Origin of the sequence: Accumulibacter sp. (assembly GCF_029255145.1) — a bacterium.
GTDB lineage: Bacteria > Pseudomonadota > Gammaproteobacteria > Burkholderiales > Rhodocyclaceae > Accumulibacter.
Window position 1 is genome coordinate 1 of record NZ_JAPUVQ010000055.1, and the last position, 54,135, is coordinate 54,135.

General features: G+C 62.6%; 52 protein-coding genes and 1 pseudogene. 16 read left to right on the top strand and 37 right to left on the bottom strand.

The features are described 5' to 3' along the window. Nucleotides 1-94: 94 nt before the first annotated feature. Entirely contained in the window at nt 95-511 is a 417-nt protein-coding gene (locus Q1L50_RS05890) for a hypothetical protein (RefSeq protein WP_300336689.1), read from the bottom strand. A 100-nt stretch (nt 512-611) separates the two neighbouring features. Here Q1L50_RS05890 and Q1L50_RS05895 point away from each other — a divergent pair, with 100 nt between their 5' ends. Then, nucleotides 612-1,235, top strand: a complete 624-nt coding sequence (locus Q1L50_RS05895; protein WP_300336690.1) for a thermonuclease family protein — start codon at nt 612-614, stop codon at nt 1,233-1,235. 38 nt (nt 1,236-1,273) lie between these two features. On the opposite strand, the gene Q1L50_RS05900 is transcribed toward Q1L50_RS05895, so the two are convergent. The 3 genes from Q1L50_RS05900 to Q1L50_RS05910 all read right to left on the bottom strand — a co-directional run bounded on the left by Q1L50_RS05900 (nt 1,274) and on the right by Q1L50_RS05910 (nt 2,837). Further along, the gene (locus Q1L50_RS05900) at nt 1,274-2,005 is read right to left on the bottom strand and encodes an abortive infection system antitoxin AbiGi family protein (protein ID WP_300336692.1); all 732 of its coding nucleotides are present in this window, start codon (nt 2,003-2,005) and stop codon (nt 1,274-1,276) included. A gap of 116 nt (nt 2,006-2,121) precedes the next feature. Further along, the gene (locus Q1L50_RS05905) at nt 2,122-2,607 is read right to left on the bottom strand and encodes a restriction endonuclease (protein ID WP_300336694.1); all 486 of its coding nucleotides are present in this window, start codon (nt 2,605-2,607) and stop codon (nt 2,122-2,124) included. Next, complete coding sequence (locus tag Q1L50_RS05910) at nt 2,604-2,837, bottom strand: helix-turn-helix transcriptional regulator (RefSeq protein ID WP_300336696.1); 234 nt, start codon at nt 2,835-2,837, stop codon at nt 2,604-2,606. Before Q1L50_RS05910 ends, Q1L50_RS05905 begins: the two co-directional genes overlap by 4 nt. A gap of 65 nt (nt 2,838-2,902) precedes the next feature. Here Q1L50_RS05910 and Q1L50_RS05915 point away from each other — a divergent pair, with 65 nt between their 5' ends. Further along, on the top strand, nt 2,903-3,886 hold the full coding sequence (locus Q1L50_RS05915; protein ID WP_300336698.1) for a site-specific DNA-methyltransferase: 984 nt from the start codon (nt 2,903-2,905) through the stop codon (nt 3,884-3,886). 25 nt (nt 3,887-3,911) lie between these two features. On the opposite strand, the gene Q1L50_RS05920 is transcribed toward Q1L50_RS05915, so the two are convergent. Further along, nucleotides 3,912-4,418 carry a hypothetical protein gene (locus tag Q1L50_RS05920; RefSeq protein ID WP_300336700.1) on the bottom strand — a complete coding sequence of 169 codons (507 nt, stop codon included), beginning with the start codon at nt 4,416-4,418 and terminating at the stop codon, nt 3,912-3,914. 197 nt (nt 4,419-4,615) lie between these two features. Between Q1L50_RS05920 and Q1L50_RS05925 the strand changes: the two are divergent. After that, a pseudogene (locus Q1L50_RS05925) lies at nt 4,616-5,479 on the top strand (YifB family Mg chelatase-like AAA ATPase); the annotation flags it as partial. 60 nt (nt 5,480-5,539) lie between these two features. Here Q1L50_RS05925 and Q1L50_RS05930 read toward each other — a convergent pair. From Q1L50_RS05930 to Q1L50_RS05970, 9 genes are all read right to left on the bottom strand, one after another. Continuing rightward, complete coding sequence (locus Q1L50_RS05930; RefSeq protein ID WP_300336702.1) at nt 5,540-8,890, bottom strand: CHAT domain-containing protein; 3,351 nt, start codon at nt 8,888-8,890, stop codon at nt 5,540-5,542. A gap of 11 nt (nt 8,891-8,901) precedes the next feature. Continuing rightward, nucleotides 8,902-10,071, bottom strand: coding sequence for a VWA domain-containing protein (locus Q1L50_RS05935; protein WP_300336704.1), 1,170 nt, complete (start codon nt 10,069-10,071; stop codon nt 8,902-8,904). Continuing rightward, on the bottom strand, nt 10,068-11,009 hold the full coding sequence (locus Q1L50_RS05940; RefSeq protein WP_300336706.1) for a MoxR family ATPase: 942 nt from the start codon (nt 11,007-11,009) through the stop codon (nt 10,068-10,070). Before Q1L50_RS05940 ends, Q1L50_RS05935 begins: the two co-directional genes overlap by 4 nt. Before the next feature lie 10 nt (nt 11,010-11,019). Beyond that, nucleotides 11,020-12,399, bottom strand: coding sequence for a DUF4062 domain-containing protein (locus tag Q1L50_RS05945; RefSeq protein WP_300336708.1), 1,380 nt, complete (start codon nt 12,397-12,399; stop codon nt 11,020-11,022). Between the two features lie 644 nt (nt 12,400-13,043). Further along, entirely contained in the window at nt 13,044-14,372 is a 1,329-nt protein-coding gene (locus tag Q1L50_RS05950; RefSeq protein ID WP_300336710.1) for an HD domain-containing phosphohydrolase, read from the bottom strand. 610 nt (nt 14,373-14,982) lie between these two features. Further along, entirely contained in the window at nt 14,983-15,402 is a 420-nt protein-coding gene (locus Q1L50_RS05955; RefSeq protein WP_300336712.1) for a DUF1330 domain-containing protein, read from the bottom strand. 97 nt (nt 15,403-15,499) lie between these two features. Further along, a complete protein-coding gene (locus Q1L50_RS05960; protein WP_300336714.1) occupies nt 15,500-15,760 on the bottom strand; it encodes a hypothetical protein in 261 nt (86 codons plus the stop codon). 210 nt (nt 15,761-15,970) lie between these two features. Next, nucleotides 15,971-16,486 carry a GIY-YIG nuclease family protein gene (locus tag Q1L50_RS05965; RefSeq protein ID WP_300336716.1) on the bottom strand — a complete coding sequence of 172 codons (516 nt, stop codon included), beginning with the start codon at nt 16,484-16,486 and terminating at the stop codon, nt 15,971-15,973. A 66-nt stretch (nt 16,487-16,552) separates the two neighbouring features. Continuing rightward, nucleotides 16,553-16,903 (bottom strand): hypothetical protein, encoded by a 351-nt coding sequence (locus Q1L50_RS05970; RefSeq protein ID WP_300336718.1) that lies wholly within the window; start codon nt 16,901-16,903, stop codon nt 16,553-16,555. 118 nt (nt 16,904-17,021) lie between these two features. On the opposite strand from Q1L50_RS05970, the gene Q1L50_RS05975 reads away from it, so the two are divergent. After that, nucleotides 17,022-17,294 carry a phage integrase N-terminal SAM-like domain-containing protein gene (locus Q1L50_RS05975; RefSeq protein WP_366145218.1) on the top strand — a complete coding sequence of 91 codons (273 nt, stop codon included), beginning with the start codon at nt 17,022-17,024 and terminating at the stop codon, nt 17,292-17,294. Nucleotides 17,295-17,682: 388 nt separating this feature from the next. Then, nucleotides 17,683-18,150 carry a hypothetical protein gene (locus tag Q1L50_RS05980; protein ID WP_300336719.1) on the top strand — a complete coding sequence of 156 codons (468 nt, stop codon included), beginning with the start codon at nt 17,683-17,685 and terminating at the stop codon, nt 18,148-18,150. Nucleotides 18,151-18,385: 235 nt separating this feature from the next. On the opposite strand, the gene Q1L50_RS05985 is transcribed toward Q1L50_RS05980, so the two are convergent. Further along, nucleotides 18,386-18,532: a hypothetical protein gene (locus Q1L50_RS05985; protein WP_300336720.1), complete on the bottom strand. Its 147-nt coding sequence runs from the start codon at nt 18,530-18,532 to the stop codon at nt 18,386-18,388. Between the two features lie 86 nt (nt 18,533-18,618). Beyond that, complete coding sequence (locus tag Q1L50_RS05990; protein WP_300336721.1) at nt 18,619-18,900, bottom strand: hypothetical protein; 282 nt, start codon at nt 18,898-18,900, stop codon at nt 18,619-18,621. Nucleotides 18,901-19,175: 275 nt separating this feature from the next. Here Q1L50_RS05990 and Q1L50_RS05995 point away from each other — a divergent pair, with 275 nt between their 5' ends. Beyond that, nucleotides 19,176-19,637, top strand: a complete 462-nt coding sequence (locus Q1L50_RS05995; RefSeq protein ID WP_300336722.1) for a CBS domain-containing protein — start codon at nt 19,176-19,178, stop codon at nt 19,635-19,637. Nucleotides 19,638-19,804: 167 nt separating this feature from the next. Here Q1L50_RS05995 and Q1L50_RS06000 read toward each other — a convergent pair whose 3' ends face one another. The 8 genes from Q1L50_RS06000 to Q1L50_RS06035 all read right to left on the bottom strand — a co-directional run bounded on the left by Q1L50_RS06000 (nt 19,805) and on the right by Q1L50_RS06035 (nt 27,521). Beyond that, the gene (locus Q1L50_RS06000; protein ID WP_300336723.1) at nt 19,805-20,935 is read right to left on the bottom strand and encodes a deoxyguanosinetriphosphate triphosphohydrolase; all 1,131 of its coding nucleotides are present in this window, start codon (nt 20,933-20,935) and stop codon (nt 19,805-19,807) included. Beyond that, nucleotides 20,928-22,016, bottom strand: a complete 1,089-nt coding sequence (gene aroB / locus Q1L50_RS06005; protein ID WP_300336724.1) for a 3-dehydroquinate synthase — start codon at nt 22,014-22,016, stop codon at nt 20,928-20,930. The genes Q1L50_RS06000 and aroB overlap by 8 nt, the downstream gene beginning before the upstream one ends. After that, nucleotides 22,013-22,495: a shikimate kinase gene (locus Q1L50_RS06010; RefSeq protein WP_300336766.1), complete on the bottom strand. Its 483-nt coding sequence runs from the start codon at nt 22,493-22,495 to the stop codon at nt 22,013-22,015. Before Q1L50_RS06010 ends, aroB begins: the two co-directional genes overlap by 4 nt. 130 nt (nt 22,496-22,625) lie before the next feature. Beyond that, complete coding sequence (pilQ, locus tag Q1L50_RS06015) at nt 22,626-24,692, bottom strand: type IV pilus secretin PilQ (RefSeq protein WP_300336725.1); 2,067 nt, start codon at nt 24,690-24,692, stop codon at nt 22,626-22,628. Beyond that, nucleotides 24,693-25,208, bottom strand: a complete 516-nt coding sequence (locus tag Q1L50_RS06020; RefSeq protein ID WP_300336726.1) for a pilus assembly protein PilP — start codon at nt 25,206-25,208, stop codon at nt 24,693-24,695. It abuts the gene before it with no gap. Next, a complete protein-coding gene (gene pilO, locus Q1L50_RS06025) occupies nt 25,205-25,882 on the bottom strand; it encodes a type 4a pilus biogenesis protein PilO (RefSeq protein WP_300336727.1) in 678 nt (225 codons plus the stop codon). Before pilO ends, Q1L50_RS06020 begins: the two co-directional genes overlap by 4 nt. Beyond that, nucleotides 25,879-26,445, bottom strand: a complete 567-nt coding sequence (locus tag Q1L50_RS06030; RefSeq protein ID WP_300336728.1) for a PilN domain-containing protein — start codon at nt 26,443-26,445, stop codon at nt 25,879-25,881. Before Q1L50_RS06030 ends, pilO begins: the two co-directional genes overlap by 4 nt. Further along, the gene (locus Q1L50_RS06035) at nt 26,442-27,521 is read right to left on the bottom strand and encodes a pilus assembly protein PilM (RefSeq protein ID WP_300336729.1); all 1,080 of its coding nucleotides are present in this window, start codon (nt 27,519-27,521) and stop codon (nt 26,442-26,444) included. Before Q1L50_RS06035 ends, Q1L50_RS06030 begins: the two co-directional genes overlap by 4 nt. A 382-nt stretch (nt 27,522-27,903) precedes the next feature. Here Q1L50_RS06035 and Q1L50_RS06040 point away from each other — a divergent pair, with 382 nt between their 5' ends. Both Q1L50_RS06040 and msbA read left to right on the top strand, forming a co-directional pair. Beyond that, nucleotides 27,904-30,198, top strand: a complete 2,295-nt coding sequence (locus Q1L50_RS06040; RefSeq protein WP_300336730.1) for a penicillin-binding protein 1A — start codon at nt 27,904-27,906, stop codon at nt 30,196-30,198. 105 nt (nt 30,199-30,303) lie between these two features. After that, complete coding sequence (msbA, locus tag Q1L50_RS06045; protein ID WP_300336732.1) at nt 30,304-32,148, top strand: lipid A export permease/ATP-binding protein MsbA; 1,845 nt, start codon at nt 30,304-30,306, stop codon at nt 32,146-32,148. A gap of 54 nt (nt 32,149-32,202) precedes the next feature. Here the strand turns inward: msbA and Q1L50_RS06050 are convergent, their stop codons facing one another. Genes Q1L50_RS06050 through Q1L50_RS06070 form a run of 5 tightly spaced genes read right to left on the bottom strand, consistent with a single transcriptional unit; the run spans nt 32,203 to nt 37,281 of the window. Next, nucleotides 32,203-33,639 carry a lipopolysaccharide kinase InaA family protein gene (locus Q1L50_RS06050; RefSeq protein ID WP_300336734.1) on the bottom strand — a complete coding sequence of 479 codons (1,437 nt, stop codon included), beginning with the start codon at nt 33,637-33,639 and terminating at the stop codon, nt 32,203-32,205. A gap of 7 nt (nt 33,640-33,646) precedes the next feature. Continuing rightward, a complete protein-coding gene (locus tag Q1L50_RS06055) occupies nt 33,647-34,414 on the bottom strand; it encodes a lipopolysaccharide kinase InaA family protein (RefSeq protein ID WP_300336736.1) in 768 nt (255 codons plus the stop codon). Then, a complete protein-coding gene (gene rfaP / locus Q1L50_RS06060) occupies nt 34,411-35,235 on the bottom strand; it encodes a lipopolysaccharide core heptose(I) kinase RfaP (RefSeq protein ID WP_300336737.1) in 825 nt (274 codons plus the stop codon). Before rfaP ends, Q1L50_RS06055 begins: the two co-directional genes overlap by 4 nt. Continuing rightward, nucleotides 35,232-36,353: a glycosyltransferase family 4 protein gene (locus tag Q1L50_RS06065; protein ID WP_300336739.1), complete on the bottom strand. Its 1,122-nt coding sequence runs from the start codon at nt 36,351-36,353 to the stop codon at nt 35,232-35,234. The genes rfaP and Q1L50_RS06065 overlap by 4 nt, the downstream gene beginning before the upstream one ends. Nucleotides 36,354-36,411: 58 nt before the next feature. After that, on the bottom strand, nt 36,412-37,281 hold the full coding sequence (locus tag Q1L50_RS06070; RefSeq protein ID WP_300336740.1) for a lysophospholipid acyltransferase family protein: 870 nt from the start codon (nt 37,279-37,281) through the stop codon (nt 36,412-36,414). Nucleotides 37,282-37,483: 202 nt separating this feature from the next. Between Q1L50_RS06070 and metK the strand changes: the two genes are divergently transcribed. Both metK and Q1L50_RS06080 read left to right on the top strand, forming a co-directional pair. After that, nucleotides 37,484-38,650 (top strand): methionine adenosyltransferase, encoded by a 1,167-nt coding sequence (metK, locus tag Q1L50_RS06075; protein WP_300336742.1) that lies wholly within the window; start codon nt 37,484-37,486, stop codon nt 38,648-38,650. A gap of 117 nt (nt 38,651-38,767) precedes the next feature. After that, on the top strand, nt 38,768-40,006 hold the full coding sequence (locus Q1L50_RS06080) for an HD-GYP domain-containing protein (RefSeq protein WP_300336743.1): 1,239 nt from the start codon (nt 38,768-38,770) through the stop codon (nt 40,004-40,006). A 204-nt stretch (nt 40,007-40,210) separates the two neighbouring features. Here the strand turns inward: Q1L50_RS06080 and Q1L50_RS06085 are convergent, their stop codons facing one another. The 8 genes from Q1L50_RS06085 to glnA all read right to left on the bottom strand — a co-directional run bounded on the left by Q1L50_RS06085 (nt 40,211) and on the right by glnA (nt 48,063). After that, nucleotides 40,211-41,260: an SPFH domain-containing protein gene (locus Q1L50_RS06085; protein WP_300336745.1), complete on the bottom strand. Its 1,050-nt coding sequence runs from the start codon at nt 41,258-41,260 to the stop codon at nt 40,211-40,213. 72 nt (nt 41,261-41,332) lie between these two features. Then, entirely contained in the window at nt 41,333-41,737 is a 405-nt protein-coding gene (locus Q1L50_RS06090) for a DUF350 domain-containing protein (protein WP_300336746.1), read from the bottom strand. A gap of 38 nt (nt 41,738-41,775) precedes the next feature. Beyond that, nucleotides 41,776-42,501 carry a type III pantothenate kinase gene (locus Q1L50_RS06095; RefSeq protein ID WP_300336748.1) on the bottom strand — a complete coding sequence of 242 codons (726 nt, stop codon included), beginning with the start codon at nt 42,499-42,501 and terminating at the stop codon, nt 41,776-41,778. After that, nucleotides 42,498-43,307 (bottom strand): biotin--[acetyl-CoA-carboxylase] ligase, encoded by an 810-nt coding sequence (locus tag Q1L50_RS06100; protein WP_300336750.1) that lies wholly within the window; start codon nt 43,305-43,307, stop codon nt 42,498-42,500. The genes Q1L50_RS06095 and Q1L50_RS06100 overlap by 4 nt, the downstream gene beginning before the upstream one ends. Nucleotides 43,308-43,366: 59 nt before the next feature. After that, on the bottom strand, nt 43,367-44,803 hold the full coding sequence (gene ntrC / locus Q1L50_RS06105; protein ID WP_300336768.1) for a nitrogen regulation protein NR(I): 1,437 nt from the start codon (nt 44,801-44,803) through the stop codon (nt 43,367-43,369). 61 nt (nt 44,804-44,864) lie between these two features. Then, nucleotides 44,865-45,938, bottom strand: a complete 1,074-nt coding sequence (gene glnL / locus Q1L50_RS06110) for a nitrogen regulation protein NR(II) (protein WP_300336752.1) — start codon at nt 45,936-45,938, stop codon at nt 44,865-44,867. A gap of 41 nt (nt 45,939-45,979) precedes the next feature. Beyond that, on the bottom strand, nt 45,980-46,462 hold the full coding sequence (locus Q1L50_RS06115; protein WP_300336754.1) for a DUF4124 domain-containing protein: 483 nt from the start codon (nt 46,460-46,462) through the stop codon (nt 45,980-45,982). Nucleotides 46,463-46,647: 185 nt separating this feature from the next. Further along, nucleotides 46,648-48,063 (bottom strand): type I glutamate--ammonia ligase, encoded by a 1,416-nt coding sequence (gene glnA / locus Q1L50_RS06120; RefSeq protein WP_300336756.1) that lies wholly within the window; start codon nt 48,061-48,063, stop codon nt 46,648-46,650. Between the two features lie 289 nt (nt 48,064-48,352). On the opposite strand from glnA, the gene Q1L50_RS06125 reads away from it, so the two are divergent. The 6 genes from Q1L50_RS06125 to Q1L50_RS06150 all read left to right on the top strand — a co-directional run bounded on the left by Q1L50_RS06125 (nt 48,353) and on the right by Q1L50_RS06150 (nt 53,552). After that, on the top strand, nt 48,353-48,802 hold the full coding sequence (locus Q1L50_RS06125) for a rhodanese-like domain-containing protein (protein WP_300336758.1): 450 nt from the start codon (nt 48,353-48,355) through the stop codon (nt 48,800-48,802). Between the two features lie 55 nt (nt 48,803-48,857). Beyond that, the gene (gene nadA, locus Q1L50_RS06130) at nt 48,858-49,955 is read left to right on the top strand and encodes a quinolinate synthase NadA (protein ID WP_300336759.1); all 1,098 of its coding nucleotides are present in this window, start codon (nt 48,858-48,860) and stop codon (nt 49,953-49,955) included. A 28-nt stretch (nt 49,956-49,983) separates the two neighbouring features. After that, the gene (locus Q1L50_RS06135) at nt 49,984-50,364 is read left to right on the top strand and encodes an arsenate reductase (RefSeq protein WP_300336761.1); all 381 of its coding nucleotides are present in this window, start codon (nt 49,984-49,986) and stop codon (nt 50,362-50,364) included. Next, nucleotides 50,361-51,230, top strand: coding sequence for an Hsp33 family molecular chaperone HslO (locus Q1L50_RS06140; RefSeq protein WP_300336762.1), 870 nt, complete (start codon nt 50,361-50,363; stop codon nt 51,228-51,230). The genes Q1L50_RS06135 and Q1L50_RS06140 overlap by 4 nt, the downstream gene beginning before the upstream one ends. A 373-nt stretch (nt 51,231-51,603) precedes the next feature. Next, nucleotides 51,604-52,695, top strand: a complete 1,092-nt coding sequence (locus Q1L50_RS06145) for an NF038122 family metalloprotease (RefSeq protein WP_300336763.1) — start codon at nt 51,604-51,606, stop codon at nt 52,693-52,695. A gap of 239 nt (nt 52,696-52,934) precedes the next feature. After that, nucleotides 52,935-53,552 carry a hypothetical protein gene (locus Q1L50_RS06150; protein ID WP_300336765.1) on the top strand — a complete coding sequence of 206 codons (618 nt, stop codon included), beginning with the start codon at nt 52,935-52,937 and terminating at the stop codon, nt 53,550-53,552. Nucleotides 53,553-54,135: the final 583 nt, after the last annotated feature.

A 54,135-nucleotide genomic window follows, 5' to 3' on the forward strand; every position in this document is an offset into this window, starting at 1 on the left:
CGCCGATCGGCGCCGTGACACTCAACCCGGAGCGTGACGAAGTCGTCTCTGCGGCCACCGCTCGCGCAAAAAGTATGCGTTTGGCAACATGAACTCAGGCGACAACTACCTTGACATTCACCGGATCGAGAGCGTCAGACTGTGTGATTAGCGGAAGGTCATCAAGTGTGTTCTTAATTACATCGAACTGCGCATTGAAGTTCGTAACAATTAATTTATTGTTGTGTTTTATTAACTTTAAAATCTCGCGTTTCATCTGTCCCGTTACCCAAAGCTGGTCAATCGCGTGCCAGATACCTAGAATAAACAAAACAGTTGCCAAATGCTCAAGTATGACATACACAACGGGATATGTAGCCCCCGTCTTGTTCTCGTGGACGAATATGGCGATTAGGAGGCTTAAAATAATTGATACAGCAGCGATCCAAGCCAGCCTCCACGTTCCACCAAAGCCTGTCTCCATTTCTTGCTCGACAGCGCCTCCCTGACTGTCGTTCCGTTGATCATTCACTCGAAAAGCCCTCGCGGTTGTTTAAAAGAAAAGTGGGGGCTCCGATGTGAAAACTGATCACAGCAAGAGCGAACCCTAACTATGCGGCTGAAAAACCCCGATGGCCTTTCTGCTCGGGGTACGAACTCGAAAACGCTTGTTTGTGAAGTACGATCCGTGCGGTATTGTGACGCCTTTCGTTACTGTGCATCGCATCCCTGTAGCGCTTCTCTGTGAGACTACTATGTTACGAAAATATTTTACCCTGGTGCTTGCTGTCGGCCTATCACTATCAACCCACGCGGAGCAGCTTTCGGGCTACGTCGTGGGCATCACTGACGGTGACACCCTCACGCTCTTGGTCGATCAGCAACTACACAAGATACGCGTGGCAGGCATTGATGCACCCGAACGACACCAGCCGTTCGGTGAGAGGTCGAAGCAAAGCTTGGCCAAGCTCGCCTTCAACAAGAACGCCATCGTCGACTGTGCGAAGAAGGACCGCTACAAGCGTGACCTGTGCAAGGTGATGGTTGATGGCCAGGACGTAGGGTTGAAGCAGATCGCTGACGGGATGGCTTGGTGGTACAGGAAGTACGCACACGAACAATCACGAACCGACAGCGTTGCCTATGAGCAAGCGGAGGGGATGGCGAGACGACTCCAGGTAGGGCTGTGGGTTGATGCGAAGCCGGCTCCGCCCTGGGATTGGCGGAGAACTGTGCGGTCGCGATTAGATTTCTAAACTTGTACTTGGAGCCCATTTTACAAAGTACGTTTAAATCATATCTCTTTGACTTTTCTTGAGTATTCAGGGAAAGCCTCGCTCATTGGCAACTTAAACCCATCGGCAACAATGATAGCCACCACATCATCAGGAGTAAAGACCATCTTTCCGTACTTCCGCCATTCCCGCTCCATATAGAAGTTGTCGGGGTCATCAACATCAAGTTGAGAATTGTAGGGCTTAATAAACGACAGGAAGTCTTTTGCAAACATATCTTCCATAAGTTGGATTGCTTCATCCTTCGTTTTTGGAGCCTCTCCTAGAAACCGAGAGTGCGACTCGTCGGAATCTGGTAGGGTTGAAGATACGAGATTATAATATCCCTTAAACACGGCCTCTACATCTTTTAACAGCGTCTTGCCACTAATTCCAGCCCAATCATTTGGTCCAGTTGGAATGTATGTGACAGGACGCGCGCCATACTGAATGAGTCGGGATTTGCGGAAAGACAACCCGAGCTTCCCGTATTTGCGTATATGAGGTCCCAATGAATCCCAAGGGATATCTGCGTAACAGGTTACAGTAGGGCAAATAAGATTTTCGCTTAGTAAAGATTCCTCCCAATTGATAGTGTAACTAACAGCACCCCAATCTCTATCGAATGGGGGATATGAAACGCAAGCGTCAGATAGTATTCTCTTAAGAATGCGGAAATTGGAATCATCATCAAGTGGGTGGTTGTGCCCCACGAAGTGAAATAACTCTTTCGATGTGTAAGGAATATGCATAAGCAGAACCTATTGCAAAGTGTTTGTGTTAAACGCCGCCAGTTTATGGATCAACTCGAACAGCTATGAGGCGCAAGAGAGCATTCAAGTCTGGGTTATTAAACCCTAAAACCTACTTACGGTGCCTGATAGACAAGCTTTCCTGTCGCAACAACATAGGTCAAAGGTATTTTGGGATTGTTAATATCTTTTCCACCATCAGCGTGCCATTTCGTTCCCCATCGGTCATAGAAAACCTTCATCTGTGGCGGAGTAAGCAAATAGATAGCTTTAAGCTCAATAGATTCGTAGATGGCGAATATCCAATCGACCTTGCTATACTTCGCGATAATAGTTGGGTTCATATGGTGATGTGTTGAAAACGATTGTGTGAGAAGGGTATTTACGGACTTCAGTTCGTACTCGTTCCCATCGTCATCCTTCGCATCATTGCCCTCACGTGATTTCAAGAGCTTCAATCCAGTAACCAAAGCAATTTGTAACAACTTCCCTCCATTATCCTGGAAGATGTCGCCAATTCCGTGTTTCAGCGCCAAAGACTGATACTCCCGAATATATGGAAACAATCGATCTAGCTCAGCTTTATCTTGGTGCGGCGTCATTTTCTCTCTCTGAGTAGTTCAGAGGGATCGATACCCAATGCGTTTGCTAGCCTCTCCAACGTGTCCAAGCTTGCGTTCCGCTCGCAACGCTCAACGGATGACACATAAGTACGATGCAGGTTCGCAAGATCGGCGAGAGCCTCTTGCGACAAGCCCTTGTCTCGCCGTAGTTGTCGCAAATTGGCCGCAAGGATTCCACGAAGTCCATCAGTTTTCTTAGTTCTGGGCATTGTGCTATGATGCCGACTTGAAGACTGTGAATCTACAGCCCATAAGTCTACATTCGAGGCACGATATGCGCACCGCGTACACTACAAACTACGGGCAGGCCCTAATTGGGGAGTCTTTGGACTTACTTAAATCGCTCGATGATGGGAGTGTCAATTTAGTCATCACTTCCCCACCGTTCGCACTTCAACGCAAGAAAGAATACGGTAACGCCGAACAGCACGAATACATAGAATGGCTATCCGAGTTTGCGTCAATAGTTCGAGAAAAACTTAGGGATGATGGCTCATTCGTGCTGGATATCGGAGGAGCGTATCAAAAAGGTGTTCCAGCTCGAAGCTTATATAACTTTCGCGTTCCAATTCACTTTTGTGACGACTTAGGGTTTTTCCTTGCGCAAGACTTCTACTGGTTCAACCCATCAAAGCTGCCTAGCCCAATCGAGTGGGTGAATAAGCGAAAGCTCAGAGTCAAAGATTCTGTTAATAACGTCTGGTGGTTTTCAAAGACAGAATGGCCAAAAGCTGACTCAACAAAAGTTTTGGTTGAATATTCTGAGAGGATGAAGAAGCTACTGCTTGACCCAGAGGCGTTTTATAACCCAGCGAAGCGCCCAAGCGGTCACGATATCAGCAAAGGTTTTGGGAAGGATAACGGAGGCGCCATCCCATCCAACTTGCTGCAATTCTCGAACTCTGAGAGTAATGGCCAATATCTGAGAGGATGTAAAGCCGTTGGTGTTAAGGGACACCCTGCGCGCTTTCCTGCAAAGCTACCCGAATTCTTTATTAGATATTTGACTAATCCAGGAGACCTGATCGTTGATATTTTTGGTGGCTCAAACACTACTGGTCAGGTAGCCGAAGCCGAGGGCCGAAATTGGATCACCTGTGACCTCGTTGAAGAATATGTCGCGGCAGGTGCTCTGAGATTTATGTCAGAGTTTTCTGAAGATGAAGCGAAGCGGATATACCAAGAGGTTCTAGATGGGAAGGCGATAAGCTTTAGAACATCAGACGAGATGCCCAAACAGACAGAGCTATTTGCCTAATTAGGCACTTGATGGAGTCCCCAAGCTAGGTTGTGAAAAAGCTGCCCGCCGGCAGTTCGTTGCAAGTAGAATCGTCAGCGTAGATAAGCGGGTTCTGCGCCTGAACTAGCTTGAATGCCTGAATGGTTTCAAGGCACATCAGCCCAAGGTCTTTCCACTCAACGACCCCGATCATTCGCAGGAAGTACCGATAGCCGTCATCGTCAAGGTTCTGCTTGAACGACGTGAAGAGGAAGCACGGTGACTGAAAGCGAGAGTGTTGCTCTGTATGATAGGTCCGCGACTGGAACACCGTGTCCCAGCAGATGCCCGAGATGATACCGCCCATCACGCCTTTCTGCTCGTCGGTTGCGGTTGTCATCCAATCGGCGTCGAGCATCAAGCCGACAATGCTGACTGGATCACTCTCTCGCTTGAGGTTCTGAGCGATGTATGATGCACCGTGCTCTGCCAGCTCCTTCGCTTCCTTGAACGTGTGCTGATAGGCAACGTAGTCCGTTTCGCCGAGAATGAGAACGCCAATGTCCTTCACCTTTCGCTCCGATTTTCCGAACGGCATATGCCGTAACGGTATTAGATACCACTAGGCGACCAGTGTACATAGGGTTGAGGCAAGGGGCTACTGTCGGCCTGTCAGCCTGTAAAATGACCTTTCAGGCTGTGACACAGCAGGTCCCGAACAGTGACCAGCCGTAGAAGGCATATTTTGGCAATTAAGGTCTTGCTTAATATACAATACTGTTTGCCGGTCCGCCGGGGACCGGCAAGTCGATGCTGGCCAGCCGCCTGCCCGGCCTGCTGCCGCCGATGACGCTCGCCGCAGCCCTCGAATCTGCCGCGGTTCTTTCCCTGGCCGGGCAGTTTCTCCCCGAGATCTTTCGTCGCCATCCGTACCGCGCGCCGCACCACACCGCTTCCTCGGCGGCGCTGGTCGGTGGCGGCAGCGTCCCGCATCCCGGCGAGATCTCGCTGGCGCACCAGGGCGTACTGTTCCTCGACGAGATTGCGGAATTCGATCGGCGGGTGCTCGAAGCGCTGCGCGAGCCGCTGGACAGCGGCCGCATCCATATCTCGCGCGCCGCCCGGCAGGCCGAGTTCCCCGCCCAGTTCCAGCTGGTCGCGGCGATGAATCCCTGCCCCTGTGGCTATCACGGCGATTCACGCGGCCGCTGCCGGTGCACGCCGGACCAGGTGCTGCGCTATCGCCGCAAGCTCTCCGGCCCGCTGCTCGATCGTATCGACTTGCAGGTCGAGGTTCCCGCATTGCCCGCCGAAGTGCTCCAGCAGGCGCCGGATGGCGAAGCGTCGGCGGTCGTGCGCGTGCGCGTCGCGCAGGCCCGGGAGCGACAGATGACACGACAGGGAAAAGCCAATGCGCGCCTGACGACCAGCGAGATCGACCGGTTTTGCCAGCCGGCAGCGCCGGCGATGGTGCTGCTGAAGCACGCGATCAGCCGCTTCGAGCTTTCGGCGCGGGCCTTCCACCGCCTGCTGAAGGTCGCGCGGACGGTTGCCGATCTGACCGGCAGCGACGCCATCGAGGCGCAGCACGTGGCGGAGGCGGTCCAGTACCGCCGCTTCGCGAAGGATTGACCGGCCTGATCCGATCGCTGCGCGACGCGGGGACAAGGGAGGGGCGGATGGCAGCGGGGGTCAGGCCGGCGGCGGCTGCGGCGGCAGGGTGAAATCGGCGTCGCCCCAGGCCTGATAGGCTGCCCAGGTGCTGAGTTCCGGTGCTGCTTCGAAGGCCGTCCGGCGGGCATTGGCGCAGGCATCCTCGAAGCGCTCGCCGTCGGTGAGGGCGATGAACAAGCGCTGCAAGAAAGCCGCCGATACGCGTTCATCGACCGTCCAGGCCGGCGCCAGCACGCAGCGAACGCCGGCTTTGAGCAACTGCGGCACCATCTCCCCGGTCAGGCCCGGATGTCCGGCCTGGTGGCCGTTGAGGACGATCACCTCGGGGATGATCCGCATCGCCTCGATTTCCCTTGCCGTCAGAAACACGCCGTCGCTCAGCACGAATCCGGTCACCATCTGCTTGTTCGGCAAGCGATGCTCGCGGACCGCTCGGCCGCTGATCAACAGGATCCGGTAGGCGCGCGAGAAAAGCCTGTCGATCACCAGCTTGGCGTCCTCGCCGTAGCTGATCACTGAGTCGAGGCGTGCCGATTTCAGGGTGCGCGCCAGGCGGGCAAGTTCTTCTCTCGCCCCGGGCGGCGGCGCGGACTCAGTGCCGCCCTCATCGGACAAGGTGGCACCGGTTCGCGGGTTGCCGATGAGCAGTGCATCGCGGCTGGCGTTGGCCGGGCCGGGTGGGCGGTGCATGCCGTCGAGCTGGCGCAGGACCGGTACTGGCGCGCGTAGCCCGTCTTGCTGGTAAGCGAGGATCAACTCCCAGGGGAGCGCCGCCGCTTCCCCGGCGACGACCAGATGGTAGCTGTGCGCCGACGGCAGGGCGACGAGTTCCGGGGGCAGCAGCATGCTGGCGAGGGTTGCCACCAGGGGCGTGTTGGCTGCCGTGCTGTCAAGGAGTTCTCGCAGCAGGCGGTCGATCATTTCACGCCGGAAGCTCACGCGGCGGTCGTGGCGCGTCTCCTCGGCCCAGATGTACTGCAGCTCGCTCCGACCATGCTCGCGGATGGTGATGACGCGCAATTGCGGTCCTTCGGCTGGCCGGGCATCCAGCGCCTGCCGGATGTTCGTTGCCGTGCGGGCGATCGCCGCGTCCAGGTCGGCGTCGTGGAGGTTCGCCAGGTAGAGGACGCGTCCCTGTTCGTCCCGGTTGGCGCAGGCGAGCGCCGCCAGTTTCCGCGGCTCGTCGAAGGGATCGACGACGACCGGGATCAGGAGCTTGCCGAGGCTGTTGGCGTGCTCGATCTCGGTCATGGCCCAGGAGCTGTCCCGACTGCGGCTGCCGACCACGGCAATCACCGCGTTGGCGCTTCCCATGGTCGCTGCCGCGAGTTGCCCCCACTGCTGGTCGGCCGTCGGGTCCCCGACCTTCAAGTCCATATCCCGATTCACCTCCACCCCCGCGCGGGCGAGAGCTTCCGCGAGTGGGCGGAGGTAGCGCTGGTAGTCGCCTGCGCAGGATATGAACACCTTTGCGACCGGCGGCTGGGCTGGCGTCGCCGCGGCTCCGGCTTCGGTTGCCGGATCTTCGCGGTCCGGATCCATCATCCGGGCTGCCGGCAGCAGGGTGGGCAAGGCCAGGTAGACCGGGCTGTCGATTTCGCTGCTCGCCAGTGCTCCCTTGATTCGTCCGACAAGTTCCGAGCGGAAAGCGGACGCTTCGCGTTCTCCGAGTTCGTCTCCCGTCTGCCTGTAGCGCAGGACCCGCAGCAGATCGAGGTGATGGGGAGCACGCCACTGCTCTTCGGCGACCAGGAGCGTCCGGCCCGGGCGCAGACCGAAGCGGATTCCGAGTTCCAGCAGTACCTCGCGGACATCTGTCGACAGGTCGGCGATGACCAGTCCTGCTTCGTGCAGGTTGCTGTAGAGCGCGGTCGTGGCATTGCTGCCCGAGCCGGGAAAGTCATCAACGCGAACGCACTTCAGCCCCGCCGCTTCGACCGCCTGGAGGATGATCGCGTAGGCAGCGTCGAGATCGATCGTCCGTCCGCTGCGATCGGGCCTTCGACCAAAGCCCTGGACGACCAGGCACAGGTCATTGCCAGTTTCGGGGGTTCCGGTGTCGATCACCGTCGATTCGGCCGCGGGGGTGTCCGGGCCTTTTCGCCTTGGCGGGAGCAGATCGGCATGCCGATAGACGGGGCTGCCGAGCATGCGCTCGCCGGCGTCGTCCGCGGTGACGCGCATCTGCTCGATGAAGCGCTGCCGCTCGTCGGCATCGATGTGACCGTTCCGTTGCTGGTATCGGAGTAGCGGCGGGAGATCGAGGGCCGCCGAGAAGCGGCAGTCTTGGTCGGCGACGACCAGCGTACCCGATGGCCGGAGCGCCCAGCAGACGCCCAGCAGGTAGCTGACGCCTGCGTCGTCGGCGGACAGCTCGCAGACCACCAGATCCGCGTCGAGCAGTTGCGCGTAGGTCGCGGCGGGCGAGCCAGCGGTGCTGGTCAGCTCCGCGGCGCGCAGGCAGTCCATGTCGAGTCCGGCGACGGCCTCGCGGATCATCTCGTAAGAGCGGTCCAGATCGAGCACCCGCCCGGCCGTGAAATCGGTCTTGTTTCCGATACCGATGATGACGACGCAGGTCCTGCGTCGGGGCGCTTGCTGCTCGGCGTCTGCGGGCTCTGCGCCGGCAGGCGCCTGCCGGCGCTGCGCGAGCAGGGCCGTCGGGGCCTTGAGCACGACGCCGCCGACGCGGATTTCGCCGTCGCCGAGCGCTTCCAGGATGCTTGTCGCGCGCTCGTCGTCGCCGCTGCTCAGCGCCTCCATCCCCCGCGCATAGGCCAGCAGCTGCTGCTCGTTGGCCAGCGGCATTTCGATCGCCGAGGTCAGGCCACCGAGGCGCAGCAAGGCGGCGGCGGGCGCATCGCCGGCCTGGCGCAGGGCGTCGGCGAAGGCGTGCGCGGCGCTCGCCGGTTCGAGGAAGGCGAGGGCGACCCAGCGCTGGATGTCGAGGAATTCGGTGAGCTGCGGGTCGGCCGCGCGGCTCGCGCGTTGTTCCATCGATGCCACGTAGTGCCACAGCAACTCGGCGACGCGCCGTGCGCGCGGCCGAAGGTCGTCGCGGTAGAGCGAGCGCAGCAGCGCCAGGCAGTGCCAGCGCACCTGCGCGTCGATCCGGTAATAGCCACCGCCGATGGCGGTGGTCAGCGGCGAGAACAGGACGTCGGCTTCGAGGCTCAGGTCGGCGCCGCGGCCGGGCACGAAGTTCGCCCGGATCAGGTTGAGCAGGTCCGGCCGCAGCGTTTCCGGGAGCGCGGCGTGCATCATCAGCAGCAGCGGTTCCCGGCCGTAGTCGGCGGCGTATTGCGCCAGTGCCTGGTAGGCTTCGCGGACTTCCAGCGGGCGCTGGCCGAGGGCGGCGGGGTAGGGCATGGTCGCGAGGCCTACTTGTTGCCGCGCAGGATGTCGATCGCGCGCAGCAGGTTCGCGGCGTCGAGCGGCAGCATCGGCACCGCCGATGCGGCGGCGACCAGCGCCGCGGTGGTGCCCGGCCAACGGCTGCGGGGCATCGGGTTGAGCCAGACCGCGCCCGGAAACAGCGGGGCCGCCTCGGCCAGGAAGGTGGCGGTCTGTACCGCCCGCCGCCGGTTGAGATAGCCGCGCGCGCAGCCCGCGTCGCTGACCACCAGCAGGCCGGCACCGGCGTGGCGGCGCAGGATTTCGGCTCGCGATTCCGGGTTCTCCAGCTCGGCGGTGGCGAAAAGCTGTTTACGGGGAAGATTGCTGAAATAGCGCAGCTCGGCGCTGGCGAGACGCGCGAACGGCAGCGACTCGGCCAGCGTGGTCAGGAAGGGCCGCCAGGGGTCCATGCTGGCGCTGGCGTCGGCGAGCACCAGCAGGCGCGCGCTGTTGCGGCGGCGGGGGCGGCAGACGGGCTGCTGGAGCAGGCCGCGCTGGCAGCGTTCGCGAATCGTCGCCGCCAGGTCCAGCTCGCTGCGCGGCCCGCGGCGGCTGCTGCGCCGGAAGCGCCGCCAGAGCACGGCCAGCTCCCGAGGGCTGAACAGGGTGTGTGGGTGGAGGACGTAGTCTTCGCCGATCTGCGGTTCGGCCGGCAGGCGAGGGACCGGCAGGCCGCTGCCTTCGCGGGTGCTGGCGAAGGACAGGCGGGCGAGCGCCCGGCTATCGGCATCGGCATTCGGATCCCCTCCCGCGTTGGCGACCCCCGCCGCGCTGGAGCCGGCCGGTGACCGCGGCACGGCAGACTCGCCACCTTCCCCGGCCGCCAGCGCGCGCCGCTGCTGCGGGCCGCTGGCCGAGTCGTCGGCATCCGCCGGAAGGGCTTCGGCCAGCGCGGCGTCGATCTGGTCGAGCAGCGCCTGCTCGGCAACGGGCAGGATCGCGAACCAGCGCGCGACCAGCCGGCGCTCCTCGTCGGAACGGACCCACAGCGCTTGCGCGAGGTCGCGCAGCGCGTGCCGGTCGCCGTGCCCGAAGCCCAGGCGCAGGGCGCGAATCCCGTCGAGATAGTCGCGCACGCCGAGCGGCACGCCATTGGCCACCAGTTCCCGAAACAGACCCAGGAGCAGCGGCGGCAGGCGGACGTCGTCGCTCACTGGCCGGCTTCTTCGCCGGTACGGGCGCGATAGCGTTCGATGTCCTGGCGGACCTTGAACAGCACCGCCTGGTCGGCGGCCGTCAGTTGCTCGGGCGAGACGTTTTCGGGCTTGCGCTTCTGCCAGTGGAGGACGCGTATCCAGTCGACCAGTTCGCTGGTCGCCGGCAGCTTCTGCATGCTGAGTTCTCGGCCACGCTCGCGGATCCGGCAGAAACGGCTCACCGCCGCAGCGATCAAGGCGTCGCTGACCTGGTCGAGACGCGCGTCCAGGTTCTTGCTGACGATTTCCGCGAGGATCGCCTCGTCCGTCGGGAAATCGAGCTGGGCATACAGGCAGCGGCGCAGGAAGGGTTCGGGCAGTTGCTTCTCGCGGTTGCTGGTGATGATCACGATCGGCTTCACGCCATCCCGCGGCGCCTGCACGTGCCGCCCGAAGCCACGCTTTTCCTTGCACATCCGGCTTTCGGTGCGCGGCAAGTCCTCGATGTCGAACTCGAAGCGGTCGAGTACGTCGAGCAGGTCGTTGGGGAAGTCGATGTCGGCCTTGTCCACCTCGTCGATCAGCACCACGCTCGGCCTGCCCTGGGCGATGGCGAAGCCGAGAGGCTCCAGCTCGATGTAGGGATAGACCCGGCGAGCACTGGCATTCCGGGGGTCCTGGGCGTCCTGCAGGCGGCGCAGGGCGTCGAAGCGGTAGAGCAAATCCCGGGCCTGGCTGGTGCTCTTGACGGTCATCACGATCAGTTGAGCGCTGAGGCCGAGCTCGTCGGCGATGGCGCTGGCCAGGCGGGTCTTGCCGCAACCGGCCTCGCCTTCGACGAGCAGCGGGCGGCCGAGGCGGATTGCCAGGTTGACGATCTCCGCGGTCTGCGCGGAGGCCACGTAGGCGGCGGACTTGCGGCCCGAGAAGATGGCGTAGGGGCGGTGGTCTGGCACGGCGAATTCCTCAGGTGGCGCTGGCCCAGAAGCCTTCCCGGGTCAGGCGGTCATAAACATTGGCGGGTTTGCCATCCGGCTGCGTGACGCGCTCGGCGATCTCCCGCCGCCGATCCTCGCTCAGGCTCACCCCGGCGGTGGCCTTGAGTTCCTTGAGCCAGCGCCGCACCTGCGCCGCGCCGATGTCGCCGAGTGCCGGCAGCGCCAGGAGTTGGCGGTAATCGACGGCGTCGCCATCGTCGCCAGCGAGCCGGGCGCTCCTGATGTGCGGCCCCGGGTCGGCGGGCAGCTCCTGGTGGTCGATCACGAACCAGTACAGGCGGCCGCTCCCGGCCGGTGAGCGGCCGGCGAGCGCGGCCAGCAGCGGCTCCCAGAAGGCGTTCTGGAAGGTCAGCAGCCGTTGCGCCTGCCGCCCGCTGGTGCGCAGGACGAAAACGACCGAACCGCGGGCGAGACGCGCGGCAAGCACTGCGGCCAGCGCGTCAACGCTGGCCGCGCCGAGCACCGGCTCCTGCAGCTGACCGCAGGTCCAGCAGATCAGCGAATCAATGCTGTCCGGCGCCGAGGGCTGTCCGCAATGGACTGCGACATCCTCCCACTCGTCGTCCCAACGGTAGAGGAACTCGGCGAATTCGCGCTGACCGTGGTTCTCCGGGCCATGCACCAGAAAAGCGATCGCCCGCTGCCCCTGGCGATCGCGGAACGCTTCCAGCGCCCCGCTCAGGGCCGCCCGCTGGTCTTCGCGGCCGACGCGCCCGAGGTCTTCGGCGGGAAGGTCCCCGAGCGCTTCCCGGCGACCTGCCAGGGCCTGGCGGAGCAGCCGCTGGTTCCAGTGCTGGATGCACGACAGGGCCTTGCCGACCAGTTGCAGGGGAGTTCGGTAATAGACCAGGATGCGTCCGTCCGACGCCCACTCGACGACCGATGCCAGGAAAGCCTGTTGCGCACTGACGCCCTTGGCCAGCGAGACCTCGTCGGGAAACTCCTGCTCCAGGTAAGGACGCGCCCATTCGCGCAGCTGGCTGTCCGCCTCGCTGCCTTTCTCGGGGAGCAGGACGAAGATCGGCGGCACCGGCTGCCGCCAGCGATCCACCGCCCAGCGGAACTCCAGTTCGGTGATCGACTTGGTGAACCCGGGCGGAGTCCAGCCGTAGCGGTAGCCGAACAGGCCAATGTAGGCATCGCAGGTCTTGACTCGTCGCTCGCAGACATCGACCACGAAGTCGCCGCCTTCCGCCCAGTTTTCCTGCAGGAAGATCTTGGCCGCGATCTCGTTGTCCTGCACGAAGTCGCGCACCGCTTCCCGGTATTGCCGGCAGTCCTGCGCGGTGGCGCTCAGGAAGATCTGGGAGATCTCTGCGATTTCCGTGGTTTCGGCGGCACGCGGCATGGGCGGAGAGACCATCGTTACGAGGTGGCGGGCTGTTCAGCCCCGATCATAAGCCAGCTGCGCGCCGCGTGCCACGCCGCTACCGCGCGTCGCGCAAGGTTCGCGTGCCTTGGCGAGCGGCCTGCGCTGGTCTCAAGATACGGGCCAGGTCCCGGGGGAATAGAACGGTGGGCCGTCTGCGCCTTGCCGAATCCTTGCCTGCGGCATCGCTCGACGGATGCCAGCGTCTTCGAGTGCCCGGCCGACAGCCCGCGTTGTGCCTGCTGCGGTCGTTGCCACGCTGACTGCGCGGCGCCTGCGGACGGCTGCTGCTGGTCCTTCAGGCGCTGCGCCGCGCCCGCAAGACGGCGGCCCCGGCCAGGTCGGCGAGCGCGTCAGCAGCAGTGAGGCGGGTTCGTTCGCCGAGAGGGTCACGCGCGCCCAAGGAGAGGCTTTTTTGCGCCTGGCCGAGGTGTGAAGCGCAACTCGCACGGGCAAAAGGAAAGGCCCGGCCGTAGTAGCGTTCAGTTGCAAACCGCCAGCGTTAACGGGCTTTCGCAACGCCGCTGGCAGCGGCCATCGGCGAGGGCCCGAACGCGCCTCTTGTCACTATCGGAGAGCTTTCGCTGGCGTGCCGTCGCTCGCCACCACCTCGGGATCGCGCGTCATCCATCGCCAGGGCTGCGCGTCCGTTCGTCAGATCCATCACGTCTCAACTGCTCCTGCAGGCGCAGAAGCCAGTCACGGATGGGGCACTCGCCAGGCTTGTCGCTAGCTTCCAGCGTCGTAAAACGAGACAAGGCATCCTGAATGATCGTGTTCAGCTGCCATCGCGTTTCGCGCATGAGCATCGCCAACTCGGTCACCGCGGCTGCCTGCTCTTGAGCATCGATGCCGATCACAGGTGAATTATCAGGGTGCAGGCCGGCGTCCGCCAGCGAACGCTGCAGCGCTGCCAAGCGAGCTGTCAGGAATGCGCCGATGGCGGGTGCATCTGCAGCGTACTTTTCCAGCGCTGCCTGTGTCTGGCACCACTGGTCGAACTCCTCGCCGAGGCATTTGAGGCGCTCCACGTTTCGCTGTCCCAGCGCCTGATCAGTCTCGTCGACGGCCTCCGCGGCTGCCTCACGTTCCAGCAGTTGCAAAATATGCTTCGACATCTCGGGGTCAAACTTGCCGTGGTTCAGGCGCAGAATGAGCGACAGGTTTTTCCCGGGCTCTCCAACCTTCTTGTCGAGAAGTGCGGTGACGACCTCGGCGAGCAGCAGGATGCGTCCCTCGACGCTGATCTCGTTGCTTCTCAAGCCCCGTGGATAGCCGCTACCGTCGTATCGTTCGTGGTGCTCCAGAATGGCTCGCGCGACTTCTGGCGGGTATTCCGGCCGTTCCTGGACGATCATCGTGGCAGTGAGCGGGTGCGCATGCAGCTGTCGCTGCTCGGCGCCACTGAATGGGTGGTCGGCTTTCAGGATCTCGGGATCGATGTGCAGCATGCCGATATCGTGCAGCAGTGCTGCCGCGGCCAGGGCGCGCAACTTGCCTGCCCGAAGGCCGTGGCGTATGCCCAGGTAGAGCGCGACGAGGGCAACCTGCAGGCTGTGCTGGAAGACGGCGCTGCGGCAATCGCGGGCGACCGTTAACCTGAAGGCGATCGGCTGCGGAAGTGCAATGCGGCCAATGCTTGCCAGCAATGCCGCGCGCTCGCCGTCATCGGCGCCGAGTTGCCCGTAGAGCGACAGGTCCGCCATGAGGCGTTCAGCCCGACCGCGCAACTCGTCCGGCGTGACCGTCCTCTCGGCAGTGAGGCTTTCATCGATCGGCACTTGCAGCTTGTGACTGAGCAGCCGGTGGTAGAGTCTGCTGTCCACCCGCACGCCTCGGTCGATCAGCTTCACGCCCCTGCTTGAATGGATCGCTTTGTGCGCAATCACGATCTGAAAATCACCAAGCTGCGTTGCGGCCCTGAGGTAGTGTTCGTCGCTGGTCTTGCCCATCAATCCCTTCGTTTCGGACCTGTGGGAGGGTGATCGATCACCCCCTCACGGAAATGGCGGGCAAACAGAGCGGACGGGGTCTGTGCGCGGACGGGGTGAGTGCTGACCTTCAAGCAGGCCGGGAGGTGAGCGCTGACCCCGCTTACGCCTGCAGGGATTGGTAGCCGTTTTCGCACGAATGGATGGGCATCAAGGGCGAATCAGCTTAACCGCCTGGCAATGTTCCGCCTCTCGCTCTGCATCCCAGTCGCCGGTGCAATACACGGAGAGCTCGGAAATGGACGTGCCGCGTACATCCGCCCTGAACAACTCACGGCAATACCAATCCTTGCCATTCTGATGCCAGCGCTCTTCCACCTCCAGGACAAAACCGCAAGGCGTTGGATCACAACGCCAGCGAGGGACTTTTCCCTGTGTCGGATGTCCATGAAGGCGAACGCCAATAACCGGACCAAGGCCCTGAGCCTGAATCCTCCACTTTGGAAGCGTGAAATCGAGGAAAACGTCCTCCGTGAAGAGTTCCTCAGGTGCGTTGCCGGTTTCAAGAAACTAAATAAAGCGGACTGCGACTGAATTCGCGTCGTCGGCATCCATGAACCAGGCCTCCGCTTCACCAGCCGCATTCCTGAAGAGGCAGTAAGCGCGAGTCTTCCAATGCCGCCGTACGGTGACCCGTACATGCAAGAAATTCGGCATCGGACGCAAATGCCATGAATGCAGCCGGGCTGGAGTGCTGTACCAGCAGTGCCGCATCCCAGCGCTCATCGTCGGGCCCGATGAGGAAGGGACCGCCTCGTCCGAAGAACAGCAGCGTGCTGCCAGACTTCTCCATGTGCGGCATGGTGTGCTCCATGTAGAGACGATAGGCTGCCTCGCCGGCAATCGGCGTTGCTGGCGCGAGTTGAGGCGATGCCGAATAATCGGCAATAGGCCGGTAGCGAAGCAGGTTCAACATGACCACACTGCCAGTCATGCCTCGCATGAGGAAAGCACGGCCGGATTCTGGTGACGGTTCGAGATACGTGTCCATAGTAGGTCGCCTTGTAGTTTTTGTCGCAGGTTTAACATAAAAGGAAGGGCCAGGACGCTATCGCGCAGTCCCTCTTGACTGTTGGGTTGGCAGGCTGCTATTTGGCCTTTGACTTGTCTGATGAGGCGGGCGAAGAGTCCTCTGAAGCAGCTTGCGATTCTTTCTCTTGCCTATCAAGTTCCTTCATTTGTTTTTCAGCATTCTCGTTCAATGTACCGGTCTTTCCCTCGCGAATTTTTCCTTCAACACCTTTCGTAATATCTGATTTCTCCGGGGTATCTTTTGCCAACACAGAAAACGCGAGCGGACTTCCTACGATAACAGCCAATATCAAAGTAAATAATTTATTAATTGTCATTCTCCAATCAGTCATTAAGGGGCGGGCAAGCTGGGTCTAACACAGGGTCGGGAGCCAGATTTCGCACTCCAGCACGTTGGAATGTGAGATCTGACCCCTCGTTTCTGACCCCTCGTTTCCGTTGTGACCCCGTGTTTCGCGTTTTGAGATCTGACCCCGCGTTTGCGTGTTTGTGGAGATCTGACCCCACGTTTGCCACGTTTGTGTTTGTTAATCGGTGACATAGTTCATCAATGCAGTAATTGGGGTTGAGCGAACCTCATCGGGGATTAGGTTCCAGCTTTGCCAGCCGCCTACTTCACTGACCTTGGCATGGTCAAATCTGTCTTGGGAGTTGAAGAACTCCAGTTCAACAAGCTCAACCTTCTTCGTGGTAACTCCGTCCATGGAGATGTAGTAAATGCTGCCAATTTTCAGGTCTTCCACATTCCGATGAATTGCACGAATTCGGAACTCGGCACGAAATGCACGGGCAATTTTCAGAAACTGCTTTGGTTCAAGATCAAACCACTCGCCATTGACGCGGCTCGGTGCGAATAAGTCGTGCCACTTCCTTTCTTCGGCGTACATATCTTTTGCCTGTTTTGTCGCAACCAGGCGAAGAGGAAGTGGTGACCCTGTTCGTAGAGAAGCGATGCGTTGCTGAACGTCAGAAGCGCAACCAATCTTGAAACGATCAAGTGACTCCGCTTGGATCAGATAAACGTAGCCAGCTTTGGGTTCCATGGGGTAAGGCCTAACGTGGAAGTAAGGGGCTGCGCGCTTTTTCCGCAGTCCCGCTTGACTGTAGGGTTAGCCGAGCACACGCAGCACCGCCATGGCGAGCATTAACATGCCTCCGAAGAAACCGATGCCAGACATTACCATGCCCCATGCCAAAAGTTTTCTGGCACCTTCCGACGGTAGGTCACCTGCTGCGTGAAAGGCGAGTACGCCCATTGCAACCAATGAAGTGACGATGGCGACACAAAAACAAAACATTGACCGAAATAGGAAGGTGACATCAACGGGTTGCTTGATGAATTTTTCGGCGAGCGCAAGAATTACGAGGATCGAACCGGAACTCAAAGTTGTAAGGTGTTTAAAAAAATCAAACAACGTCTTGAATGTATCCGACAGGCCTTTGCTTGGTGCGTCGCTCATATTTGTCCTGATTGGCTAATGGTTAGTCGACACCGATTTCGGTGTATATCCCTGCGTGTTCATGTGTATAATCCGGCCAGAAAGTTGTAACGATCTGATTTGTATGGGGGTGTAAGACATGGACGCACCTGACGAGTCGAAAAACACACCTTCTGAACCCAGGCTTCTCGATCAGCTTCGCGATTGCATCCGCCTGAAGCACTACAGCATACGAACAGACACCCAATATGTCCACTGGGCCAGGCGCTACATTATTTTCCACCAGAAGCGCCACTCCAGGGATTTGGGTGCTGCCGAGGTCGGCTTGATCCGCGACGGCAAAGGTGCGAAGGATCGGGTGACGATGTTGCCTGAGGCGGATCTACGCGCTCATCTGGTACGTCGGCGGTAGGTGCTCGACGACGACTTGCGGAGCCCGCTCGACGCGCTTGGGCAGCATGACACCGTCGCGCTCTCGGCGAGCACGCTTGCCGCTAGCTTCTCTCGGGATGGTCTGCCACCGCTTTCCGCAACCCGATCGAGCTACCGTCAGACTCGGCAAGCGCTTCGGCCGACGCCCTTTCTTCCCGGCCGACCATCCGCAAGGCGAGCGCTACGGTAGCGGTGCAACGGCCGCTCCGGTCAGGGCCGGATCATCCCCGCCAGCGAGAGCCCATTGCCGCTTCGTCTGTCGCCTCGGAAAGTCTTGCGCACGGGCTCTTGACGATACTCCGGGACTCGCTCTCTAATTCCATCGCGTGCAAAACGTCTTTGCACGCGCGACCACCAAGGAGACTGCCATGCCCAGCAATCGCATCGACGCCACCTTTACTTCCGAACAACGCGAAAAGGCCAAAGCTGCGCTGGCCAGTCTGGCCGAGTCGCTGCCTTTCCTGATCGATCTGGGCACCGACGAGCGGACGACGATGCTCAAGTTCGGTGAGAAGAATCGCTCCTTCGTGGTCAAGGCGCTGGCTATCGCCGAAGCGCAGCCGGAAATCCTCCCGAGCAGCTTCCGCCTTGGCGAATTCCGCGCCGACGTGGCGCTGGTCGAGAGCCTCTATGCCGTTCGCCACGCCATCGAAACGCTGTCGCGCAAGATCGACGATACCTACTTCGCTGCCGGTAGCGAGGCCTACGCCGCCGCTTTGCTGGTCTATCAATACGCCAAGGTGCACAACGTCGCTTCCGGAGCTCTGGAGGAGACGCTCGACGACCTCGGCCGGCGTTTTGCCCGCAAAGCCCGAACGACCGCCCCGGCGTCCTGAGCAAGCCCGACCCGGACCGCCCGGCAGACCGCCAGGGGTCTGTCCGGGCCGTCGGCCAGGCACGCACCCTGTCCATCGGGCGCCATTGACGAAGGGCTTGGCGCTGACCGCCGGGCGTCGCCCGGCCAGACGATCGACTCCTGATTTTGCGGCGATGCCGAGGTGTCGTGGTGCGACCGTGGTGCCGCGAGGCCCGGCCTTCGATCGCGAACTATCGGCCGTGGATCGCCAGGTGTCAGCCTTCGATCGCGAACGATCGGCCGTCGATCGGCGAGATAAAAGTCTCGGTCGAAATGATCCACGCCTCGGCAACAATCATCCAGTCTCCCACCGTCGCGATCGGCGGATCGATGGCGACGATCGAACGTTCGATGAGCAGCATTCATCATCATCGATGGCGCGCATCGATGCTTCGATGCGCGCCATGGAACGATGGTTGCGCAAGAGCCAGAGCTGGATCAAAAAGGTTCAGGTCTGGATCGGCAAGATCGACGGCTGGATCAAAAAGATCGACGCGTGATGAACGCTCGTCCAGCTTCCGCTCGGTCCGGTGCAGGCTTGGCTGGCTGCGCTCCACGCTTCGATCAGGAACAGCCATCGATCGACCTCGCGCAGGGGATTTTTCATCGGCGCGATGAAGCGATCGCCGCCAACCATCGACGGCTGGATCGACAGGGTCCGGGTTTCGACCCTGCGGTCGGTTGCCAGGTCGAAATCAACCATCCACAGGCGATGATCGACCAGCGGCAAACGATCCTCGATCATCGGCCAACGGCAGGATGGCGATCATTTCCAGAAGATTGAAAGGCCACATGGCCGATTGACCGCGATTGATCGGGGAACCTGCCGGCCGCCGAACGTCCATCAACAGCGAATGGCGGAAAAAAAACCTGCCCCGGTGTCCGAAATCGCTTGACCGCTACTCAGACAGGTGGGGTGGTTTTCGGATGTCGAGCGACATCTGATAGAATCTTGCCGATCAATCACAGAGCACATCGGCTCGCTATCGTATTCCAGGGGGTGACATGGAGGTCAAAGAGGTTCTGCAGGTCAAGGATTCTGCGTTGTTCGCCGTACATCCGGATTCGCCGCTTTCGGATGCCGTGATCATGATGGCGGAAAACGACATCGGCTCGGTGATCGTCATGGAGGGCGGCAAGCTGGCGGGCATGTTGACCTTCCGCGAGGTGCTGATGATTCTGGCCAAGCGTCAGACCGAACGGCGAGTCGGCCCGACGCCGCCGATTGCGGAAATTCTGGTCATCGAGGCGATGGACCGCGACCCACCGACGGCCAATCCGGATATGGACGTGGACGAATTGCGCCGAATGATGGTGGACAGTCACACCCGCTACGTGCCCGTCATGGAGGGCGACACGATCGTTGGCATCGTCTCTTTTCACGACGTCGCCAAGGCGGTGCTCGAGGAGCGCAACCTGGAGAACAAGCTCCTCAAGGCCTACATCAAGGACTGGCCAGCGCCTTGAGCACGCCGCGCTAGCGGGGCGCTCAGGCCAGTAGTCAACGGCAGGTCACGGGGATCGAGGTCAATCGCCGCGGAGCCCGGGAAGACTCCGCCAGTGGACCCGGACCGCTTTCGTTCCGCAAGCGAAGCGCCCCTGCCGGCGTCGTTGTCCCCGGTCGGGAAAGCGTTTCAACCCTCGCCAACGGCAAACAGGCGCCGGTGCTCCTTGATCGCATAGCGATCGGTCATCCCGGCGATGTAGTCGGCAACCCTGCGCAACTGATCGCCATCGCCTGCGACCTGATACTGCGGGGGTAACAGGCGCGGCTCGCCGGCAAAAGCGGCAAACAGGTCGCCGACGATCCGCCGTGCCTTGCTGGCCATCCGCAACACCTGGTAGTGCTGATACAGCTGCGTCCGCAGGAAGCGCTTCAGCTGCTTCTGTTCCTCGAACGACTCCGCGGAGAAGGCGACCAGAGGCGGCCCGAGGCGTGCCTCGGCAAGCGTCCTGGGCCCATGCCGCGCAAGATTGCTGGCGGTGGTTTCGATCAGGTCGCAAACCAGGGTATTGATCAAACGCCGGATCGTTTCGTGGATCAGGCGGCGCCCGCCGAGGCCGGCATGGACGCGCCGGACATCGGCAACGTGCCGTGCGAACAGCCGCACGTCTTCAAGTTGCTCGATCGTGATCAGGCCGGCGCGCAAACCGTCGTCGACGTCGTGGTTGTTGTAGGCGATTTCGTCGGCCAGATTGCAGATCTGTGCTTCCAGCGACGGCTGTGTTCGGTTGAGGAAGCGTTCGCCGAGTTCGCCGAGCTGACGGGCATTGTCGAGCGAGCAGTGCTTGACGATTCCTTCACGGGTCTCGAAACAGAGATTGAGGCCATCAAAAGCGGCGTAGCGCTCCTCCAGCAGGTCAACCGTCCGCAGGCTTTGCAGATTGTGTTCGAAGCCGCCATGACCGCGCATGCATTCGTTGAGCGCCTCCTGGCCGGCGTGACCGAAGGGCGTGTGACCAAGGTCATGCGCCAGCGAAATCGCTTCGGCAAGATCTTCGTCGAGCTGCAATGCGCGCGCCGTTCCGCGGGCGATCTGCGCGACCTCGAGGCTGTGCGTCAGGCGCGTCCGGAACAGGTCACCTTCGTGGTTGACGAAAACCTGGGTCTTGTATTCGAGCCGCCGGAACGCCGTCGAGTGAACGATGCGGTCGCGGTCGCGCTGGAACTCGCTGCGGTGCGAAGGCTGCGAAGGCTCGCCGTCCGGGTGCCGGCGACCGCGGCTGTTGGCTGCCGAGACGGCGTAGGGCGCAAGTTCACGCATCGGCCGAGCGGGCAGCGATAGCCCGCCGCACGTCCGCCGTCGGCGCGGCCGAGCTGACCACCGCCTGGCCAATGCGCTGCAGGAGCACCAGGCGAAGACTGCCACCCTGCACCTTCTTGTCGTTCTGCATCAGTTCCAGATAGCGGTCGACGTCGAGGGCCGGCCCGAGCACCGGCAAGCCCGCTCGTTGAAAAAGCCGTTCCGCCCGGCTCACCTCGGCAGGCCCTAGCCAGCCAAGCTGCGACGAGAGTTCTGCCGCCATCATGGTGCCCGCGGCGACGGCCTCGCCGTGCAGCCACGCGCCGTAACCGAGTCCGGTTTCGATCGCATGGCCAAAGGTGTGGCCAAGGTTGAGCAAGGCACGCTCGCCACTCTCGCGCTCGTCGGCGGCGACCACTGCTGCCTTGTTCTGGCACGACCGGCAGATCGCCTCGGCGAGTGCCAGCGGTTGGCGCGACAAGACGCTTTCGAGATTGCCCTCAAGCCACTCGAAGAAAGGCAGATCGCGGACCAGCCCGTACTTGATGACCTCCGCCAGGCCGGCACGAAGCTCGCGATCGGGCAAGGTATTCAAGGTATCGGTATCGGCCAGCACCAGTCGTGGCTGATGAAAGGCGCCGATCATGTTCTTGCCGAGCGGGTGATTGATCGCTGTCTTGCCACCGACCGACGAATCAACCTGCGCGAGCAGGGTGGTTGGAACCTGGATGAGCGGCGTGCCGCGCTGAAAACAGGCGGCCGCGAAACCGGTCATGTCGCCGACCACACCGCCGCCCAGCGCCACCAGGGTTGTTGACCGCTCACAGCGATGCTGCAGCAGCAGGTCGAAAATGGTGTTCAGCGTCGGCCAGTCCTTGAAGCGCTCGCCGTCAGGCAGGACCACCTCCACGACTTCAACACCGGCTTCGCGCAAGGGCTCGGCCAAGCGCTCCAGGTACAGCGGCGCAACGGTGGTGTTGGTGACGATTGCCACTTTCGGCTGCCGCAGCAAGGGCAGCAGCAGTTCTCCGCGATCGAGAAGACCACCTCCGACATGAATCGGGTAGGAGCGCTCGCCGAGTGCAACGGTCAGCGTTTTCATGCTTTTTCCATTTTCTTGAGCAGCAGTTGCAGGACCGCCTGCGCGCTGATCCGACCGCCGCTGACGACCAGATCGGCAATGCTCCGATACAGCGGGTCACGCTGCTCGTACAGCTCCGTGAGCTTGCGCAAGGGATCGCTGACCTGCAGCAGGGGCCGGTTCTTGTCGTGCCGCGTACGTTCGCAGAGCGTTTGCAGCGGTACGTTGAGGTAAACCACCAGACCGCTGGCACGCAGGTTTTCCCGGTTATCGGGGCGCAGCACGGCGCCACCCCCGGTGGCCACGACACAGCCATGCGTCCGCGCCAGGTCGGCTATGACCTGTGCCTCGCGCCTGCGGAAACCCTCTTCACCTTCGATCTCGAAGATGGTCGGCAAGCGAACGCCGGTGCGAGATTCGATTTCGTGGTCGGAGTCGACGAAATGATACGCCAGCCGCCTGGCCAGGACCTTGGCGATGGTCGTTTTTCCAGCCCCCATCAGGCCGACCAGGTAGACGTTCCGTTTGTCGTCCGCGATGCTCACCGGGCTATTCTATCGCATGCTCGACAGGACCAGCATCAGGGCACGAAAAAAGCCGGCTCTCGCCGGCCTCTTCGCTGCTTGCGGATCAGCGTACCGCAAGATTCTCGGCAACGATCCGCGGCGTGATGAAGACCAGCAACTCGGTCTTGTCGTCGATGATTTCCCGATTCTTGAACAGGAAGCCAATGTATGGGAGGTCGCCGAAGAACGGGATGCGGGTCGTGTTGTTACGCGTTTCCTGCGTGTAGATCCCGCCGATCACCACCGTTCCGCCGTTCTCGACCAGGACTTCGGTCTTGACGTGCTTGGTATCGATGGCGACGCCGGCGCCGGTCGACAAACGGGTGTTCGGGGTGTCCTTGTTGACGTCCAGCTTCATCGCGATCTTGCCGTCCGGCGTGATTTGCGGCGTCACTTTCAACGACAGGTTGGCTTTCCGGAAGGAAACGCTGGTGGCGCCTGAACTGGTCGCCTGCTGATAAGGGATCTCGACGCCCTGCTCGATGATCGCTTCGACCTGGTTGGCGGTCATCACCCGCGGGCTGGAGATGACCTTGCCGCGACCGTCGGCTTCGAGAGCCGAGATCTCTGCCGTGAGGAACTGCGTCAGCGCGTTGTTGAAAAGGAGGAAGGAGAGGGTGCCGGGACTACCGGTGCGCGGCGTGGCCGGCAGGTTGACCTGCGTACCGCTCATGTCCAGCTGGCCGCTGAAGTTCTGGCCGCCGCCAACGGTGACCGCGCCGTCGGGGAAGGTCTGCCGCCAGCCGAGTCGCACCCCGAGGTTCTTGGAAAAACTGTCGCCGGCTTCAACGATGCGCGCTTCGATCATCACCTGTCGCGCCGCGATGTCGACCTTGGCAATCATCACTCGCACTTCATCGAGGCGGCTCGGGGTGTCCTTGACGAACAGGATGTTCGAGCGCTCCTCGACCACCGCGCTGCCGCGCTTGGAGAGCAGGGGCTGCTTTGGATCAGCAAGAAGCTTCTGAATCGCATCGGCCTTGATGTAGTTCATCTGAAAGCTCTCGGTCACCAGCGGCTCCAGGTCGCCGATCTGAATTCGCGACTCGAACTCGAGCTTTTCTTTGGTGGCGATTTCCTCGCGCGGCGCAATCAGGATGACGTTGCCATTCTTGCGCATATCCAGACCCTTCTGCTGCATGATGATGTCCAGCGCCTGGTCCCATGGGACATCCTTCAGGATCAAGGTGATCGCGCCGCCAACCGAGTCGCTGACGACCATGTTCATGCCGGTAAACTCGCCGATGACCTGCAACAGCCGGCGGACATCGACGTTCTGGAAGTTCAGCGACAACTTCTCGCCCTGATAACCTCCGCGGCTCCCCTGAACCAGCTTGTTTGGATTCTCGATGATCGGTTTCACTTCAATCACGAACTGGTTGTCGCTCTGATAGGCGTTGTGCTCCCACAGCCCATTGGGGGTAATGGTCATGCGCGCATTGGCACCCTTCTGCACAGTATTGACGGTCAGTACGGGAGTCCCGAAATCGGTCACGTCAAGCCGCTTGCGCAGCGCGCCGGGAACTGTGACGTTGGCAAAATCGACCACCAGATTCGATCCCTGCTGCCGGATATCGATGCCGGCGTTGGGGTCGCTGAGGTCGACGGTAATCCGTCCCTCGCCGCCCTTGCCCCGGCGGAAGACAATGTCGCGGACGCTGTTCACGGTTTCGGTGGGCTGCGCTCTGGCGAAGTGCTCGACCACTGCCGCGCCCTGGGTCGGTGCGCTCGGCACCAGCGCCAGCAGCAGATTCCTGCCGTCAATGGTCGCTTCATAGGTCATCACCTTCTGCAGGTTCAGGACCAGGCGCGTGCGGTCCTCGGCCTGGACGATGTTGGCGCTTTTCAGGTCTCCCTCGTTATACGTCTGGCTGGACTTGCCAAGGCCGTTGGTCGTGTTGGCAAAATCGAAGGCGATGCGTGCGGGCTTGGCAACGCTGAAGGCCGGGGGCAAGGCCTTCAAAGGCTCCTTGAAGGTGAGCTTGACGTTGAGCACCGAGCCTTGCTGGACGACGTTCATCGACTCGATCGTATTGGCTCCTGCGGAACCGGCTTCCTGCGCACTCGCCGTGGCGACCATCAATAGCCCAGCGGCGACAAGGCCGAGCAAGTAGTCTCTGATCTGCTTCATTTACTTTGCTCCCTTTTCCTGCAACAGCAGGTTGCTCGTCCTCTCCACCCAATCACCGGCGGAATCCTGGATAAGCTCTCGCAATGTCACTTCGGATTCGGAAATGTCGACCACGACCCCGAAGTTCTGTCCCATGTAGTTGCCGATCTTGACCTGATACAAAGCACTGTCGACCTGGATGATGGCATACCAGGCCTTTTTCCTGGTCATCACGCCGACGTATTTCAGTGATTCCAGCGGGAAAAGCTCCAGTGGTTCCTTCGGTCGATCCAGATCGGGCCTGAAGGCGCCGCCGCCCTTTTTCGTATCCGATCCGAGCTTGGCCGGCTTGAAAGGGTCGAGCAGGTCGCCAACATCGTAGGCAACCGGCTCGTAGGGTTCGACCACCGGCAGCGGCGGTATCTTGCCCTTGGTGTCCTGCGCCACGGTCGTCATCCACTCCCGGACATCCTGATGATCGCCGCCGGAACAGGCGACAAGCGCGACGCTGGCCAGCGCGGCAAGGAGTCTGCTCATTTCCTCGCACCCTTCGCCGCCGCTTCGGCGGCCTTCTTCTTGGCTGCCAGCTCGTCAGCGTCGAGATAGCGGAATGTCTTCGTAATCGCATCCATCACCAGCGTTCCGTCTTTGCTCTGAGGGTTGGCGACGATGGCGATATTGTTCAGGGTGACGATTCTCGAGAGCTTGCCGATGTCGCCGGCGAAAGCTCCAAAGTCGTGGTAGGTGCCGGTCAAGCGGACATTGATCGGCAGCTCGGCATAGAAATCCTTGACCTGCTCGCCGCCCGGCTTGAACAGATCGAACTGCAGACCCCGCCCCATCCCCGCCTGATTGATTTCCACCAGCAGTGCTTCGACTTCGGACTTATTTGGCAGCTGCTTCAACAAGGCACCAAAGGAGCGGTCGATTTCATCGAGCTGCTGCACGTACAAGTCGAGGTTGACCGCCTGTTTCTTCTTGGCGACGTACTGGTCCTTCAGCTTCAACTCTTCCTGTTGTTTGCTGGTCAGCGAGTCCAGTTCGTCGACCCAGACAAACCACCAGCCAGCAACCAGGACCACCAGGAACAAACCGATCAACACCGTCAGGCGTGGCGCCAGCGGCCACGCGCCGGGATCCTTGGGATTGAGATTCTGGAAATCCCGCAGAATCTCCCGGAAATCGACCGACGGAAGAGCTGGAGCTTTCATTTCTGCCCTCCCTGAGCGACGGCAGCCCTCTTCAGCAGGGCGTTCATGCTGAATTCGTTGAGACGGCGCTTATCGACCATCACCGCCTTGATCTCTATCAATTGCGGCTTCTCAAGCCACGGCGACGCTTCGATATTGCGCATCAGCGTAGACACCCGGGCGCTGGACTGCGCGTAGCCGACGAGGTTGATGCTCTGCCCCACCTGTTTGAGCGAGCGGATGTACACACCCTCCGGCATCTGCTTGGCAAGCTCGCTAAGCAAGCGCACCGCTTCGGCCCGGTCACGTTGCAACGATTCGATGATTCGCTTGCGCGCCATCAAGGCGTCACTTTGTTCCTTGAGCCTCTTGATCTGATCGATCTGCTTGTCGAGGACTGCGATCTCCTGCTTGAGGAAATCGTTCCTGGCATCCTGCGCGGCGATATAGCCTCCAATCACCGAGTAGACGAGGAACACGATCAGGCCGGAAAGAACCGCAATCAGCCCGAACAAGGCGTAGAACTGTTGCCGTCGCGCTCGCCGCTTCTCTTCTCGATGCGGCAGAAGGTTGATGCGTATCATGCGTCGAACCTCCGCAGCGCCAGACCACAGGCCACCATCAATGATGAAGCATCGCTCAAGAGACTCTTGTCGCGAACCCGGTCGGAAAGCGTCATGTCAGCGAACGGATTGGCGATCACGGTGTTGATCTGGGTGCGAGAGGCGACCACTTCGTCCGCGCCGGCGATGACCGCGCAGCCGCCGGCCAACACGATGTGGTTGATCTGACTGAACTGGGTCGAAGTGAAAAAAAACTGCAAGGCACGCGATAATTCGAGAGCCATCGCATCAAGGAATGGTCGGAGAAGCTCGGTTTCGTACTGCTCCGGCAGCGTGTTGCGGCGCTTTTCCGCTTCCGCTTCTTCGAAGCTCATGCCAAAAAGGCGGGCGGCATCCTGTGTCAGTTGATTTCCGCCGAATGCCTGTTCGCGAACATAGAGCTGCTGGCCGTTACGCAGAACGGTCAGGTTCATCACGTTGGCACCGACGTCAATCAAGGCGATGATCTGCCCCTTGCCGCCGTCGGGGAGTTGTTTTTCGATCAGCTCAAACGCCGCAAGAACGGCGTAGGACTCTACGTCCAGAACCACCGGCTTGAGACCCGCCGACTCGGCCACGGCAACTCGATCCTCGACCTTTTCCTTGCGCGACGCGGCGATCAGGACTTCGATTTCGTCAGGAGACGATGGCGCCGGCCCGACCACCTGAAAGTCGAGGTTTACTTCTTCGAGGGCAAACGGGATGTACTGGTTGGCCTCGGACTCGACCAGCACTTCAAGTTCCTCATCGCGCTGCCCGGCGGCGACAATGATCTTCTTGGTGATGACATGCGATGCCGGGAGAGCAATCGCCACCTGTCGGGTGACGGTCCCGAGCTTCTTCCATGCTCGCCGGACCGACTCCGCGGCCGCCTCGAGATTGACGATGTTGCCATCGGAAACGACATCCCTGGGCAAGACCTCGATAGCGTAACGCTCGACGCGGTAAGCACCCTTGGCGTCGCTGCCCAGCTCGACCATCTTGACCGACGACGAACTGATGTCGAGACCGATCAGCGAGCGCGCCTTGGGATTAAAGATCGAAAGATCAAGCTGCAAATCGCCACCCCCGACAAAAAACCCTTCAAAACTTTGTAGTTAGCGTATTTATAGACATTTTACTTTAGATGCTAGCAACAAGCTCCCGGTGTGTAAAGCAATTTCTCCCGCGCTGGCGGGAATGTCCGCCATTATTCTAGCAGGGTGGCGTAAACCACTAAAGTCGTGAAGTTGCCATCGGCCACCTTGCCGTAGCCACCGCAGCCAAGCGCCGGCCGTGCGAGCCGGCAGCAGGACGGCCACTGGTCAGCTGAGGCGCTGTTGCCGCCAACGCTACGCAGCGGCACGTGCCAGCGACGGGAGCGACCTAGCGCTATCTTCGAGCCATTTCGCGGCCGCGCTAATATAATAGCGGGATCCAACCTTTCATCCGGACGCTGTTTTGCCTACCGCCCTTCGCTGGTTACTGTACCCGATCGTTGTCGTTGGCGGCCTGGCCGCCATTGCCTTGGCCATCATGGCGGTAGTCCTCAGCCTGGCCTATCCAAATCTTCCGTCGCTGGAGATTCTTACCGACTATCGGCCCAAGATCCCCTTGCGCGTTTACACCGCTGACGGCTACCTGATCGGCGAGTTCGGCGAGGAGCGTCGGGCCGTGGTCAGCATCCAGGACGTTCCGGCGATCCTCAAGCAGGCCATCCTGGCTGCCGAGGATGAGCGCTTCTACCAGCATGGCGGGGTCGATACGCTCGGTATTCTGCGCGCACTCTACGCCAACCTGGTGGGCGGCGGCAAGCGCCAGGGAGCATCGACGATTACCCAGCAGGTGGCCAAGAATTTCTTTCTTTCGTCAGAAAAGACCTACACCCGTAAGCTCTACGAAGCGCTCCTGTCTTTCAAGATCGAGCACAATCTCAGCAAGGATCAGATTTTCGAGCTGTACATCAACCAGATCTTTCTCGGTCAGCGTGCCTACGGTTTTGCCGCTGCGGCCCAGACGTATTTCGGCAAACCGCTGGCCGATTTGACGATTGCCGAGGCGGCAATGCTGGCCGGGCTGCCCAAGGCTCCGTCCTCGGACAATCCGATAGCCAAGCCAAAGCGCGCCCGCTTGCGCCAGCAGTACGTCCTGCGGCGAATGAACGAGCTGGGATTCATCACCGACGAGCAGCAGCAGGCGGCGCTGAACCAGGCGCTGGTGATCAAGCGAGACTCGAGCGAGACGACAATTCACGCCGAGTACGTCAGCGAGATGGCGCGTCAGATTGCCCTCGAGCGCTTTCCCGAGGACGTTTATACGCGAGGCCTGCGGGTATTCACGACGATTCTCAAGGACGATCAGGAAGCCGCCTACAGCAGCCTGAGAAAAGGCGTTATGGACTACGACCGCAGGCACGGTTACCGCGGTGCCGAAGCCTACATCGACCTCGAAGGGATCAAGTCCGAACAGGACGAAGCGCTGGAGGAACTGCTGCAGGACTTCCACGATGCGGAGGACCTGCACCCGGCGATCGTGCTGCAAGTCGATGCCAAGAAGCTTCGCGCTTACCGTCGCGGTGGCGAGATCGTCACCATCGACGGTGAAGGGCTGAAGGTCGCAGCCCGCATGATCGACAACAAGGCGCCAGCCAACAAGCGCCTCCGCCGCGGCGCGATCATTCGCATCCAGAACGACGAAAAGGACGACTGGCGCATTGTCCAGCTACCAGAGGTGGAAGCTGCTTTCCTGGCCGCGGACCCGCGCGACGGAGCGATCCGCGCGCTGATTGGCGGTTTTGACTATAACCGTAATAAATTCAACCACACCACGCAGGCGTGGCGACAGCCAGGGTCGAGCTTCAAGCCTTTCATCTATTCGGCCGCGCTCGAAAGAGGCTTCACACCGGCGTCGATTGTCAATGACGAGCCGATCAGCTTCCCGGCAACGGTCACCGGCAGCCAGGCCTGGGAGCCCAAGAACTATGACGGCAAGTACGAAGGTCCGATGCGCATTCGTCGCGCCCTGGCCAGGTCAAAGAACATGGTTTCGATCCGTCTGCTGCAGGCAAGCGGCGTGCGCTTCGTCCAGGACTACGTCACCCGTTTTGGCTTTGACGCCGAAAAGCACCCACCCTACCTGACCATGGCCCTGGGCGCGGGCTCGGTGACGCCCTGGCAGCTGGTCGCCGGCTACGCCGTTTTCGCCAACGGCGGCTACCGTGTCCGACCGTACATCGTGAGCCAGATCCAGGACGACAAGAAGCAGGTTCTGGCACAAGCGGCACCGACCACCGCCGGCGATGAACGGTTGCGGGCGATCGACCCACGCAATGCCTTCCTGATGGACAGCATGATGCGCGACGTGACCATCTACGGCACTGGCGCACGCGCTTCGGCGACGCTCAAACGCCGCGATCTGGCAGGCAAGACCGGTACCACCAACGACCACGTCGACGCCTGGTTCTGCGGCTACCAGCAAACGGTCGTCGGCTGCTCGTGGATTGGCTATGACCAACCGAAGAATCTGGGCAAGGGAGAAACCGGCGGCTCGGCCGCCTTGCCCGCGTGGATCGGCTATATGGGCAGGGTGCTGCGAGATGTTCCCGAGTCCTTCCTCCCGACTCCCGATGGCATCGTTTCGGTTGCCGTCCCGGACCGTGGCAAGGGGCCAGCGCTGGAGTTGTTCTACAAGGAAAACGCTCCGGCCGAAGTCGAATCCGTGGCGCCAGCCGACGAAAGCCTCGCGCCTGTGGACTGAACGCGCGTGCCGGCGCTGCCGGCACGCGCCCGGGAGCAAGCACGTCGGCATGCTAGACTGACCTTCCGGAACCACCCGCAGCAGCCCGCAGCAGCCCGTCAGAGAATGCTCCCCGCCAGCACCCCCGCCTCCTCATTGCGCATCTATCTCCGCCTGCTCGGCTACCTGCGGCCGTTTATCGGGATGTTCGCGATCAGCCTGCTGGGGTACATGATCTTCGCCTCATCGCAACCGATGATGGCCGGCATTCTGAAATACTTCGTAGACGAGCTGAACGAGCCCAGCAGCTTAGCGCGGCAGGCGTTGCCCATGGCCGGCGACATGGAAGTGGTCTACGGCGTACCACTGCTGTTGATCCTCGTCGTCGGCTGGCAGGGAATCGGTTCCTTCCTCGGCAACTTCTATCTGGCCAAGGTTTCGCTGGGTCTGATCCACGACCTCCGGCGCGCCCTCTTCGACAGCCTGCTGCGCCTGCCGAACGGCTATTTCGACCAGCACAATTCCGGGCATCTGATCTCGCGCATCACCTACGACGTGACCATGGTCACCGGCGCCGCGACCGACGCCATCAAGGTCGTCATCCGGGAAGGGATGACCGTCGTCTTCCTGTTCGGCTATCTGTTGTGGATGAACTGGAAGCTGACGCTGGTGATGGTCGCCATCCTGCCGATCATCGGCCTGATGGTGACCCGCGCCAGCCGCAAGTTTCGCCGGCAAAGCCTGAAGATACAGGCCACCATGGGCGACCTGACACACGTTGCTTCGGAGACCATCCAGGGCTACCGGGTTGTCCGCAGTTTCGGTGGCGAGGACTACGAATCGGCGCGCTTCAGGTCGGCCAGCGAGGAGAATACCGCCAAACAGTTGCGCATGGTCAGGACCACCGCGACCTACACGCCGGCGCTGCAGTTGGTCACTTTCGCCGCGATGGCCGCCTTGCTGGCACTGGTGTTGCTGCTGCGCGGCGACGCTTCGGCCGGCGACCTGGTCGCTTACATCACCGCCGCCGGCATGCTGCCGAAGCCGATTCGCCAGCTGTCCGAAGTCAGCTCGACGATTCAGAAGGGCCTGGCGGGTGCCGAGAGCATCTTTGCCCAACTCGACGAACCACCGGAGCCAGACCTTGGCAGCTTCGAGATCGATCGGGTCAGCGGTGTGCTGGAAGTCAAGGATCTCTCCTTCAGCTATCCGGGGAACAGCCAACTGGTACTCGACCAGGTCAGCTTCTCGGTCGCGCCGGGACAACTGGTGGCGCTGGTCGGGCGCTCGGGAAGCGGCAAGTCGACGCTGGCCAATCTGATCCCGCGTTTCTACCACCACGACTCGGGCCAGATCCTGATCGACGGCGTCGACGTCGAGCGCTTCACGCTGCGCAACCTGCGCCGGCACATGGCTCTGGTGACCCAGCAGGTAGTGCTGTTCAACGACAGCGTGGCCCGCAACATCGCCTACGGCGACCTGTGCGACGCACCGCGGGAAGCGATCGTAAGAGCCGCCGAAGCCGCATTTGCCAGCGAGTTCATCGACCGCCTGCCGGCGGGCTTCGAGACCATGGTCGGCGAAAATGGCGTGATGCTGTCGGGTGGGCAACGGCAACGTCTGGCAATTGCCCGAGCCTTGCTGAAGGACGCGCCAATCCTGATTCTCGACGAAGCCACGTCGGCGCTCGACAGCGAATCGGAACGCCACATCCAGAGCGCTCTGGACCGGGTGATGGCCGGTCGGACGACGCTGGTCATCGCGCACCGCCTGTCGACCATCGAAAAGGCCGACCTGATCTTGGTCATGGAACAGGGGCGCATTGTCGAACGCGGCAGCCACGCGGAACTGCTGGCCTGCAACGGCCACTATGCGCGCCTGCACGCGATGCAGTTCAGCGAGCAGGCGGACCTTGCCGACGGCTCCGACGCAGCCGGGGCTGCCGCCCCGGTCAACCAGACTTCGATCTGACCCTCCGCTGCGGCCGGCTGCCGGCGGCGAATGCCGGTGCCGCCCGGCAATCGTTCACGGCGCCGGTAGCTGCTCGTCGAGCCAGCGATGGAGCGCGCAGTCCGCCGGCCAGTTGCGCAACAGCCGGGCGCGATCCCGTTTCCAGGCGCGTGCGTGTGCAGCCGGCGTCCGATGCTGCGCGACGGCGTCCAGATCGATCAGCTCGACGCGGTCGCCAGCCCACAGCAGGTTGGTCGCCTTGAGGTCGCCGTGGCTGATCCGCTGTTCGCACATTGCCCCGAACAGCGCCACGATCGCCCGCGCCTCCGCCGGCGGCGGCGGACAGTTGGCCGACAGGTGGACCAGCAGGTTCGGGCCACCGCAAAACTCGCTGATCAGCCAGGCGCGCCGACGCAACGGCCCGACACGTTCTTCGATCAGCGCCAGCGGCGCCGGCGTGGCGATCCCGAAAAAGCGCAGCCGATGCGCCTCGCGCCAGGAATGCCAGGCGCGGCTCGGACGCCACAGGCGGCCCAGCGCGTGGCGCAGATCCTTGAGGTTGTAGCGCTTGATCACCAGCGCTCGCCCGCTCACCTCGACGCGCGCCACCGTACACGTAGCGCCGTCCTTCAACAGCGTGCCGGCAGCCATGGCCCGATCGGGCGAGGCCAGGATCGGCGCCAGCCAGTCGGCTTCCTGGCGAAGCACCGCGCTGAAGCGCCTGCCGCTATGCTCGACCGCGAACAAGGTGCACTCGCGAACCGTCTTGCCCAGAAAATCGCCCAGCCGCCAGGCCCTGACACGCTCGATCTGCCGGCGCAAGGTAGCCACTTCGGGCAAGCACTGGCCAGCTGCTTCGCCGTAGGCGGACAGCAGTGCCGCCAGCTGCCGATCCCAGGCGGGCGGCAACTGCGCCAGCAGCACTGCCAGATTGCTGCCGGCTTCCGATGGCGCCAGCGGCTGCCCGCGCCTGACAACGCGTACCGCATCGCCATCGATGATGAACAGCTGGCCATCGTGGCGCAGGAAATTGCCCAGGTGAAGATCGTCCTGCACCAGCCCGGCCGCGTGCAGCCGGCCGAGCAGGCGCAGCGCTGGCGCCAGCAGAGTCAGCGCATCGGCGTTGCCCGGTGTCCGCCGCGACAGGCGCGCCCAGGATTCGGCGAGGTTCTCGGCCGGGTCGAGAAACACGGTCAGCAGCGCATGGCCCCCGGCAGCCATCGCCGTCGCCGCGACCAGTTCGGGAGTCGGCAGTCCGGCCAGTCGAAGCGCCGCCAGACCCGCCGCCTCCTGGTGCCAGTGCTTCTCGCAGCGCCGTCCGATGAACAGCTTGGCGAGCACCCGGTCGCCAGCGAACTCGCCCTCGCCAACCAGTCGCTTGCCCGGCAGCGCGCGCAGCAGACGATACATCGTCAGTTGGCGGCCGTCGGCGAGGTCTACCCGAAACGGCAGCGACGGTTGCCGGCCGGCGGCGCGCAGCGTTCGCGCAACGGTCAGCCCGGGAGCGCTCATCGTCGGGCTAGTCGCGACCGTCGAAAAAGCCGACGATCTTGCCGATGCACTTGCGATCGTCAGCGGTCAGACGCTGGTGCTGCGCGTAATCAAGATAGAACCTCAGTCGCTGGCTGCGCGACAGGTACTCCTTGCCAAGCTTGTCGAGACAGGCGAGATCCTTGACCACACGGTAGCCGAGGACCGCGCCCCGGTAATAACTGCCGCTCGGGCAATCAATCAGATAGACCGTCGGCGAAGTGCCCCGATCGACCAGCAGGTTTCGCCATTTCAGGTCGTTATGCGCAAACCCGGCAGCGTGCATGGTGCGCGTGATGCTGGCGATCTGAGTAGCCACCTGCCGCAGCCAGCGGCGATCGGACATGCGCGGATCGCTGGCATAGGCGATCTGTGCCAGATCGGTGGTATCGGGGATCTCCTCGGTCACCAACGCGCCGCGAGTGAAACCGCCGAAACGACGCTCGAGGCCGTAAGCGACCAGCGTCGCCGTCGGAATGCCCCACGCCCGGAAAGCCAGCAGGTTGCGCCATTCGGCGCGAACCCGTGGGGGCCCCAGCCAGCGCCGCAGGCCGAACCAGCGGCGCTTCATGTTCTTGCCATTGCCACTGTAGCGCTTGACGTAGTAGCGCTTGCCACCGACCGCAACGCGCAGGACGCGGCACAGCGAGTCGAGGGCAATCAGCTCGCCGTCGAGCCGGAAGACGCTGTCCATATCGCCGAACACGGTCGCCACTTCGCTGGCCGCGTATTGCGGACTCAGGCACCACCTCCTCATGTCATCTCGCCCGCCGCGACCTTGCGCTCGAAACGCGCCTGCAAGCGCTGCGTTTCGCGGGCCAGATACGCGAGCAACGGCGCCTCCTGGCGAATGATCGTCCGCAAGGGGCAGGCAAAATAGGCGCCGAGAAAGCGCAGCAGGTCACGCCGGGTCAGACCGATCGCCAGCGCCGAGAAGTGCAGCGCGGCCAGATCCTTGTCGCGCCAGCGCCGCGGCAACCGCACCCTGAGCTGCGCGCGGTGCAGGTCGATCAGCGACAGCCTGAGCTGTTCAGCCGTCGGCGGCGGATCGAGGTGCAGCAGGAAGTGGCAAATGTAGAAATCCCGATGGTTGACGCCGCCGGCGTGCATTTGTCGCGCCGCACGCGCGACGCCGCGAATCAGCGCGCGCTTCAGGCGCACGGCGGGCGGATGTTTCGGCCAATCCTGACAATAATCTTCAAGGCTGACTGTCGGCGCCAGTTCTTCGGTGACGATGAACGAACGCTGCCGTCCAGGATTGCCGCCGCGGATGCCGAAGGCGACGGCGCGCATGGTATCGACGCCCAGTTCGCGCAGCCTCTCGATGGCCCGCCATTCGTTCTCGGCGCCGAGTACCGGCAGGCGCAGCGAAAGAAGATTCTTGACGATTTCGGCCCAGCCGACGCCACGGTGGATCTTGACGAAGTAGCCACGTCCGGCGATTTCGGTGCGCAAGGTGCGGCGCCCGTCGAGTTCGCGAAAAACCGTACCGGCCAGCGCCTCGACGGCAACGAAGGGGTCCTGCCCCGCCCACAGGGAGCGAAACGGCTCGGCGAGGAAGACCTGGAGGCCGCTCATCGCTGCTCCTTCAGGATCACGTCGGCCGCACGTTCGGCGTTGCTGTAGATGTCGGCGTGCTCAGCAAACGCCAGAGCCCTGGCGTGCCAGCGCGCGCGCGCCTGCGGGTCGGCGAGCATCTGCGCCAGCAGCTGATCGAGCCGCGCCTGCTCGAACGGCTCGGCGACGACCAGGCCAGCGTCGGCTTCGGCGATGTAGTGCGCGTAACCGCAAACCGCCGTGGTCAGTACCGGCAGGCCGGCGACCACCGCTTCGAGGAGCACCGTGCCGGTGTTCTCGTTGTACGCCGGATGAATCAGCAGGTCGGCGCCGAGCAGGAAGCGCAGGATGTCGCTGCGACCGCGCAGGATGCTGACCCGGTTGGCCAGCCCGAGGGTTCGCGCCTGCCCGCGGAAAAGCTTCGGGTCGTCGTCGCCGATGGCGATCAACCGGCAACGGTCACGCAGCACAGCCGGGAGTGCGGCGATCGCCTTGAGGCTGCGGTCCAGCCCCTTGGTCCTGAATCCGGAACCGATCTGCAGCAGCAGCAGGTCGTCACTGGCCAGGGCAAACTCGCGACGAAACTCGGCACGAACGTGCGCGGCGTCGGCCGGCGCGCGCCGGTCGACCGCGATCCCCGGCGGCAACAGATGGAAGCGCTCGTCCGGAGTGGCGTAGTATTTCTGGAACAGCGTCTGCTGCAGTGGCGAGATCATCAGGATCTCGGTCCTGGCGTGCGCTGCAAAGACCGCCCGCTCGTAAGCCGAAAAATGACGGTAGCGGCCGGACAGGCGATACAGAGCGCTGCGCAGGTTGCGGGCCTTGTCTTCGAAACAGGGATCGGCGGCGAAATAGACGTCCAGACCGGGCATCTTGTTGAAACCGACGACCCGATCGGCGTGACGCCTGGCCAGGTCGTCGGCGACCCAGGCGCTGAACCTGGCGTAGCGTCGCTGATTGGTCAGTGCGCGGACCGGCACCAACACCACCTCGAAACCGTCGGGAACGTCGCCGCGCCATTCCAGCGTGTAGATCCGCAGCGCATGTCCGCGCGCCTGGCAGGCCAGCGCGATGCGCATGCAATCGCGCTGCAGACCGCCAAACGGGAAGTACTTATAGAGGCAGAAGGCCAGCTGCATCAGCTGCCGCCCAGGCCGATGCCGGCCGCGACTGCCCAGCGCCGATGCCCGGAATCGCTCACGCCGGCCGGCCTTCTTCCGCTGCTGCCGCGGCGTCGCTGCCGCGCCGCCCCTTGTAGCGGTTGTAACCCCACAGGTATTGCTCGGGGCACTGGCGAACCAGGACTTCGATCTGCTGGTTGATCTGCAGCGCGCGTTCCTCGATCGTCCCGCGAATCGGCTGCGTCGGTTCCTGGAGATGAAAATGGTAGCCGGCACCGGCCGGTAGCCGTTCGGCCCAGACCATGATCACGCTGGCACCGCTTTCGACCAGCCGGGCGGCGAGGGTCATGGTGTACGCCGGTCTGCCGAAGAAGTCCAGCCAGCGACCTTCGCCGTTCCTTGGCGCCTGGTCGGGCAGCATCCCGACCGCCTCACCGCGCTTGAGCGCCTTCAGCAAGCTGCGCACGCCGGAGAGATCCGCCGCGGCCAGATGCAACTGGGCGCGCGCGCGGCCGGCCTCGATCATCGCCTGCAGCCAGGCTTGCCGGGGCGGCCGGTAGAGCACGGTTATCGGCGCCTGCGTCGACAGGTACTGAGCGGTGACTTCAAAGCAACCGAGGTGCGGCGTCAGGTACAGGATTCCCTTGCCCCTGCGCGACGCGGCGTCGACCAGTTCCCAGCCCGAAACCTCGACCACCCGGCTGGCAGTTTCGGCGAGTGGGCGCAGCCAGATCCGCGGCAGTTCGAGCATTCCCTTGCCGGCTTCGCCGATGGCTGCCGCACGGATCCGTCGGGCCTCGGCCGGACCCAGCGCCAGCAGCATATTCGCACGCATGTGCCGGCGATAGGTCGGTGACAGCAGCCAGGTCAGCCAGCCCAGCAGAGTGCCGATAGAGTGCAGCCAGGAGAGCGGCAGACGACTGAGAAAACGAAAAAGTGTAATCACGCAAGGATCCGCTGGCGGCAGGATTTGACCGGCCCGTACGAAGAAAACTATAATTATCCCATCCGCCGAGTTAATCAGGACAACTTGCAGGGCGGAAGGCGCCGCGAAAGCGGCCACCAAATACTGCTAAAGCGTCGTCTGCTCGAACCCCGGAGCCGGCAACGCCGCCGTTTCGGGGTTTTTCAATTGGAGCAGACAACGCGTGAGCAAAGAACACCTCTTCACTTCGGAATCGGTATCCGAGGGCCATCCAGACAAAGTCGCCGATCAAATCTCCGACGCCATTCTCGACGCCATTCTGGCCGAGGATTCGGCGGCCCGGGTCGCCTGCGAGACGCTGGTATCAACCGGCCTGGTCGTCATCTCGGGCGAAATCACCACCAAGGCGCACATCAACTATCGCGAAATCGCGCAGGACACCGTTCGCCGCATCGGCTACGACAACTCCGAGATCGGCTTTGACTACAAGAGCTGCGCGATTCTGACCGCGATCAACCGTCAGTCTCCGGACATCGCCCAGGGAGTCGACGAGGGTGCCGGCATCGACCTCGATCAGGGCGCCGGCGACCAGGGACTGATGTTCGGCTACGCCTGTAACGAGACGCCCTCGCTGATGCCGCTGCCGATCCATTACGCGCACCGGATCATGCAGCGCCAGGGCGAAGTGCGCCGCGACGGCCGCCTGCCGTGGTTGCGCCCGGACGCCAAGAGCCAGCTCACGGTCCGCTACGTCGATGGCCAGCCGCTGTCGATCGACACTGTCGTGGTGTCGACGCAGCACCACCCGGACGTCTCGCACGCCCAGATCGAAGAAGCGGTGATCGAGGAAATCATCAAGCCGGTGGTCCCGCAGGAGATCCTGAGCAGCAAGACCCGTTACCTGGTCAACCCGACCGGCCGCTTCGTCGTCGGCGGCCCGCACGGCGACTGCGGTCTGACCGGCCGCAAGATCATCGTCGACACCTATGGTGGCGCGGCCCGGCACGGCGGCGGCGCTTTCTCGGGCAAGGACCCGTCCAAGGTCGACCGCTCGGCAGCTTACGCGGCGCGTTACGTCGCCAAGAACATCGTCGCTGCCGGCCTGGCCGACCGCTGTGAAGTGCAGGTGGCCTACGCCATCGGCGTCGCCAGGCCGGTTTCGCTGATGGTCAACACCTTCGGCACCGGCAAGGTCGACGACGAGGTCATCGTCGGACTGATCGGCAAGCATTTCGACCTGCGTCCCAAAGGGATCATTCAATCGCTCAATCTGCTGCGCCCGATTTACCGCAAGACAGCCGCCTACGGCCACTTCGGCCGCGACGAACCCGAGTTCACCTGGGAAGCGACCGACAAGGCGGCGACGCTGCGGGCAGAGGCTGGTCTGTAGTCTGCTTGTCGCAACACCAGCCGTGAAACAGGGGGCCTTGCGCCCCCTTCTTTTTGCCGCCGCCGACGGTGTAGACTGGGCGCTCCCCACCCTTGGAGCAGCCGCTGCCACACGCCCATGCTCAAGCGAATCGGCATTGAAAAGCTTGTTGTCGGAATGTACCTCCACGAGTTCTGCGGCTCGTGGATGGAGCACCCCTTCTGGCGCTCTTCCTTCGTCATCAGAGACCCGAGGGAGATCGACAGCATCCGCGCCAGCAGCATCAGGGAAGTGTGGATCGATGCCGCCAAGGGAGTCGATCTGGCTCCGGGCGAGGTGGTGCTGTCGGTCGCCGAGTCGGAGCTGCAGGTCGATGCCGAGTTGGCCACAGCGGCCCAGGCCGTGCGCCACATCGCGCGCGTGCCGACCGCCGCGGAATTTTCCCGCGCCGCGAAAATCGTCGCCAGGTCGCGGCAGGCGGTGACCTCGATGTTCGAGGAAGCACGCCTGGGGATGGCGGTCGATGCCGCTGGCGCGCGTCGGGTCGTTGAGGAAATATCCGACTCGGTGAGCCGCAACGCCGGCGCTCTGATCAGCCTGGCGCGCCTGAAAACCGCCGACGATTACACCTACATGCATTCGGTGGCGGTCTGCGCGCTGATGGTAGCGCTCGCCCGACAGCTCGGCCTCGACGAAGAGCAAACGCGCTCCGCCGGCATCGCCGGCCTGCTCCACGATCTGGGCAAGGCAGTGATACCCATTGAAGTGCTCAACAAGCCGGGCAAGCTGACCGACGACGAATTCGCGATCGTCAAGTCGCATCCCGAGCAAGGGTATCGGATGCTGCTCCAGGGCAGCGGGGTCGACCCGGTCGCGCTCGACGTGGTCCTGCATCACCATGAGAAGATCGATGGCTCGGGCTACCCGAAAAGCGCCAGAGGCGATGAGATCAGCACTTTCGCCCGAATGTCCGCGGTCTGCGATGTCTACGACGCGATCACTTCGAACAGACCCTACAAGGCCGGCTGGGACCCCGCCGAGTCGCTGCGCAAGATGGCCGAGTGGAGTGCTGGTCATTTCGACGCCAAGGTCTTCCAGGCATTTGTCAGAAGCATCGGCATCTACCCGATCGGCTCGCTGGTGCTGCTGAGTTGCGGCCGCCTCGCGGTGGTTACCGAGCAACGCGGCAGGTCGCTGCTCGACCCGCAGGTCAAGGTCTTCTTCTCGACCCGATCGAAAACGCGCATCCGCCCGGAAGTGGTCGACCTCGCGCGCCCCGGTTGCCAGTACAAGATCGTCAGTCGCGAAGACCCGGCCAAATGGAACTTCCCAGATCTCGACGAGATCTGGTCCGGGATGCGCCTTCCCGGTCGCTGACGTGCGCGCCGCCGGCGAAGAGGCTCCAGCCCTGATACCGGGCATGGACAAGAATGACCAGCGCCAGCGCACCGGCGGCTACCTGAAAGATCGGCGATCCGCCCAAGGGTCGGCAAATCCTCGCCGGTGCGCCGCAAGCGCGGCAGCTGGCGCGTTTCACCAAGCAGCAGCGCTTGCCGTCACTGCGTCACCAGGCCTGCCCGATCAAACCAGCTTGCCCAGCAGTTCGGCCTTCTTGGCGTCAAACTCGGCTTGCGAGACGATGCCCTTGGTCACCAGGGCGTGCAGCTTCTCCAGGGTGGCGACGACGTCGTCGGCGCTTGCCGCAGCCACGGCCGCTGCTGGGGTGGGGACGGGCGAGGCAGGCTGCGTCGCCGCGGCGCCGCCCGCCGCCATCGCCTGGCCCATGGCCGTGGTCATCGTCTGGCCGATGCCGAGCCCGGCGCCGAGGCCGGCACCGATGCCGGCAATGCCGCCTTCATTCTGCGCGGCGAGTGGAATGCTGCTCGCCACCTGGTACTGGGTGTAGCGCCCAAGGTCGCCGATGATGTTCATGCCGATGCGCGTATCGAGCACCTTCTGCAGCTCGTCCGGCAGCGAAACGTTCTGTACGACGAAAGCGTCGAGGACCAGCCCGTAGCGATCGAAGACCGGTCCGAGCTTGCCTTTCAGCGTCCGGCCGAACTCCTCCTGATTGGCCGCCATGTCGATGAACGGCACGCCTGCTTCGCCGAACAGGTCGGTCATCGAACTGACCACCAGATTTCGCAGCTGCCCATCGAGGTCCTCGACGGTGTATTGCTCGCGCGTCCCGGATATCTCGCTGTAGAACTTCCTGGCATCGGTCAGCCTGTACGAGTAGATACCGAAGGCGCGCATCCGCACCATCCCGAAGTCCTTGTCGCGGATGGTGATCGGATTCGACGTTCCCCACTTGCGATCGAGTTGCAGGCGTGCCGAGAAGAAATAGACATCCGACTTGAAAGGCGACTCGAACAGCTTGTCCCAGTTCTTGAGGTAGGTCAGCAGCGGCAGGGTGCGGGTCGTCAGTCTGTACCTCCCGGGGCCGAAAACGTCGGCCACCTGGCCCTCATTGACGAACACTGCCAGCTGCGATTCGCGCACCGTCAGCTGCGCGCCATACTGGATCTCGAAGTCCTGCATCGGGTAGCGGATGCCGAGAATGCCGTCGCTGTCCTCGGTCCACTGAATGACGTCGATGAACTGCTTCTTGATGAAGTCCATGAGGGCCATGACGATCTCCTGAAGTCGAGCGTAGAGGATCCGGCGCGGTAGAACATGGGGCAGCGCCGGCAGATGAAACGGTCAGTAAGTCATGCAGGCAGCGTTGATCAGGCCGACGGTCAGCAAAGCGACCGCAAGAAAGACGGCCGGCGCCATTTTGCCGGCCGGAATGTCCTGATGGAGCGGCGGCAGCGTGAAACGCAGCACCAGGTAGGCGAGCAACTGGACGACGCCGGCGATCGCTCCCCATGCCGCCAGCCCGACCCGCGTATCGCCGTGGGCGATGACGTTGGCCACCGGCATCGCGAAACCGGGCAGCGCGCCGAACAGGCTGAGCGCTGCCGCGGTATTGCCGGAACGGATCAGCACCAGCTCGTGATACGGCGTGACATTCAGTGAAACCAGCGGGAACAGGGCGAGCAGGACGATGGCAACGGCGAAGCAGGCGAGAAACGCTGGCAGGGTGGTCAACAGGTACGTGGGCATGCGGCTTCTCCGGTCTGCAGCCACTGGCGCAGCGGTCCTCAGCTTCCGGGCGAGGCAGCAAAGCGCAGCAGCCCGTCGAGGATCAGATTGTCCATCAACTGGAAGGGGATGTTCAAGTGCGCGGCCAGGTGCGGCGCCGTGCCGCCGGTCAACAGGCACCGCGCTCCGGGCTCGTCAGCGATGCTGCGGAACATCCGCTCGATGGCCCCCAGCTGCGCCTGCAGGCAGCCGCTGACGATGGCGTCCATGGTATTTCGCGGCTGCTCGCGGTAGCTGCCTTCGGCGAGCGGCAGCTGCGCGGTGTTGCGCGCCAGCGCGGCGCGCATCAGGTCGAAACCTGGAAGGATCAGCCCGCCACGAAAAACCCCTTCGGCGTCGAGCAGGTCCACGGTCGTCGCCGTTCCGGCGCAGACCACCAGGCAGGCGCCGCCGAGCGCGGCGCGAGCACCGATCAGCGCCGCCCAGCGGTCGGCCCCGAGTTGCTGCGGAATCTCGTAGCTGCTGCGGACGCCACAGGCCTCGGCACTGGCTTTCAGGAACGAGACGCGGGCACCGCGCCGGGCGAGCAGCGACGAGATGCTGTCGCCGACCGCCTTACCGGCGACGTTGCAGACCACCGCGCGGACATTCTCCGGCCATCGCCCAAGGTCCTCAGCCAGGCGGGCGACATCGGCCGTGGCCTGCACGCCACGATCCTGCCATCGCTGCCCGTCGTGAGCAGCCCATTTGATGCGGCTGTTGCCGGCGTCGATGGCGACGATCATTCGGGAAGCCGCAGCGAGACGTCGCCGGAAAAACAGCGCTCGACCCCGGCGGCCGTCTGCAGCAGCAGGGCGCCATCGCTATCGGCGCCCAGACAGACGCCCCGACGATCGATCCGCTCGCCGTCGAGCAGGCGCACGGGTCGATCCTGCCAGACGTGACGCGCCTGCCAGTCGCCGCGCAGGACGGCAAAGCCGCCCTCGGCAAAGCGGTCGAGAACGTCTGCCAGGTCGAGCAACAGCTGCGCCAGCAATTGGTGACGGTCGGGCAGCTGTCGCAGAACCTGCGCCAGAGCCGCCGGCGGATGCAGGAATTCCTCGTCGCCGGCTGGCGGCATGCGCAGGTTCAGGCCGATCCCGACCACCGTCAGCATCCGTTCGTGGTCGCTCTCCAGGTCAACCAGAATGCCGCCGAGCTTGCCGCCGTCGAGCAGGATGTCGTTCGGCCATTTCAGTCCGACGCCCGGCACGCCGCTGTTCTCCAGGGCCCGCGCCACCGCCAGGCCGACGGCAAGCGACAGCCCGCTCAGTCGCCCGACACCGCCGTCAAAGGCCCACAGCAGCGAGAAGGTCAGGCTGTCGTCCGGCCTTGACAGCCAGCTTCGGCCACGCCGCCCGCGGCCGCCGGTCTGCCGGTCGGCGACCAGCAGCGAACCCGCCGGAGCACCGTGGCGGGCGCGTTCGAGCAGCAAGGTACTGGTCGAAACGCACTCCGGCAGCGCCTCGACGGTGAAGCGAACGGCTGCCGGACCGAGCAGCGAAAGCAGGCGCCGGGGATCGATCAGACAGCTGTCGGCAGGCTGGCTCATTGGCGAATCATGGCCTCGTGATCAACATCAAGGCCGCCATTATCGCCGATACCCGGCGCTTACCGGGGCAGGCAGGCGTCGCGGTCCTCGCTCGCCGCTGCGCTCGCGCCATCGAGGCCAAGATCCTGGATCTTGCGCGTAATGGTGTTGCGCCCGATCCCCAGGGTCTGCGCGGCCTCGATTCTGCGCCCGCCGGTGTGAACCAGCGCGCGGTTGATCAGGACCCTCTCGAAGGCCTGCGTCAGCTTTTCGTGTACGTGCCCGGCATCGGCCACCAACAAGCGGTCGACCTGGGCGGCCAGGGCGCTTTCCCAGTCGCTGGCCGGCACCGCCGGCAGCGATTCGCGGAGTTCCGGTGGCAGGTCGGCGAGTTCGACCAGTTGCCCCGGTGCCATGACCGTCAGCCAGTGACAAAGATTCTCCAGTTGCCGGACGTTGCCGGAAAAATCGAGCGAGCAAAGGTGTCTCAGCGCTCCATCGGAAAAGCGCTTGCCTTCGACGCCGAGTTCCTGCGCGCTTTTCTGCAGAAAGTGACGCGCCAGAATCGGGATATCCTCGCTCCGTTCACGCAGCGACGGGAGACGAACGCGGATCACGTTCAGACGGTGAAACAGATCCTCGCGGAAAAGCCCCTGGCGTACCCGTGCCTCGAGATCCTGGTGCGTCGCGGCGATGATCCTGACCTTGGTCTTCAGCGGTGAATGGCCACCCACCCGGTAGTAGTGACCATCGGAAAGGACCCGCAGCAGCCGGGTCTGCAACTCGGCCGGCATGTCGCCGATCTCGTCGAGGAACAGCGTTCCCCCCTCGGCCTGTTCGAAACGGCCCTGGCGCTGAGCCGCCGCGCCGGTAAAGGCGCCGCGTTCGTGACCGAACAGTTCGGACTCGAGCAGGTCGCGAGGAATCGCTGCGGTGTTGATGGCGATGAACGGCTTGTCGGCGCGCGGGCTGTGACGATGCACCGCGCGTGCCACCAGTTCCTTGCCCGATCCCGACTCACCGGTGATCAGCACGGTCGCGCTCGATTGACTCAGGCGGCCGATGGCGCGGAAGACCTCCTGCATCGCCGGCGCCTGGCCGAGAATCTCCGGCACCAGTTCCACTTCGCTTGACGCACCGCTCTGGTGCATACTTTCGCCGATCGCTCGCCTGATCAGCTCCAGCGCCTGGTCGACATCGAAGGGTTTCGGCAGATACTCGAAAGCACCGCCCTGAAACGCCGACACCGCACTCTCCAGGTCGGAGTAGGCGGTCATGATAATCACTGGCAGCGCCGGGAAGCGCTCCTTGAAAACCTGCAGCAGCTCAAGCCCCGACTGACCCGGCATGCGGATGTCCGAAACGAGTACCTGCGGCGCTTCGGCGCCGGCGTTGAGTGCCGCCAGGGCTTCGGTCGCCGAGCAAAAACTCCGCGACACGATTTTCTCGCGCGACAGGGTTTTCTCGAGAACCCAGCGGATTGATTTGTCGTCGTCAACGATCCAGACCGGTTTCATTGATTCCTCGGGCAGCGTGGCAAGTGTCATCAACTACCCTAGCAAGAAACCTGCCAACCCCTCAGCCGAGGGGCAAGCGAATGGTGAAACAGGTGTCGCCCGGCCTGCTCTCGCAATCGATCGCCCCGTGATGTTGCTGGACAAAACTCTGCGCCAGCGTCAACCCCAGGCCGCTGCCGCCCTCGCGACCCGAAACCAGCGGATAGAACATGCGTTCGCGGATATCCTCGGCAACGCCGGGACCGTCGTCGATCACCTGCACCTCGATCGCCAGGCGGTAGCGGCGCTTGAACAGGGTCGTCTGACGCGCGACGCGGGTACGCAGCGTGATCCGGCCTGGACCGCCGACACGGCCATCGGGCTGCCGCATGATCGCCTGCGCGGCGTTCCTGGCGACATTCAGGAACACCTGAATCAGCTGCTCGCGGTCGCCGATCAGATCCGGCAGACTGGTATCGTAATCGCGTTGCACGGTCAGCAGGGTCGGGAATTCGGCGGTCAGCAGACTGCGCACCCGCTCGAGGATCTCGTGGATGTTCACCGGGCCCGGCTGCATCGGGCGGTGCGGCGATAGCAGCCGCCGCATCAGGTCCTGCAGCCGGTCGGCCTCCTTGATGATCACCTGGGTGTACTCGCGAAGGCCCGGATTGTTGAGTTCGTGTTCGAGCAATTGGGCCGCACCGCGGATACCGCCCAGCGGGTTCTTGATTTCGTGCACCAGATTCCGGATCAGCTCGCGGTTGGCGTGCTGCTGCTCGACCAGGCGCTCCTCCCGAGTCGCCCTGAGCTGTTGATCGATTGGCCACAGTTCGACCAGCAGACGTGCTTCCGGGGCGTCGGCCGGGCTGACTGCGCAGTTGAGGCGAAGCAGTTCGCCGCTGCTTAGGCGCAGGTCGATATTCTGCCCGGTGTAGCCACTCCCATCGTGCAGGGTACTATCGAGCGCCGCCAGCAGTCCAGGCGGGCACTCGATGACCGCCGTCAGCGGGCAGCCGACGAAAACCTTGCTGCTGATCGCCAGGAGGTTCTCGGCGGCCTGGTTCAGGTAACGAATGGCCAGCTTCTCGTCCAGCAGAACAACCGCCGACGAGAGCAGGTCCAGCCCGCCGAATTGATTTCCGGTGCTTTCAGGCATTGCTTTCATTGCGCGATAGCGACCGCTCGCTCCCGATGCGATCAGCGCAGATTGCCGATTTCCTTGGTGATCGCCTCGATATTCCTCTCGTGCAGGGCGACCTTGTCCTTGTACGGCTGGACCCGCTCCTGAACCTTGCCGCCACTGATCGCACCGCCCTGCATGCGCTCGCTCGGCAAGACCAGCGCCTCCTGCTCGGCGAGTGCCGCTTTCGCCTGCTCGGCATTCTTCTTTTCGGCCGCCAGCTCACTTTCGAGAATCCGCCGGCGATCGCCGTCGCGCGATTTCTGAGTCTGATCGTCCACCTTCGGAAATGCGCCCGGCGTCGGTGTCTTCGGCGAGCCCTTGGGTGCTGGCGACACGTTCACCGGGTCGAGAACGAGTTTTCTGCAGTTCTTGGTGGGGACGTTCGAGTAGGTGACCCGGCCATCGGGATCGCCGCACTTGTAGATGTCCTGCGCATGTACAGGGCCGGTCGCCAAGCACAGCAGCGCAATCGAAAGGCAAAGGTCTTGCTGTCTCATCGTCGTCTTGTTCCCTGGTTGCGGCCTGTCGCCAGATGGCGCCGGGGCGGGGCATCATGCCATGCCGAAATCCACGGCACACACGAGTGTATGGGATGAGTCAAGCGAATACAAACGCACGGGAACCATTGTTGGTAGACAAAAAAAAGGACGGGCAGGCCCGTCCTTTTCGCTGCGTGATCCGCTCAGCAGCTGTAGTACAGCTCGAACTCGACCGGGTGAGTGGTCATCCGCACCTTGTTGACCTCGTCCATCTTCAACTCGATGAAGGCGTCGACCCACTCGTCCGAAAACACGCCGCCACGGGTCAGGAACTCGCGATCCTTGTCGAGCGCGGCAAGCGCCTCTTCGAGACTGGCGCAGACGGTCGGGATCTTGGCGTCCTCTTCCGGCGGCAGATCGTAGAGGTTCTTGTCGGCCGGATCGCCCGGGTGAATCTTGTTCTGAATGCCATCGAGGCCGGCCATCAGCAGCGCTGAAAAGCACAGATACGGATTGGCAATCGGATCGGGGAAGCGCGTCTCGATACGACGGGCCTTGTCCGACGCCACATGCGGCACGCGAATCGACGCCGAACGGTTCTTGGCCGAGTAGGCCAGCTTGGTCGGTGCTTCATAGTGCGGCACCAGGCGCTTGTAGGAGTTGGTACCGGGGTTGGTGATCGCGTTCAGCGCCTTGGCGTGCTTGATGATCCCGCCGATGTAGAACAGCGCCATTTCCGACAGACCGGCGTAACCGTTACCGGCAAACAGGTTCTTGCCGTCTTTCCAGATCGACTGATGGACGTGCATCCCCGAGCCGTTGTCGCCGACGATCGGCTTCGGCATGAAGGTGGCGGTCTTGCCGTACTGGTGGGCAACGTTATGGACCACGTACTTGAGCTGCTGCGTCCAGTCGGCGCGCTTCACCAGCGTGCTGAACAGCGTGCCGATCTCGCACTGACCGGCCGTCGCGACCTCGTGGTGATGCACTTCGACCGGGATGCCGATCGACTCGAGGGTCAGCACCATCGCCGAGCGGATGTCGTGCAGGCTGTCAACCGGCGGCACCGGGAAGTAGCCGCCCTTGATCCCGGGACGGTGACCAGTACCGCCTTCCCCGTCGCCCTTCTCGCCACTCGACCAGGCCGCTTCCTGCGAGAAGATCTTCAGCGCGCAGCCCGACATGTCGACGCTCCACGCCACCGAGTCAAAAATGAAGAACTCGGGCTCCGGGCCAAAGTAGGCGGTATCCCCGACGCCGCTGGACTTCAGGTAGGCTTCGGCGCGCTTGGCGATCGAACGCGGATCGCGGTCGTACCCGCGCCCATCGGCCGGGTCAACGACATCACAGGTGACGACGATCGTCGTTTCGTCGAAGAAAGGGTCAACGTAGGCCGTGCTGGGGTCGGGCATCAGCTGCATGTCCGACGCCTGGATCCCCTTCCAGCCCGCGATCGACGAGCCATCAAAAGCGTGGCCGTTCTCGAACTTGTCCTCGTCGAACGCGCTGACCGGCACGGTCACGTGCTGCTCCTTGCCGCGGGTGTCCGTGAAGCGGAAGTCGACGAACTTCGCCTCGTTTTCCTTGACCATGTTGATCACATCTTGCGGGCTTGCCATTTGCAGAGTCTCCTGAACAGGTGCCGGATTGACCGGCGGCAGTAGAAAAAGGTACGAGGAGCATGGAAGCAGAAAGCGTGCCAACCCATGCCCTGCGGTGCTTTCATTGTGCCACAAGCTGCTGGCGCGTTCTCGACGTTTTTGCCGCGCACCACCACGGTGCTGCCGCTCGCCCACGGCACCACTGTGGTGCGGGCCCGTTTGATACGTCCGAGCGCTGCAAGGCAGACAAGTGATCTATACTGCGATCCTCGTGAGATTTCACTTGACGGACCACTCGGTGGGAACCATGGGAAGATTGACGGATCTGCTTAAGCTGGCTCAGGAACGGGGACGCGAACTGGGCGTCCCCTACGCGGGCGCGCTAACGCCGCAGGAGGCGTACGAAGTATGGCAACTGGCGCCGGGAGCCAAACTGGTTGACGTGCGCACCCGTGCCGAATGGGATTGGGTCGGGCGCATCCCCGGCGCGATCGAGATCGAGTGGCAGAGCTACCCCGACAACAAGGCGAACGCCCATTTCCTGCCGCAGCTGAAGCAGCAGGCCGACGGTGAAGCCTTGCTGATGTTCCTCTGCCGTAGCGGCGTGCGCTCGCACCAGGCGGCGACGCTGGCCAGCCAGGGAGCGTACTCGAATTGCTACAACGTGCTCGAGGGCTTCGAGGGCGACAAGGACGCCAACGGCCAGCGAGGCAAGATCGGAGGCTGGCGTCGCGCCGGCCTGCCATGGCGCAGCTGAACCTTTTTGCCGACAGCCTGTCCGGGCTGTGTGAGATTGACCCGAGTCACTGAACATGCCAACCGCCACCATCAGCTTCGACAAGTTCAACCAGTTGCAGGACGACGCCTGTCACCAGCGCATCCGCGCCGCGCGCGAACGGCTGGGCAAGCAAGCCGTGCTGCTGTGCCACCACTATCAACGCGCAGACGTCTATCAGTACGCCGACCTCACCGGTGACTCGCTGAAACTGTCGCGCCTTGCCTCGCAGGCCGATGCCCAGTACATCGTCTTCTGCGGCGTTCATTTCATGGCCGAAGTGGCCGACATCATGTCGAAACCGGAACAGATCGCGATCCTGCCCGATCTGGCCGCCGGCTGCTCGATGGCCGACATGGCCAATCTGGCCAAGGTCGAACGCTGCTGGCGCGAACTCGGCGAGGTCCTCGACGTCGATCAGCAGGTGACGCCGGTCACCTACATCAACTCGGCCGCCGATCTCAAGGCTTTCTGTGGGGCACGAGGCGGCATTGTCTGCACCTCGTCGAACGCCGGGACCATCGCCGCCTGGGCCTTCGAGCGCCGCGAAAAGATCCTCTTCTTTCCCGACCAGCATCTCGGTCGCTGGACTGGCCACCAGATGGGCATTGCGCTCGACGAGATGTTCGTCTGGGACCCTGACCTCGAAATGGGCGGTCTCAGTGCCGACGAGATCCGGCGCGCGAAACTGCTGCTCTGGAAGGGCCACTGCTCGGTGCATCAGATGTTCCAGCCGGCACACATCCTGCGTTTCCGCAACCAGCATCCCGACGGGCTGGTGATCGCCCACCCGGAATGCAGCTTCGAGGTCTGTCGGCAGTCGGATTTCGTCGGCTCGACCGAACATATCGTCAGAACGATCAAGGAGGCGAGCCCGAACACCCGCTGGCTGGTCGGTACCGAACTCAATCTGGTGAACCGTCTGGCGGAAGAAGTCCGCAGCGAGGGCAAGATCGTCCAGTTCATGGCGCCGACGGTGTGCATGTGCTCGACCATGCAGCGCATCGACCCGCAGCATCTGGCGTGGACCCTCGAGAATCTGGCCGATGGCACGCTGGTCAACCAGATCAAGGTTCCGGAACACGAAAAGGAACTCGCCCGAGTCGCGCTGGAGCGGATGCTCGCCGTATCCTGAGCCGGGTTGCCAGGCCGTCCCGAACGCCATGACCGTACCCCCGCCTCCCCGACGGCGTCGCATCTTCGGTATCAGGAACTGTGACACGATGAAGAAAGCCTTCGCCTGGCTGGCCGGACACGGCGTCGTCGTCGATTTCGTGGACTACCGCAAGGCGGGCATCAGCATCGACGAGCTTTCCGAATGGAGCCGCCGGGCAGGTTGGGAGACCTTGCTCAACACCCGCGGCACAACCTGGAAAAAGCTGACTGCCGAAGAGCGCGCCGACCTCGGCGAAGTCCGGGCGCTGACGCTGATGGCCGCGCAGCCCAGCCTGATCAGGCGGCCGGTAATCGATACCGGCGACGCCTTGCTGATCGGCTTTGATCCGCAACGCTACGCCAGCGAGTTTTTGGGAACGGACCTTTGATCGACGACTGCCTTTGCCGTTTCCTGCTCGAAGATCTGGACATCGCGGGGGCCGTTGTTCGGCTGGGCCCGGCGTGGCGACAGATGCTCGACAATCGCGATTACCCGGTGCCGGTTGCCCGTCTGCTCGGAGAAATGACCGCGACGACGGTCTTGCTCGCCGGCAAGTTGAAGCAGCCCGGACGACTGACCGTTCAGTTGCGCGGTGGCGGCGCAGTCTCGCTGCTGGTCATCGACTGCAACGAGCAACTGCAGATTCGCGGCATGGCCAGATGCAGCGCCCCGGTCGTCGCCGGCTCGGCGGCGGAACTGCTCGGCGACGGGCAACTGCAGCTGTCGCTCGACATCGCATCGATGCGCGAGCCGTACCTGAGCATCGTGCCGCTCGCTGGAGAAAACGTCGCCGAGATCTTCGAGCACTACCTTGGCCAATCGGACCAGTTGCCCGCGCGACTGTTTCTCGCGGCTTCGGCGGACAACGCAGCGGGGCTCTTTCTGCAGCGCCTGCCGACCGCCGAGGAGCGCGACGCCGACGGCTGGCCGCGCGTCGAAGCACTGGCGTCGACGGTGCAAGCCGCCGAACTGCTGTCCCTCCCCGCCGACGAGCTGCTGCGGCGCCTCTTCGGTGAGGAGACGGTGCGGGTCTTTCCCGCCCGGACGGTCGCCTACAACTGCCCGGAAGACTGGGGGAAAGTGCGTTCGATGCTGCGCTCGCTCGGTCGTCGCGAGGTCGATGCGGCCCTGCACGAGCACGGCGAAGTGCTGATCAAGGACGACATCTGCAATCGCACGTATCGTTTTGACGCACTGGCGATCGACGAACTGTTCGCCGACTCGCCGTTGCCTGCGCCGCCGACGGTCCACTAACCGCTGCGGCGGTCGGCAAACCCGCCAACGTGGGTGCCGGAGGCAGCCGCCACCGTCACCCGCTCGCCGCGGCGGGACAACTGTCGAAAAACTTTACACTGCCCGTTGCGAGGCCAGGCGGCAACACCATGTCAATTGCCTATTTCAGCATACAAAACAGCCGCATAGGGCCAATTATAATGATATGGCACGAATCTTGCGTACCATCAAGAAGCTGTCTGACAGGCCGTGCTTGCTTTTGAGCGTGGCAGATTCAGAGCGGCAGCTCATCTATGGCGCCCACTTCGGTCGCCCGTAACGCCATAACCTTGCTGGACGACTTGACGGCACCTCGGTGGTGGCTATGTCGTATCACCTAGACAGGAGGCAAATCATGAAAAATTCGAAGGCATTCCCGGCCCTCAAGAAATTGGCCGGCGGCGTCGCCATAGCCGCAGCGTTTGGCGCAGCGGGACCAGCCCACGCCCTGACGATCAATCTGACCTCGACCGGCAACGCGAATGCGGATGCAGGCTTCCAGGCGGCTGCAAACTTCTGGCAGAGCGTATTCATCGACCCGATCACCGTGAACATCACGGCCGGCTTTGCGGCGCTCGGCCCGGGCATCCTGGGGCAGGCCGGCTCCTCGTACTTCGCCACCACTTTCGGCGACATGAAGGCGGCACTCGGCGCCGACGCGAGCAGTGCGGACGACGCCACGATGGTCGCCGGGCTGCCGGGCGGGACCAGCTACAGCAAGCTGATCAACGGAACCACCGACTCGGGCGGCGCCACGCACCTGCGAGCGGGCATCGAGAGCATGGAGCTGACCACGGCGAATGCAAAGGCCATCGGCCTGGTCGCCGCCAACGCCCCTGGCGAGGATGCACAAATCACCTTCAGCAGCCTCTTCAATTTCGACTTCGACCAGAGCAACGGGATCGACCCGGGCCTTTTCGATTTCGTCGGGATCGCCGTCCACGAGCTTGGCCACGCCATGGGCTTTGTCAGCGGCGTCGACATCCTCGACTACAACAGCAATGGGCCTGGCGTGGTTGGCCAGTTCTCGGACGCTGACTTTGACCCGTTCGCGACGCTGCTCGACTTCACGCGTTGTTCTGGCGCCAGCCAGGCTGCCGGTGCCAGCATGGACTGGACGATCGGCGACAGCGCCAAGGACTTCGCGATCGACGGCGGTTGTACCGCCCTGGTCAGTAACGCCTGGTCGACCGGGCAGACCTTCGGCGACGGCTATCAGGCAAGCCACTGGAAAGACGACTTCAACATCGGCATCATGGATCCCACCGCCGTGCCACCAGGCCAAATGAACGTCGTCACCGCGCGCGACATCCAGGCCCTTGACGTGATCGGCTGGACCCAGCAACAGGTCAACGGCGTGCCGGAACCGACCACCGCGCTGCTGCTCTGCGCAGCCCTCCTCGGGCTGGGCGCGGCGCGGCGCCGAGTCGTCAGGGTTGCCTCCTAGTTCTGCCTCTGACCTTGGGGTAGCGAGCGCCCGGCCCAGCGACCAGCGAGGCCGGGCCGCTCGTGACCTTGACGGCGCAATTCCTGGCGGTCTCGCGCGGACGCCAGTGCCGCTTTCCAACAGAGCCGTTTCTGACGCGAGCTTTGCGCCGCCTGGTTGACCAGACACGTGCAATCGGTGCCGCACTGAGCCTCACCACTGCGCTTGTCGGGCCTTGGGGCCATGCAAACGCGATGGTCGTGGCGCCGCCCCTTTACCCCTTCGAGCAAGCTTTCCGAAAGGCCGCAATCGTCGTTCACGGAGACATCATAGCCTACGACCAGCAGCTCGGTGCCACGCTGCGGGTGCGCGAGGTGGTGCGCGGCGATGCACGCGCCGGTGACGAATACCTGCTGGGCGGGTCCCCCGGTTACGCGTTCCTCGCATCGCTTCCCGGCGAAGTGACCGCGTTCATCAGGGTTCGGGAGGGTGCGGCGCTACAACTGTGGCAGGGGCCAACGAGCGGCGGACTGATCTGGCGCGAGCCAGGACTGCTCGAACGTATCATGCGCGCGCACGCCAATCCGAGGACCGCGCTACGTGCCAGCGACCCGCGCGAGCGGCTGGCAGCAGCCTACTTCGTGGTCACCAGCGGCGCCGAAAAACCGTCGGCGACCGAGCTCGACGCGATCATGGACAGCGCCGCCTGGGGTCTGAGCCACGGATCGCCGAGCACTCATCAAGCCGCCGTTGATATCCTTGCTACGCTCGGCTACTCGCTGAAGGCCTTGGGCATTACCTACCATCCCGTGTTCAAGCCGGAATTCAAGGACGCAGCCGAAACGCAACTGCGCTTGTGGTGGAAGCAGCGGCGCTAGACTTGCCGCGCTCGACAATCGCTCCAGTATTGCCGACCTCACCGGCCCTTCGCTGCCGATGCCGCAGTACCGCCGCCGACCGTCGCCGCTCCTGCTTGGGCGCTGTCCGCTAACGGCTAACGGTCATTGCAGTTGCTGCCGTCCCGGATCATGAAAGAAGATGCGGGTTGGGAAACGGTGAGTAGAGGTCGCGCAAAGTTTTGACGGTTCGACTATAGTCGTCCCTGGAAATCAGACAGTGGTTTAAGCTGTGCTCCATCATAGGAGCGAGAAGCGAGGAGTGAAGCAACTACCCGGAAGGTACTTAGCGCAGCCGTTGGCCGCAACCAAAAAGGCGTCGCCCCCCGATACCGCCGGATTTAATTTGCGAGGACAATATCCTCAACCCCACGTAGGAGGTAGACCACCGCACGGCAAGGGAGGCGACATGGACATTTTCCTCAAGAAGCACCAGGAGCCAATCCTGGGTGTTGTTGAAGGCTTCGACCGGATCATCTTCAAGGGCTACCTGAGTTCGATGTTTCCGGATGGAGCGTTTGCTCGCTACCTGTCGAAGCGGGGCGTGCTGCTCAAGAATGCCGCG

Coding starts and splice junctions, on each gene's coding strand:
- rfaP (WP_300336737.1), bottom strand. CDS start 35,235: ATGAGCGGCCTCCAGGTCTTCCTCGCCGAGCCGTTTCGCTCCCTGTGG.
- Q1L50_RS06065 (WP_300336739.1), bottom strand. CDS start 36,353: ATGCAGCTGGCCTTCTGCCTCTATAAGTACTTCCCGTTTGGCGGTCTG.
- pilO (WP_300336727.1), bottom strand. CDS start 25,882: ATGAAAGCTCCAGCTCTTCCGTCGGTCGATTTCCGGGAGATTCTGCGG.
- Q1L50_RS06030 (WP_300336728.1), bottom strand. CDS start 26,445: ATGATACGCATCAACCTTCTGCCGCATCGAGAAGAGAAGCGGCGAGCG.
- Q1L50_RS05995 (WP_300336722.1), top strand. CDS start 19,176: ATGGAGGTCAAAGAGGTTCTGCAGGTCAAGGATTCTGCGTTGTTCGCC.
- Q1L50_RS05950 (WP_300336710.1), bottom strand. CDS start 14,372: ATGGGCAAGACCAGCGACGAACACTACCTCAGGGCCGCAACGCAGCTT.
- Q1L50_RS05985 (WP_300336720.1), bottom strand. CDS start 18,532: ATGCTGCTCATCGAACGTTCGATCGTCGCCATCGATCCGCCGATCGCG.
- Q1L50_RS06135 (WP_300336761.1), top strand. CDS start 49,984: ATGACCGTACCCCCGCCTCCCCGACGGCGTCGCATCTTCGGTATCAGG.
- glnA (WP_300336756.1), bottom strand. CDS start 48,063: ATGGCAAGCCCGCAAGATGTGATCAACATGGTCAAGGAAAACGAGGCG.
- nadA (WP_300336759.1), top strand. CDS start 48,858: ATGCCAACCGCCACCATCAGCTTCGACAAGTTCAACCAGTTGCAGGAC.
- Q1L50_RS05980 (WP_300336719.1), top strand. CDS start 17,683: ATGCCCAGCAATCGCATCGACGCCACCTTTACTTCCGAACAACGCGAA.
- Q1L50_RS06010 (WP_300336766.1), bottom strand. CDS start 22,495: ATGGGGGCTGGAAAAACGACCATCGCCAAGGTCCTGGCCAGGCGGCTG.
- Q1L50_RS06050 (WP_300336734.1), bottom strand. CDS start 33,639: ATGAGCGCTCCCGGGCTGACCGTTGCGCGAACGCTGCGCGCCGCCGGC.
- Q1L50_RS05930 (WP_300336702.1), bottom strand. CDS start 8,890: ATGCCCTACCCCGCCGCCCTCGGCCAGCGCCCGCTGGAAGTCCGCGAA.
- Q1L50_RS06115 (WP_300336754.1), bottom strand. CDS start 46,462: ATGAGACAGCAAGACCTTTGCCTTTCGATTGCGCTGCTGTGCTTGGCG.
- Q1L50_RS06000 (WP_300336723.1), bottom strand. CDS start 20,935: ATGCGTGAACTTGCGCCCTACGCCGTCTCGGCAGCCAACAGCCGCGGT.
- Q1L50_RS06145 (WP_300336763.1), top strand. CDS start 51,604: ATGAAAAATTCGAAGGCATTCCCGGCCCTCAAGAAATTGGCCGGCGGC.
- Q1L50_RS06085 (WP_300336745.1), bottom strand. CDS start 41,260: ATGGCCCTCATGGACTTCATCAAGAAGCAGTTCATCGACGTCATTCAG.
- Q1L50_RS05970 (WP_300336718.1), bottom strand. CDS start 16,903: ATGAGCGACGCACCAAGCAAAGGCCTGTCGGATACATTCAAGACGTTG.
- Q1L50_RS05965 (WP_300336716.1), bottom strand. CDS start 16,486: ATGGAACCCAAAGCTGGCTACGTTTATCTGATCCAAGCGGAGTCACTT.
- Q1L50_RS05955 (WP_300336712.1), bottom strand. CDS start 15,402: ATGGACACGTATCTCGAACCGTCACCAGAATCCGGCCGTGCTTTCCTC.
- msbA (WP_300336732.1), top strand. CDS start 30,304: ATGCTCCCCGCCAGCACCCCCGCCTCCTCATTGCGCATCTATCTCCGC.
- aroB (WP_300336724.1), bottom strand. CDS start 22,016: ATGAAAACGCTGACCGTTGCACTCGGCGAGCGCTCCTACCCGATTCAT.
- Q1L50_RS05915 (WP_300336698.1), top strand. CDS start 2,903: ATGCGCACCGCGTACACTACAAACTACGGGCAGGCCCTAATTGGGGAG.
- Q1L50_RS05895 (WP_300336690.1), top strand. CDS start 612: ATGGCCTTTCTGCTCGGGGTACGAACTCGAAAACGCTTGTTTGTGAAG.
- Q1L50_RS06095 (WP_300336748.1), bottom strand. CDS start 42,501: ATGATCGTCGCCATCGACGCCGGCAACAGCCGCATCAAATGGGCTGCT.
- Q1L50_RS05900 (WP_300336692.1), bottom strand. CDS start 2,005: ATGCATATTCCTTACACATCGAAAGAGTTATTTCACTTCGTGGGGCAC.
- Q1L50_RS06055 (WP_300336736.1), bottom strand. CDS start 34,414: ATGAGGAGGTGGTGCCTGAGTCCGCAATACGCGGCCAGCGAAGTGGCG.
- ntrC (WP_300336768.1), bottom strand. CDS start 44,803: ATGAAACCGGTCTGGATCGTTGACGACGACAAATCAATCCGCTGGGTT.
- Q1L50_RS06125 (WP_300336758.1), top strand. CDS start 48,353: ATGGGAAGATTGACGGATCTGCTTAAGCTGGCTCAGGAACGGGGACGC.
- Q1L50_RS05910 (WP_300336696.1), bottom strand. CDS start 2,837: ATGCCCAGAACTAAGAAAACTGATGGACTTCGTGGAATCCTTGCGGCC.
- glnL (WP_300336752.1), bottom strand. CDS start 45,938: ATGCCTGAAAGCACCGGAAATCAATTCGGCGGGCTGGACCTGCTCTCG.
- pilQ (WP_300336725.1), bottom strand. CDS start 24,692: ATGAAGCAGATCAGAGACTACTTGCTCGGCCTTGTCGCCGCTGGGCTA.
- Q1L50_RS05905 (WP_300336694.1), bottom strand. CDS start 2,607: ATGACGCCGCACCAAGATAAAGCTGAGCTAGATCGATTGTTTCCATAT.
- Q1L50_RS06020 (WP_300336726.1), bottom strand. CDS start 25,208: ATGAGCAGACTCCTTGCCGCGCTGGCCAGCGTCGCGCTTGTCGCCTGT.
- Q1L50_RS06090 (WP_300336746.1), bottom strand. CDS start 41,737: ATGCCCACGTACCTGTTGACCACCCTGCCAGCGTTTCTCGCCTGCTTC.
- Q1L50_RS05945 (WP_300336708.1), bottom strand. CDS start 12,399: ATGCCGCGTGCCGCCGAAACCACGGAAATCGCAGAGATCTCCCAGATC.
- Q1L50_RS06100 (WP_300336750.1), bottom strand. CDS start 43,307: ATGAGCCAGCCTGCCGACAGCTGTCTGATCGATCCCCGGCGCCTGCTT.
- Q1L50_RS05960 (WP_300336714.1), bottom strand. CDS start 15,760: ATGACAATTAATAAATTATTTACTTTGATATTGGCTGTTATCGTAGGA.
- Q1L50_RS06080 (WP_300336743.1), top strand. CDS start 38,768: ATGCTCAAGCGAATCGGCATTGAAAAGCTTGTTGTCGGAATGTACCTC.
- Q1L50_RS05975 (WP_366145218.1), top strand. CDS start 17,022: ATGGACGCACCTGACGAGTCGAAAAACACACCTTCTGAACCCAGGCTT.